A 56,881-nucleotide genomic window follows, 5' to 3' on the forward strand; every position below is an offset into this window, starting at 1 on the left:
CAGGCTGTTTGCATTTGACTGTCCAGTATGGAGCGCGCCGCTCGTTTTTCGCATTAGCCAAGCGACATGGGAGCGCTCCGAGAGCGTCCCTCATGCACATTGGCTGACCGCCCTCAGTGGTCGTAACCCAGGTTAGGCGCCAGCCAGCGTTCGCTTAGGCTCACGTCCTGGCCTTTGCGCGCGCTGTAGCTGTCGATCTGGTCCTTGTCGACCTTGCCCACGGCGAAATACTGCGCCTGCGGGTGGGCGAAGTACCAGCCGCTGACCGCTGCGGCCGGGAACATGGCGAAATGCTCGGTGAGGAACACCCCGCTCGGGCCGGTTTCGCCGAGAGCCGTACCGTCGAGCAGGCGGAACAGAGTCTCCTTCTCGGTGTGGTCCGGGCAGGCGGGGTAGCCCGGGGCAGGGCGGATGCCGCGGTACTGCTCCTTGATCAGCGCCTCGTTGTCCAGGTGCTCGTCGCGGGCATACCCCCAGTGCTCCTTGCGCACCTGCTCGTGCAGCCATTCGGCGCAGGCCTCGGCCAGGCGGTCGGCCAGGGCCTTGACCATGATCGAGTTGTAGTCGTCGCCTCTGTCCTGATAGGCCTTGGCCACTTCTTCGGCGCCGATGCCGGCGGTGGTGATGAAGCCGCCCACGTAGTCGGTGACGCCGCTGCCCTTGGGCGCGACGAAGTCGGCCAGCGACCAGTTCGGCTTGCCGTCGGGCTTGATGGTCTGCTGGCGCAGGTGGTGCAAGGTGGCCAGCGGTGCGCCATCGTCGCCATAGACTTCGATGTCGTCGTCATGCACTTGGTTGGCCGGCCAGAAGCCGAACACCGCACGGGCGCTGATCAGGCGTTCGTCGATCAGTTTGTCGAGCATTTCACGCGCATCCTGGTACAGCGCGGTCGCCGCTTCGCCGACCACTTCGTCGGTGAGGATGCGCGGGAACTTGCCGGCCAGGTCCCAGGAAATGAAGAACGGCGTCCAGTCGATGTATTCGGCCAGGGTGCGCAGGTCGATGTCGTCGAGCACCTTGACGCCGGTGAACGAGGGCACGGTCGGCTGGTACCCGGCCCAATCGTAGGTAGGCTTGGCGGCGATGGCCCTGGCATAGCTCAGACGCTCGGTGCGGGCGCTGCGGTTGGCCGTGCGCTCACGAACCTCGACATAATCCTGGCGAGTCTTTTCGACGAACGCAGGTTTGAGCTCCTTGGACAGCAATTGCGTGGCCACGCCTACCGCACGCGAGGCATCGGTGACGTAGATCACCGCGTCGTTGCTGTACTTGGGCTCGATCTTCACCGCCGTATGGGCCTTGGACGTGGTCGCACCCCCGATCATCAGCGGCAGCTCGAAGCCCTGGCGCTGCATCTCCCGGGCCACGTGCACCATCTCGTCCAGCGACGGGGTGATCAGGCCGGACAGGCCGATGATGTCGCAGCGCTCGTCGCGGGCGGTCTGCAGAATCTTCTCGGCCGGCACCATGACGCCCAGGTCGACGATGTCGTAGCCGTTGCACCCCAGCACCACACCGACGATGTTCTTGCCGATGTCGTGCACGTCGCCTTTGACCGTAGCCATGAGGATCTTGCCCTTGGCTTCGGGCTTGTCGCCTTTTTCCGCTTCGATGAACGGAATCAGGTGCGCCACCGCCTGTTTCATCACCCGCGCCGACTTGACCACCTGGGGCAGGAACATCTTGCCCGCGCCGAACAGGTCGCCGACCACGTTCATGCCGCTCATCAGCGGACCTTCGATGACCTCAATGGGGCGCGCGCATTGCTGGCGGCATTCCTCGGTGTCTTCGACGATGAATGCGGTGATGCCCTTGACCAGCGCGTGTTCCAAGCGTTGATCGACCGGCAGCGAGCGCCAGGCCTCGTTCTCCACTTCCTTGACCGCGCCGCCGCCCTTGTAGTCGTCGGCGATCGCCAATAAGGCGTCGGTGCCTTCCGGGGTGCGGTTGAGCACCACGTCTTCGACCTTTTCGCGCAGCTCGGCGGGGATCTCGTCGTAGATTTCCAGTTGGCCGGCGTTGACGATGCCCATGGTCAGGCCGTTCTGGATGGCGTGGAACAGGAACACCGAGTGGATCGCTTCGCGTACCGGGTTGTTGCCCCTGAACGAGAACGACACGTTGGACACGCCGCCCGAGGTCAGCGCATAGGGCAGGTGGTCGCGGATGTAGGCGCAGGCTTCGATGAAGTCCACGGCATAGTTGTTGTGCTCTTCGATGCCGGTGGCGACGGCGAAGATGTTCGGGTCGAAAATGATGTCTTCGGGCGGGAAGCCTACCTCATCGACCAGGATGTCGTAGCTGCGCTGGCAGATCTCGCGCTTGCGCGCCGCGGTGTCGGCCTGGCCGACCTCGTCGAAGGCCATTACCACCACGGCCGCGCCATAGCGTTTGCACAGGCGGGCATGATGCTTGAACTGCTCGACGCCTTCCTTCATGGAGATCGAGTTGACGATGCCCTTGCCCTGGATGCATTTGAGGCCGGCTTCGATCACCTCCCACTTGGAGGAGTCGATCATGATCGGCACCCGGGAAATGTCCGGCTCGCCGGCGATCAGGTTGAGGAAACGGACCATGGCAGCCTGGGAGTCGAGCATCCCTTCGTCCATGTTGATGTCGATCACCTGGGCGCCGGCCTCGACCTGTTGCAGGGCCACTTCCAGCGCTTCGGTGTAGTTTTCCTCGCGGATCAAACGGGCGAATTTGGCCGAGCCGGTGATGTTGGTACGCTCGCCGACGTTGACGAACAACGAACTGCGGTCGATGGTGAACGGCTCCAGGCCCGACAGCCGGCAAGCCTTGGGGATTTCCGGAATGCCCCGCGGCGCATACTTGGCCACGGCCTCGGCGATGGCCTGGATGTGCCCAGGGGTAGTGCCGCAGCAGCCGCCGATGATGTTGAGGAAACCGCTGGCGGCGAACTCTTCGACCACAGCGGCCATTTCCGCTGGGCTTTCGTCGTACTCGCCGAAGGCGTTGGGCAGGCCGGCGTTGGGGTGCGCGGAGACGAAGGTATCGGCCTTGGTCGACAGCTCTTCCAAGTACGGGCGCAGTTCCTTGGCCCCCAGGGCGCAGTTCAGGCCCACCGAGATCGGCTTGGCATGGCGCACCGAGTTCCAGAAGGCTTCGGTGGTCTGCCCCGACAGGGTGCGGCCGGACGCGTCGGTGATGGTGCCCGAAATCATGATCGGCAGTTCGATACCGTCGTCCTCGAACACCTGCTGCACAGCGAAGATCGCCGCCTTGGCGTTCAAGGTGTCGAAGATGGTTTCGATCAGGATCAGGTCGGCGCCGCCTTCGATCAGGCCGCGGGTCGCTTCTATATAGTTCTCGACCAGTTCGTCGAAGGTGACGTTGCGGTAGCCGGGGTCGTTGACGTCGGGCGAAATCGAGCAGGTGCGGCTGGTCGGGCCGAGCACGCCGGCGACGAAGCGTGGGCGATCCGGGGTTTCCAGGGTCTTGGCGTCGGCCACCTGGCGGGCGATGCGCGCGCCTTCCACGTTCAGCTCAAAGGCCAGACGCTGCATGCCGTAGTCGGCCTGGGAAATCTGCGTGGCGTTGAAGGTGTTGGTTTCGAGGATGTCGGCGCCGGCGTCCAAGTAAGCCTTCTCGATGGCGGCGATGACGTCGGGCTGGCTAAGCAGCAGCAAATCGTTGTTGCCTTTGACATCGCTTGGCCAATCGGCGAAGCGCGTGCCACGATAGTCGGCTTCCTCCAGACGGTAGCTCTGGATCATGGTGCCCATGCCGCCGTCGAGAATCAGAATGCGCTCTTTGAGTGCCTGCTGAAGAGCGTGAAGACGAGCGATGCGGTCGGACATGGCAAACTACCTGGTCGGGCGATATCAGAAGGTGCGCGATGATAGCAAAGTTGCATGGTTTTTAGACGCCGTGCCCTTTTGCATGAATAACACTCACGTTGACGCACCCGAGCCATTTACCTTTTGCGACTGTCCATACCTGATGGCCATTTAGAACCAGGACTTCCCCTACATGATCCACCGTTCATTAGCCGCCTTCGTCGCCTGCGCCGTCGTTGCGCTGTGCGGCACGCCGGCGTTGGCCCAGGGCCTTGCGAGCAGCCCTTCGATTTCCTATACGCGCGACATCCAGCCGATCTTCACCGAGAAGTGCGTGGCCTGCCATGCCTGCAACGACGCCGCCTGCCAGCTCAACCTCGGCAGTGTCGAGGGTGCCCTGCGCGGCGGCTCGAAGATGCCGGTGTATCAAGGCGAGCGACGTACCGCCGCCCCGACCACACGGCTGTTCTATGACGCCGTCGACGAAGACGGCTGGCGCAAGAAGGGCTTCTATTCGGTGCTCGACAACCAGGGCAGTCAAGCGGCCTTGATGGCGCGCATGCTCGAACTCGGCCACAAGACGCCACTGACGCCCAATGCGAAGATCCCCGACGACATCGTCCTGGGCCTGAACCGCACCAACATGTGCCCGGCGCCGCAGGAGTTCGACGCCTATGCCGGCGCGCACCCGAAAGAGGGCATGCCGCTGGCCGTCACAGGCCTCACCGACCAGCAATACCAGACATTGCAACGCTGGCTGGCGGCCGGTGCGCCGGTCGATTCCACGGCACTCGAACCCATCGCCGTCGAAGCACGGCAGATCGCCGACTGGGAGGCCTTGCTCAACCGTCCAGGCGCCAGTGAAGCGTTGGCAGGGCGCTGGTTGTACGAGCACCTGTTCCTAGCCCACATGTACTTCGAAGGCGGCAAGGCAGGGCACTTCTTCCAGTGGGTACGCTCACGCACGCCACCGGGCAAGGCCATCGATATCATCGCCAGCCGTCGCCCGAACGATCCACCGGGCGGCGACTTCTATTACCGCCTGGTCCCGGTCAAGGGCGTGATCGTGCACAAGACCCACATCACTTACCCGCTGAACGCAGCCAAGCTGGCGCGGGTCAAGCAGCTGTTCTACGCCGGCGACTGGCAGGTGACGGCGCTGCCCGGCTATGGGCCGCAACGCCGCGCCAACCCGTTCGAAACCTTCGAAGCCATTCCGGCCCGCGCGCGCTATCAATTCATGCTCGACAACGCCGAGTACTTCGTCCGCACGTTCATTCGCGGGCCGGTCTGCCGCGGGCAGATCGCCACGGACGTGATCCGCGACCACTTCTGGGCGCTGTTCCAGGACCCCGACCAAGACCTGTACATTACCGATGCCCGCTACCGGGGCGAGGCCACGCCCTTGCTGGCCATGCCCGGACAGATCGACGACGTGGGCAGCGTGCTGAGCCTGTGGCGCGCTTACCGCGACAAGCGCAACGCCTACGAAGGCCTGCGCCGCGATGCTTACGCCGCAGCGCCGGCGCCGACCTGGGCCACGCTGTGGACGGGCAACGACAACGCGCTGCTGAGCATCTTCCGCCATTTCGACAGCGCCACGGTGAACAAGGGCCTGATCGGCGACGTGCCGCAGACCACCTGGTTGTTCGACTACCCGCTGCTGGAGCGCACCTATTACCAGTTGGCGGTCAACTTCGACGTGTTCGGCAACCTGTCGCACCAATTGCAGACCCGACTGTACTTCGACCTGATCCGCAACGGCGCCGAAGTCAACTTCCTGCGCCTGATGCCGGCCGACAAGCGCAACGCGATCCTCGGCGACTGGTATCAGGACAGCGGCAAGATCAAGGTCTGGCTCGACTACGAAGACATCGACACCGATACCCGCAGTGGTCTGGCCCTGAGCGAGCACCACGCCGTGCGCGATTTCGGCCGGCAGTTGCTGCTGCGCACCCAGGGCCTGAACGTCGCGCCCGACCCGATCAACCGTTGCACCGGTGCCTTCTGTTCGCGACCGGACCAGCCGCAAGCCTTCCGCAATGCCGAGCAGTCGCTCAGCCGTCTGCTCTCGCGCCCGGCCGCGGGCCTGAAGATCATCGACCAGTTGCCCGAAGCGACGCTGTTGCGGATCCAGGCGCCGGACGGCCAGCGCCAGGTCTACAGCCTGCTGCGCAACCGCGCCCACAGCAACGTCGCCTTCCTGCTCGGCGAGGCCTATCGCTACCAGCCGGGGCTCGACACCTTGACGCTGTACCCCGGCGTGCTCACCAGCTATCCGAACTTCATCTTCAACGTGCCCACGGGCGAAGTGCCGGCCTTCGTCGACGCCTTGCAGGCCGCGCGCGACGACAAGGCGCAATTCGAGCGCGTGGTGCAGCGCTGGGGCATACGTCGTTCGCACCCGCAGTTCTGGGAATACTTCCACGACATGAGCCGCTTCATCGAAGAAACCGAGCCGGTGGAGACCGGTGTGCTCGATATGAACCGCTACGAAAACCTGTGAAGGGGTGGCGGGGAGGGTACTGACCTTTCGCGGAGTACTGCGGTCGTAGGCATGTGGTCGTCCTGCCGAGTCAGCTTTTTCAGCGCTCGGCAGGGCAGTAATGCACTTACGACGTAGGAACACGCATGCTGTATTCCCTCCAAGCACTGCGGGCGTTCGCCGCCTGGGTGGTGGTCTGCCACCACTTCATGCAAATCTTCTTCGACTTCCATGCCTCCAGCCCGTTGGGCCGCCTGTTCACCGAGCGCGGTGCGGTGGGGGTCGACATCTTCTTCGTCATCAGCGGGCTGGTGATCTACCTGTCGACCCGCGACAAGGCCATCGCACCGCGACAGTTCATGCTTCAGCGCCTGCTGCGCATCGTGCCGGCCTACTGGTTTTACACGGGACTGATGGCCTTGTTGCTGTTCTGCGCCAGTCGCTGGATGCCGCATCAGACGTTCGAGTGGCAACACTTGGTGTTGTCGCTGTTATTCATTCCGGCAGAAAACCCGGGTGGTTTCGGTTTGTACCCGACCCTCAACGTGGGGTGGACGCTGAATTTCGAGATGTTCTTCTATGGTCTGTTCGCCTTGGCCTTCTTCGTGCGCCAGCGCCATCAGCTGATATTGGTCGCGGTGGCGTTACTGCTGGCCAGTGAAGTGTTGGGGCGTCTGGGCGTGGTGAGCCGTTTCTACAACAACAGCATCATCTATGAATTCCTGCTCGGCATCGGCATTGGCGTGGTCTACCGCCGCGGTCTGTTGCGCGAGGGGCTGTGGCTGCCGCTGGCCGTGCTGGCCGTCGCCGGTTACGCCATCTACCGGTTGGACGCGTCTGATCGCCTGCTGCACTGGGGGCTGCCGAGCGCGCTGGTGGTGATGGCCTTCATCGCGTTGGAACCCTATTTCCGTGGTAATCAGGTGCTGAAAACGCTGGGCGACTGTTCTTATTCGGTATACCTGATCCATGTATTGGTGCTGTGGGCCGGTTGGCTCTTGAGCCAGCGCTTGCAGCTCGATCCCTATCTGGTCTTCGCTTTGTGCGTGCCACTCATCGCCCTGGCTTCGTGGGTCAGCTACCAGTGGCTGGAGCGCGGACTGTACCGGCGTGGTCGGGCCTGGCTCGAGGCGCGCAGCCAGTCGAGCCAGGCGCCGGCGCTTTCCTGAGTCAAATGCTAGGACTTTGTCCGCCGCGCCGGTTTGGCGTACACTGCCGGCAAGTCTGTGAGGAACCTACATGAGCGCTATAACCATTACCGACGCCGCCCATGACTACCTGGCCGATCTGCTGAGCAAGCAGAATACGCCCGGCATTGGCATTCGCGTATTCATCACCCAGCCAGGCACCCAGTACGCCGAGACGTGCATTGCCTACTGCAAGCCGGGTGAAGAAAAACCTGAAGACACCGCCCTCGGGCTGAAAAGCTTCACGGCCTATATCGACGCCGTCAGCGAGCCGTTCCTCGAGGACGCCCTGGTCGACTACGCTACCGACCGCATGGGCGGCCAGCTGACCATCAAGGCGCCGAACGCCAAAGTGCCGATGGTCAACGACGACAGCCCGCTCAACGAGCGTATCAATTACTACCTGCAGACCGAGATCAACCCGGGTCTGGCCAGCCATGGCGGCCAGGTCAGCCTGATCGAAGTGGTCGAGGATGGCATCGCCGTACTGCAGTTCGGTGGCGGTTGCCAGGGCTGCGGCCAGGCCGACGTGACCCTCAAGGACGGTATCGAGCGCACCCTGCTCGAACGCGTGCCCGAGCTCAAAGGTGTGCGCGACGTCACCGACCATAGCCAGAAAGAAAACGCCTACTACTGAATACTGAAAGCAGGCGAGCGCCGGAGTGGAGTTACCTCCCTCCGGCTTCTTTTTGCCTGCTCTTAGCAACAAACTGTTACCGGTTCAAGGGCTGCGACAACGGGTCGCGGGCCGTATTTGCGGGTCTTCCGGCCTGCTCGTAGCCCCATGGCTGGCCGTGCCCCAGGTGCCATGCAAGAATGCCTGCGGTTTTCCAGCCGGCCTCCTCGAAAGGTCGGCACCTTCCCTGTAAAGGATGGTTCCATGACTGATCTGTTGACCCGGCGCGCCGTGGTAACCGGGATGAGCATCCTGGGTTTGGGCCTGCTGGCAGGCTGCAACCCGGCACGTGGGCTCGATTTCAAATACGGCAAGAACATGAGCAATGAGATCCTGGGGCGCAAGTTCAGCCTCAAGGACACTCAGGGCAATGTGCGTACCCTGTCGAGCTTCTATGGCAGCATGCCGATGATCTTCTTCGGCTTCACCCAATGCCCGGCCATCTGCCCGACCACCCTGGCGCGCGCGGCGCAGATCCGCAGCCTGCTGCGCGGCCGCGACCGCGACCTGTTCCAGGTGGTGTTCATTACCCTGGACCCCGAGCGCGATACTCCGCAAGTGCTTGATGCCTACGTCAAAGCCTTCGACCCGTCGTTCGTCGCGCTCACGGGCACCCCGGAAGAAATCGATCAAGTGGCCAGGGAGTTCCGGGTGTTCTACGAGAAGGTCCCGACCGGCGACACCTACACCATCTCTCATTCGTCCACCAGCTATGTGTACGACACACGTGGCACTCTACGCCTGAGCCTGGGCCACTCCTTGAACGCCAAGGAATGCGCCGAAGACTTGGCCACCCTGATGGAGATTTGCTAATGGCTGTTTCCCTGCAACCGATCAAACGCGGTCTGGCCGCCGTTGCGCTGTTGAGCCTCACGCTGCCGGCCTTGGCGCAGACCACCGTGAGCGACGTCTGGGTACGCGCCAGTGTGCCGCAGCAGCAGTCGACCGGCGCGTTCATGACCCTGACTGCCGATGCCGACAGCAAGCTGGTGGACGTGGCGTCGCCTGTGGCCAAGACCGTGCAGGTGCACGAGATGACCATGAACGGCGATGTCATGGGCATGCGCCAGGTGCAAGCCGTCCCGTTGCCGGCTGGCAAGGCCGTCCATCTGGACCCAAACGGTTATCACGTGATGTTGATGGGCCTCAACGGGCAGGTGAAGGAGGGCGAATCCGTGCCGCTGACCCTGACCATCGAAGATGCCAAGGGCGCCAAGGAAACCGTTCAGGTGCAGGCCGAGGTTCGTCCGCTGACCGCCGAGGCGGGTGCTGGACACGACCACATGCACATGAAGCACTGAAGCAAAAAGGGCCGCATCAGCGGCCCTTCTCGATTGCGCCCGCGTTCAACTGCGAAAGCGCGGTATGGGCCTGTCCAGGCTCAGCGAAGTCAAGGCCTTGCGCACCTGCGCTTCGTCGGCCTCCAAGGCCTTGAGGCTGGCGCGGATCTTTCCGGCCGCAGGCACATCGCCTTGTTTGTCGATCCAGTTGGCGATCTCTTTGCAGGCACTGCTCAAACAGGCTTGGCGCTGGTTCATCAGCGAAAGAAGCGTGGTGATCTGTTTTTCGGACATGGCGAAATCCTCCGATTAGCTCATGCAGTGTAGTAGAGAATTTCCACGGCAATCGCGCACTAGGGATGACGCCCGCGATATCGCCAGCGGCCCGCCGCCCCGGCATTGCCATCGCGCCATTGGCGTCTTCGCCCATGCCTGCTGCCTACACGATGCAGGCCTCACGATACATCCCGGGGGTGACGCCATACGCCTGCTTGAACTGTCGAGTCAGATGGCTCTGGTCGGCATAGCCCAAGGCGAACGCCACCTCCGAGGCTGGCATGCCGCCTTTGAGGAACGCTCGCGCCCGACTCAGGCGCCGTTGCTTGAGCCAGGCATGCGGCGGCAGGCCGGTGGCCTGGCGGAACACTCGGGCGAAATGGAACGGCGAAAGGTTGACTGCGGCAGCCAACGTTTCCAGTGACGGCGGATCTGCCAAGTGGTTTTCCAACAGTTCGCGGGCACGCGCTACGGCAAGCGGCTCACGGCCAGGCGGCGCCAGGTCGGCGCAGTGACCGTGGCGTTGCACCAGTGCCAAGACCGCCTGACGCCAGGCGGTCTGTTGTTGCAACGCGCTGGCGCCTGCTTCGCACAATCGGTGCAAGTCGCCGAAAGCCAGGGACAATGCCGGGTCCTGGATCACGCTTTGCTTGAACAGCGGCAGGCCGTGGTGAGTCAGCTCCAGCTCGTCCAGCACCCCGGTAACGCGCGTATGTTCCGGATAGAACCCCCGGTAGCGCCAGCCGCTCTCGTGGGCCGTGGCTCCGGTGTGCAGTTCGTCAGGGTTGATCAGCACCATGCTGCCCACGGGCGCCAGGTGCTCGCTGCCGCGATGCCAGAAACGTTGTGCGCCCGATTCGATTACGGTAAACACATAGCCCTCATGGACATGTGGGGCGAAGCGCTGCTGAACATAACGTGCATGCAGCATCTCGACATCACCCAGCGCCGGTGCCTGCCACAGGTGGGTCTGCTCGCGACCGGGAGTGCTCATGACAACCCGCTGCGCAGCGCAAGGAACACCAGCATGCTGGCGAGCACACTCAGCAACACGCTACGGGTCACGAGCACCAGTACTGCGACGACCCCCGCCCCCAGCAGGTAAGGGTTGAGTAGGCTCACGGCCAATCGATGTTCCTGCAGAAATACGATCGGCCCGCAGATCGCAGTGAGCATGCCGGGTACGGCAAAGCCCAGGAACTGTCGGGCGTTGGCGGTCAGGCGCAGCGGCAGGCGCGGTTCCAGAAAGGCGTAGCGGTTGATAAACACCGCAGCGCCCATGGCGAAGATCAGCAGCCAGATCATGTGTGCGCTCCAGACAGTTTTTGCCAGATGAAACCTGCGGCCATGCCAAGCAGGCCAGCTGCGACCAAGGCCGTTTCCCAATGCCAGTGGCTGAACAGCACCGAGCAGAACAGTGAGACGGCGACACAGACCAAAGTCGCTGCGCAGCGAACCCGTGGCGCGATCAGCGCGACGAAGGTGGCGACGATAGAGAAGTCCAAGCCCAACCGGTCGAGGTGCGGGATACTTTGCCCCAGCACGATACCGGCCAGGGTAAACAGGTTCCAGGCCACATAGAACGTCAGCCCCACGCCCAGCGCATACCAGCGGTCGAACTGCTGCCGGTCCTGATGGCTGGTCAGTGCGAAGAGTTCGTCCGTGAGCAGAAAGCCCAGGCCTAGGCGCCAGCGCAAGGGTTGATCGGACAGCAGCGGGCGCATCGACAATCCGTAGAGCAGGTGTTGTGAAGTCAGCAGCAACGTCGTGAGCAGGATCGACAGCAGGCCTGCGCCGCCCTTGAGCATGCCGATCGCGACCAGTTGCGCCGCACCGGCGAAGACGATGGCCGATAGGCCCTGTGCCTGCCACGCACTGAGCTCGGCTTCGATCGCCATGGAGCCGGCCAGTAGGCCCCAAGGCGCTACTGCGAGCGATAGCGGCAATATGGCAACGCTGCCTTTGAGGAAGGCGGTGCGGGCATGGGCGGGGGTGGGCATGGGTGCGGCTCGTCGACAAAGAAGTCCAGCATGCGCCCACAAGACCGTCCCTGGCTTGAACGATCTTGCTCACATCGCCCGCTCAGCGGTAACTGGTCAGGCGTTGCTGGGCAGTCGCGCAACCATTGATTTCGACGGCTTTCTGCCAGAGCGCCTGGCGGCGGGTGGGGTCCAGGTCGCCGAGCAGACGGTAGATCTCGGCCTGGAAGTCGCGCTGCCCGCCCCACAGCATGGCCAACCCCTGTGGCTGCTTGCGGCTGCATGCCAGCACGGCGGCCGGCTGTGGGTAGTAGGCGGCATACAGGGTCGCCATGCCGGGTAGGGCATCGAGCGCTTCGCGATAGGCTGGGCTGCCGTTATAAGGTGGGCACCACGTGGCGATGGCCGAGGCCGGCGGTGCAAAACCCTGGCTCAAGCTTTCTTCGAGCAGCGGGCAAGCTGCATCGGGGATTTCGGCGGCCGGCAGGTAGGTCATGTAGTACAGGGCCAGACGGTATTTGGCCACAGGGTGGCCCAGGGCTACCGATTTCTTCAGCAAGGCCACGGCAGTGGGAAGCGTATGGGCCATGGCCTGACCCTGGCGGCTCAATTCCGGGTCTTGGGCGGCTGTCGGCAGCAGTGCGCTGTTCTCGCTCTGCGCATCGGCCTGTTCCAATAGCGGCAATGCCTGCCGGTAGAGCAGGTCGGCATGGGCATCGATCTTGACCTCCAGCGCTTGCGCGGCCATCGGCATGCACAGCGCGAACAACCATGGCATGGCCAGGCAGCGCGTCACTGGACGGCCTCGGGCAGGCGCGGTCGGCCTGAGGTCAATGGAGCGTCGGCGATGGGGAAGTTCATGAATGACAAACGTGTGCCTCGGGCCGGACTGAACTGCCGCGTATTCTAGCCACGCTTTGCGTCTCGCCGAAAGATGGGGGCGATGGAATCAGACGAGCTCACCAGTACTACGGTGTGCGATACGGCCTGGCAGCCCCAAAGGTTGCCTGCGAAGCCCTATGGCCGCAATCAGGCCAAAAGGGTGCGCAGGTTGTAAACCATCCCGACGAGCGCGATCAGCAGCAACATGACGCCTGAGATCAGCGTGATCATGCGGTTGCTACGCGCGGAGGCAATCTTGCCGATGGCGAATATGTACAGGCTGAGCACGGCGAAATCGATGGCGATCCACAACAAGGACAGCACCACCATGCTTTTCCCGAACGATTCGGTGATCTGGATGAACTGCGGAAAGAAGGCAATGAAGAAGATGATGTCCTTCGGGTTGGAGATGCCTACCATGAAGCCCTGCCAGAGCCCGCCGCGAGCGCTGCGTGGCGGGGCTGGCGGATCGTCGGCCGAAGGCGTATGCAGGGCTTCCTTGAGGGTGCCGTAAGCGATATGGCCGATGAACAGGCAGCCCACCAGGCTCATGGCACTGAGCCAGGCCGGATCGACGGCGGCGCTGCTCAGGATCACCCAGGCCGCCACCGCGATCAGTATCAGCGAGGCCCAGTTGGTACCCAGCGCCGTACATAGCGCCCGGCGCCACCCGGATGTGGCAGCGGTGTTGACGACCAGAGCCACCACGGGGCCGGGGGTCGCGATCAGCAGTAAAACGGTGAGGGCGTAGGTGGCGGTTAGCGCGGTATTCACGATTCGTTCTCGGTGTCGGGATGTGGGGCAGGAATGGCCCGGAAGGGGCAGCGCTGCGGTTCCAGGGCGCCAGGCTCGTGGAGTTGGTACTGCTGCCATTCGAAGTTGTCGGGTTGGCCGAAGAAGCCCAGGGTCTGCGGCATTACGCCCTCGTTGTAGTGCGTTACCCGCTGACGGATCTTGGCACGAATGCGTTGGCCGCTCGACGTGGTCGCGCTGGCGACTTCGTCGAAGCTTTCCCGTGGGTTGATGACAAACACGATGTGTGGCCCCAGGTGGCGGCTTTTCATCAAGCGATGGCCCGGAAAGCTCATGTTGACGAACAAAGGCATGCCGTTGAAGCAAAAGGCCCACTGCGGATCGTGTGGGTCGCGCGCCAGGGACGCGGGCCAGGGGCGCGGGTCGAGGGCGTGCATACCCTGCAATATCGACCACGCCCAGGCCTGTTGGGCGGCCAGGGTGCTGTGCTCGTCTGTCTCGACGAACGCCAGCAGCGGGTTACCGATACGTGCTTTGGGCGGCAGGGGGCGTACCAGATCGATGTATTGCACGACGCCTTTGGCGATGTCGGCCGCAGCCTTATGCGCACGCGCGAAGAGCACATGGCACGTGCGAGCCGCCATGGCCTTGCGCCCGAACAGACAGGGAAATGCGGGATCGAGTACCGTGCGGCGACAGTGCTCGACAGCGTTGCAGGTCCAATGCGCGGGGTCGTCGGCGTAGGCGGTTGCCAGTTCCGGTGCATCCAGGCGGTAGCAGGTTCCGTAGCCGGTAAACATGAAATCCCCAGGTGAGGCTTATCGGGCGTTTTGGGGCATAGTCACGCGACCTGCGAATGCAGTGTCTGGGTGGCCCCATCCTTGGTGGCCAAAGCTTGATCGAAACGACACAGGCCGTATTCATAAGGGTGTTACCGAACTCTCGAGGGTGCCGAAGCGCCAGTGATCGACGACCCTTGGCTTTCGTGCCGAGTTGTTCGTTTCCTGTTGGAAGAGTTACACAGCACTGCACTCAGCAGCGGAGGCATTTTCTGTAATGCAGGTGAAGTTGTAAAACGCGTGCTACTGTGGACTACTATTAGTCTCATTCATGCTAGAGGCGATTGCGATGTCTGAGCGGATTCAAGCGCTGCACGCTTTACGCGCGTTCGAAGTGGCTTCGCGTTATGGGTCGTTCACCCGCGCAGCGAAAGAACTGGCGCTCACTCAAGGCGCTGTCAGCCACCATGTCAAAACCCTCGAAGACCTATTCGACTGCAGCCTGTTCGATCGTCGCGGTCCAAAGTTGCACCTGACCGAACAAGGCCGCTCCTTGGCGCAGGAGCTCAAGGTCGGCTTCAAGATCATCGAAAATGCCTGCGCCTTGCTCCGTCACGACCGTTATGCGCTCCGTCTCAAGGCGCCGTCCACGCTGACCGTGCGCTGGTTGCTCAGGGCATTGGATGGTTTCAAGAAGGTCGATGACACCTGCGCCGTGCAACTGTCCAGCGTGTGGATGGACATCGACTCGGTGGACTTCTACTCCGAACCTTTCGATTGCGCCATTCTGCTGAGCGACGGTCGATTTCCCACCGAAGTAGAAAGCCTAAAGCTCTTCGACGAATGGCTCATTCCAGTGTGCCATCCCGACTATCTGGACCAAGCCAAGCCCGATCTGAGTGTGCTTGCGCGCTGCGAACTGCTGCATCCCTCGCCTGACCGGCGCGATTGGCGGCGCTGGCTGGCGCGCCTCGATGCCCTGCACGTGAGCATCGACCAGGGGCAAGTGTTCGATACCCTCGATCAGGGTATCTCCGCAGCGCAACAGGGGCTGGGGATTTCGGTGGTCGACCTGGTGTTGGCCAGCGCCGACCTGAAGGCGGAGCGCTTGGTAACCCCGTTCAAACAGGCCGTGGCTACCGGCGACGGTTACTACATGACTTGGCTCAAGAGCAGCCCCAAGGCCTGGCAGATGCAGAAACTGCGCGACTACCTGCTGAGCCAGGTGCCTGCGGCCATGCAGCGCGGTATCCAGTACCTTTACGAGTGATCGCCGGGGCGGCTCAGTGCAAGCGGCGGCGTGCTTGCATACAGGCGTTGGCTTGCTCGGCAAGCTCATCCATGCGCTCGTCGCGCTTCGCTTCGGCCGCGATCATGGCCTGGTCGCCATGCTGGTTGACCAAGTAGGCATGGATTTGCCCCACTTCGAGGGTCTTGTAGATCGGATCGACTTCCAGCCGCTCGACCAATGCGCTTTTTGGCTCGCCGGTCGTGTTCATCAGCACCTGCGGACCGCAGGCCGCAACCGCTTGCAGCCCCATGGCTTCGAACCAGGCCACCTGATGGGGAAGGGCATGCAGTTCGACACGTGGAAACTGTTTGCGTACACCGTCCAGCAGCCCTGTGCACACGCCTTGGCGACGATGGGTGGACGCAACGGCCAAAAAAGCCAGGGCGCAGGCCTGTAGGTCGTCGACGGCCGGCAAGAACAGCGCGAACCCTAGCACATGCTCCGGCGCCTCGGCGTCCAGGGCCAGGGTGAGCCCGACCTGGAACGGGTCGGCGCTGTTCAGCGATTGCAGGTACTGGTGCACTTCCAGCCCCACACCGTACTGATACAGCGGGTAGAGCGGATTGTCGGGCGACAGGCCCAGACTGTTCAGCTCGCTCACGTTCTCGATCACCAACTGGCGAATCTGGTCCTGGAAGGATTCGGGAGGCACGCCGTCCATACGGCTGAGGATGAACATGAAAGGAAAGCTCCGGGGCGGCTATTGCGGGGCTGGCGAGTCTACCCGTTTTCGGCCGGCCACGCAGTTCGCAACGGGCTGTAGCGGCCTACCACAGGGCCACGCTGGCCGCGCCCAGCACCCGTGCGAACACTGCCACTGCCGCTTCCACTTGTGTTTCAGTGCTGTAGCGGCCAAGGCTGATGCGTACGCTGTTGCGTGCGGCCTGCGGCTCCAGGCCAAGTGCCAGCAACACATGGGAAGGCGCCTGGCTGGCCGAGTTGCACGCCGAGGTGGAGGAGACCGCCAGTTCGCCCGCCAGGGCCGCAGCGTTGAAGCCAGGGACGTCGATGGTCAGGTTCAAGGTGTGCGGTACGCGTTGCGTAGGGCAGCCGTTGAGGCGCACGCCAGGTAGCGCCAACAGGCCGTCATGCAGCCTCCGGCTGAGTTGCTGGATACGCAGATGCTCGGGGTCGCCCGGTTGTCCGGCCAAGGCGAAGGCCGAGCCCATGCCGACAATCTGATGGCTGGGCAGCGTGCCAGAGCGCAGGCCGCGTTCATGCCCGCCACCGTGCATCTGCGCGCGCAACACCGGCAGCGCCCGCTCACCTACGTACAGCGCGCCGATGCCTTTGGGGCCGTAGGCTTTGTGCGCGGAAAACGACATCAGGTCGACGGCCTGAGTGCGCAGGTCCAGTTGCAGCTTGCCGACCGCCTGGGCCCCGTCCACGTGCAGCAATGCCCCCTGTGCGCGCACATGCTCACCAATGGCGGCGAAATCGGTGACGGTGCCCAGCTCGTTGTTGACTGCCATCAACGACACCAGGCGTGTTTGCGGCCGCCATGCGGCGGCTACCTGCGCGGGCGTGATCAGCCCGTCGCCTCCGGGATGCAGGCGCGTCACGTCCCAGCCCAGCCGTTGCAGTTGATCGGCCGTATCCAGTACGGCCTTGTGCTCGATGTCACTGGTGATCAAGTGACCCGGCTGCGCGCACCCTTGGGCGATGCCTTTGAGGGCCAGGTTGTTCGACTCGGTCGCGCCCGACGTCCAGACGATCTGCTCTGCCTGCGCACCCACACGCTGCGCCACTTGCTGGCGGGCCGTTTCGACGGCGTTGCGCGCGGCCTGGCCAAAAGCGTGGCCGTTCGAGGCGGGGTTACCGAAGTGACTGTCGCGACCCAGGCAGGTCAGCATCATTTCGATGACGCGTTCGTCGACCGGGGTGGTGGCTGCGTAATCGAAGTACAGCGGGGCAGGGCGGGACATGGTGGCGATGGGCTCCGTGCGCGAGGGCGGGTCTGCAAAAGAGAACATGCTAAGGGCTGACATTTGTACAGATTTTTCGTTATTTAACTGGTTTTACAGAAAATAGAGAAAGCTATTCCAAGAAAACCGATCTGGTTAGAAAAAAATGCTAGGCACACTTCGGGAAGGGTTGCAAATAGATAACCCAATGTCGCTTCCATCACAGTTCGGCCAGTTCGAGGGCGCTCTACTGTAGGCACAACAACCATAACGCTGCCCGTTCGCAGCACACCCCCAGGCTGCCTATGGAAATCGGAGAGCACGTGCATGTCCACACCCCATGAGGTATCCCCCGCCACCCTGCGTCGGGTGATCGCCGCATCGGCCGTCGGCAACTTCGTCGAATGGTTCGACTTTGCGGTATACGGTTTTCTCGCCACGCTGATCGCCAGCCAGTTTTTCGCCAGCTCCGACCCCAGTGTCGGCCTGCTCAAGACCTTCGCCGTGTTCGCGGTCGCCTTTGCCCTGCGCCCATTGGGTGGGGTGTTCTTCGGCGCGCTGGGTGACCGCTTGGGGCGCAAGCGGGTGCTGTCGATGACGATATTGATGATGGCGGGCTCCACGACCCTGATCGGGCTGTTGCCGACCTACGCCAGCATCGGTCTGATGGCGCCGGTGCTGCTGACCTTGGCGCGTTGCGTACAGGGCTTTTCCGCCGGCGGCGAGTATGCCGGTGCCTGTGCCTACCTGATGGAGCACGCGCCCCGCGAGAAACGCGCCTTCTATGGCAGCTTCGTACCGGTTTCGACGTTTTCGGCCTTCGCCTGTGCGGCGGTGCTGGCCTATGGGTTGGAAGCCAACTTATCGGCCGAGGCCATGGGCAGTTGGGGCTGGCGCATTCCTTTCCTGATCGCCGCGCCCTTGGGCTTGGTGGGGCTCTATCTGCGTTGGCGCATGGAGGAAACGCCGGCTTTCCAGGCCGCCATGGCCGAAGGCGGCGTACATGCGCATTCGCCGCTCAAGGACACGTTGCGTAACCACGGCCGGTCGATCCTGAGCCTGGGCGCATTCATTTCGCTGACAGCGCTGTCGTTCTACATGTTCACCACCTACTTCGCCACCTACCTGCAACTGGTCGGCAATCTGTCGCGTGCCGAGTCGTTGCTGGTCACCACCGTGGCACTGCTGTTCGCGGCGTTGGGCTGCCCCGTGGCAGGCGCCATGTCAGACCGCATTGGTCGTCGCCGTACGGTGATGTTCACCTGTGGATGGGTGATCGTGTGCGTGTTCCCGGCTTATTGGCTGGCCAGCTCCGGTTCCTTGCCTTACGCGCTGATAGGCGTACTCCTGCTGGCGGTCGGCGCTTTGACTAGCGGGGTGGTCACTGCGGCGCTGCTCTCGGAAAGCTTCCCGACGCGCAGCCGCTATACCGCGTCGGCCATCACCTATAACGTGGCCTATACCCTGTTCGGCGGCACCGCGCCTTTGGTCGCCACGTGGTTGATCGCCCAGAGTGGCAGCAGCCTGGCGCCTGCATTCTACTTGGTGGTGATCGCCGTGCTGGCGCTGGTGGGGGGCTTGGGATTGGCGGAGACATCACGCATCTCGTTGCACGATGAGCAGCCACACGCGGCGTGACCTGTAGGTTTTGGGTGACGGTAGCGCATGGAACTCGGCCGGCATTGCGCCGGCCGAGTGGGGGACGAGCCTTATGGCTATCTCAGGATAACCATCGGCGATCGATCAATATTCCCAGAAGATCCGCTGCAACTCTTTGCTGTCCTGGGTCTTGGTCATGGCGACCATGGCCAGAATCCGCGCTTTCTGCGGGTTCAGGTCGTGAGCCACGACCCAGTCGTTCTTGTCGTCGGGCTGTTCGGCGTTGCGCAGCACGAAGCCGCCCTGATTGACGTGGGACGAACGAATGATCTGCACGCCGTTCTTGCGCAGTTCCTGCAAGGCCGGGACCACGCGCGAGGATACCGAACCGTTGCCCGTACCGGCATGGATCAGGGCTTTGGCGCCATTTTGCGCGAGGGCCTTGTAGGCGGTGTCGGAGACGTTGCCATAGCTATAGGCGATGTCCACGGCCGGCAGGGTAGTGATCTGCTTGATGTCGAACTCGGAGTTGATGGTGTGGCGCTTGGCCGGCAAGCGGAACCAGTACGATTTACCTTCCACGACCATGCCCATCGGACCCCAGGCGCTCTTGAACGCCTCGGTCTTGATGTTGACCGATTTGCTGACGTCGCGACCCGACTGGATCTCGTCGTTCATGGTCACCAGTACGCCTTTGCCACGCGATTGCTGGTCACCCGCAACGGCCACGGCGTTATACAGGTTGAGCATGCCGTCGGCCGACATGGCGGTGCCCGGGCGCATCGAACCGACGACCACGATTGGCTTCTCGGTCTTCTCGACCAGGTTCAGGAAATACGCGGTCTCTTCCAGCGTGTCGGTACCGTGGGTGATAACGATGCCGTCGACGTCCGCGCTATCGGCCAGTTCGGAGACGCGCTTGGCCAGCTTGAGCAGGTCTTCGTTGGTGATGCTTTCCGAGGCGATCTGCATGACCTGCTCGCCGCGCACGTTGGCCACGTCAGCCAGCTCCGGGACACCGGCAATGAGCTTGTCGACGCCTACTTTGGCCGCCTGGTAGGTCGCGCTATTGGCCGCGCTGGCGCCTGCGCCGGCGATGGTGCCGCCAGTGGCCAGGATTACGACGTTGGCGAGTTTTTTCTGGGTGCTGGCTTCTTCGGCCGACACGCTGGCCGGAAGAATGAGGAACAGCGCCAGAGCGCTGGGAACGAAGGTCTTGAGTGCAGCATTCATTATTGTTGTCTCTCTTTTCCGTTGAGAAGCTGTTGGCTGTAACGCGCGGAGGATAAGGCAGGTTTCGTACCATCTCTGGGTAGAAGGAGACTTTTCCTATGGCGCCGGAGTACGGAGAGTGAATTGCAGCATTATTTTTTGAATTCGAGCGATCCTCTCGGACGGTTTTCCGAACGGCGGCAATGATCTTGTTCGGATTGCCGAATGATGGCCTCGGTTGAACCTGCGGTTCGAACGTGCAAGATTTACAGGTCAGAGCCGGGAGGGCCCGTAGGATGGCCGGGAGTAGGCGGCTGCGAATCTGCGTCGGTCACCTTGCCCTGGCTGCTTGGTTGGCCGGTGTCGTCAGGGTTGCTCAGCGGGCTGGCAGGCCGACAGTCGATGATGGGGCTGAAACAGTGCTTGCTAAGGGCGCATGTCGCTCCAGGATTTGGCTCATGAAGGTGCGTGCGGCTTCGCTGCCCAGTTCGCGCACCAAGAGATCGACCGCGATCAGCATGAGCTCCTCTGGCGAAGCGGGGCTGTAAGCGCGATGACCGCCTGCCATCTTGACCTTGATGTCGGCGTCCAGGGTTATGTTGCTCATGTTTGAATCTCGTTGCAGGCCTGAAAGAGGGCTCGTCTGCATCCAAGATGCTTCATTGCGATGGACGAACCGAAACCAAATTTACCATGCCGTGCAAAATTCAGTCACGATTAGGTTCACTTACAAAAAGCCTCAATCAGGCAGACTCAGGCGTTTTTGCAACGAATCGGCCTGCACCACGGTCGCATTAGGCTGATTCTGTCATTTGATTAGGAGGATTCATGATCCGTACTCGCGCTTCCTTGGCATCGTTGCTGATGATCGCCGCACTCGCAGGCTGCAGCACCGATGGCCAATCAGACGCGGCAAACGAGCCGGCAGTTGCCACCCACGGCAGCGATGGCCGTTGCCAAGCCAGTGGCGCCGATTTCGCCATGGGCAAACAGGCCACGCCCGCCTTATTGGAACAGGCACGCACGGCCAGCGGCTCGCAAATCGCACGCATCCTCAAGCCGCATGACATGGTCACGCTGGAATACCGCTCCGAGCGCCTTAACCTGAACGTGAATGAGCAGGGGCTGGTCAATCGCGTCAACTGCGGTTGAGCGCTGCCTGATTCGCAGGCACAAAAAACCCGCCGTGAGGCGGGTTTTTTGTAGAACGGCCGAATTACTCCGGACGTACCTGAGCAGCCTGCATGCCCTTCTGGCCGCGCTCGGCTACGAAGGAAACAGTTTGGCCTTCTTTCAGGCTCTTGAAGCCGTCGGATTCGATGGCTTTGAAGTGAACGAACAGGTCGTCGCCGCCGCCTTGTGGGGTGATGAAGCCGAAGCCTTTTTCATCATTGAACCATTTGACGGTGCCGGTTTGGCGATTGGACATGGGTGGATCTCCAGACATTTAATTTTCGGTGGTGCAATGTTGCCAAGGCGACGCAGCACGGGGACATCATAGTGCATTTCCAGCCGTCTAGCGCCAATTACCTTCGATTAATGTTGATTCAGCTCAACAAAGCCAATGGGAATGGCGCTTTCGCGCCTCAGCTTTTGGCTGCGCAGGCCTGTGTTACCGCTGTGCGGGCGCGTTCAGCCAGCTTTGGATCGACTCCGTTCTTGCTGTCCAGCGCTTCGATTTCAGCGGTGCTGAAATTTTTCTGAATGGCTTGGGCACCGCACTGGCAGTGCGCCTTGGCGGCTTGGGCGTTCAAGCCCTGGCCGGTCGCTACTTGCTCGCACTGGCTCATGTACGCATCGTGCTTGCCAGCGGGCAAATCGCCCGCGCTGGCAGCGAAGGGCAGCGAAAGCGCGCCGAGCGCCGTGAACGCCAATAGAGACTGAAGTCGCATAACCTGACACTCCTTGAGTTAGGTCTGATCAAGAATTGGATGCTTCACAGGGTCTGATTGGCATCCCCCCCGAAGAGTTCAGTGATCGCCCAGACAGCCCAAATATTTCTGCACCGCCCGCAAACCCGCGTGCTAGCATGCCCGGCTCGCAATACGCCCAATGGGGCATTGCGAATGCTTCTTTAATTACCTTCCAGTCACTCTGGTTCGTTTCTGAGCAAGCCGAAAGGCTTCTGCCGCCGTGTGGCAGGCTTCACATCGTGAAGGCAGACCGGATCTTGTACTGGCTCATCCCAACCCACGTGACCTTTGGTAGGGGTCACCACTAGGAGAGGAGGCGCCATGCCCACCATTACTCTTCCCGATGGCAGTCAACGTTCGTTCGACAATGCCGTAACCGTTGCCGAAGTCGCCGCTTCGATCGGCGCCGGCCTGGCCAAGGCCACCCTGGCCGGCAAGGTCGACGGCAAGCTGGTCGATGCCTGCGAACTCATCGAGCACGATGCCACGTTGCAGATCATCACCCCTAAAGACGAAGAGGGACTGGAGATCATCCGTCACTCGTGTGCCCACCTGATCGGCCACGCGGTGAAACAGCTGTATCCAACCGCGCGCATGGTCATCGGCCCGGTGATCGACGAGGGCTTCTATTACGACATCGCCTACGAGCGGCCCTTCACGCCAGACGATCTGGCGGCGATCGAAAAACGCATGCAGCAGTTGATCGAGAAGGACTACGACGTCGTCAAGAAAATGACCCCGCGTGCCGACGTCATCGATGTGTTCACCGCCCGTGGCGAGGAATACAAGCTACGGCTGGTCGAAGACATGCCTGACGAACAGGCCATGGGTCTGTACTACCACGAAGAATACGTCGACATGTGCCGTGGCCCGCACGTGCCGAATACGCGTTTCCTCAAGGCTTTCAAACTGACCAAGCTGTCCGGCGCCTACTGGCGCGGCGACGCCAAGAACGAGCAGTTGCAGCGCGTGTATGGCACTGCCTGGGCTGACAAGAAGCAGCTGGCGGCCTACATCCAGCGCATCGAAGAAGCCGAAAAGCGCGACCACCGCAAGATCGGCAAGCAGCTCGACCTGTTCCATTTGCAGGAAGAAGCGCCGGGCATGGTGTTCTGGCACCCAGACGGCTGGACCATCTACCAAGTGCTCGAGCAGTACATGCGTACTGTCCAGCGCATCAATGGCTACCTCGAAATCAAGACGCCGCAAGTGGTGGATCGGATTCTGTGGGAGCGCTCCGGGCACTGGTCCAACTACGCGGAAAACATGTTCACCACCTCGTCGGAAAGTCGCGACTACGCGGTCAAGCCGATGAACTGCCCGTGCCACGTGCAGGTGTTCAACCAAGGGCTCAAATCCTACCGCGACCTGCCGCTGCGTCTGGCCGAATTCGGCGCGTGCCACCGCAACGAGCCTTCCGGTGCGCTGCACGGCATCATGCGGGTGCGTGGCTTCACGCAGGATGACGCACATATCTTCTGCACTGAAGACCAGGTCAAGAAAGAGGCGGCCGATTTCATCCGTCTCACCCTGGACGTCTACAAGGACTTCGGTTTCACCGATATCGCCATGAAGCTGTCCACTCGTCCCGCCAAGCGTGTCGGCTCCGAAGAGCTGTGGGATCGTGCCGAGTCCGCCTTGGCCGATGCGCTCGACGAGTCGGGCCTGGAGTGGGAATACCAGCCGGGCGAGGGTGCCTTCTATGGGCCGAAGATCGAGTTCACCTTGCGCGACTGCCTGGGCCGCAACTGGCAATGCGGCACGCTGCAGTACGATCCGAACCTGCCAGAGCGCTTGGACGCCAGCTACATCGCCGAAGACAACGCCCGTAAACGCCCTGTGATGTTGCACCGCGCGATCCTCGGTTCCTTCGAGCGCTTCATCGGCATGCTCATCGAGCATTACGCCGGTGTGTTCCCGGCCTGGCTGGCACCGACCCAAGCGGTGATCATGAATATCACCGACAAACAGGCCGATTTCGCCCTGGATGTGGAAAAAATGTTGGCTTCAGGCGGAATTCGTGCCAAGTCCGACTTGAGAAATGAGAAGATCGGCTTTAAAATCCGCGAGCATACTTTGCTCAAGGTCCCGTATCTTTTGGTTATAGGGGACCGCGAAGTCGAAACGCAAACCGTTGCCGTACGCACCCGCGAAGGTGCTGACCTGGGCTCGATGCCCGTCGCGCAATTCGCAGAGCTACTCTCGCAAGCGGTTTCCCGGCGTGGTCGCCAAGAATCGGAGTAATGACTATTAAGCGTGAAATGAGAAACGATAAACGTGCTGCACCGAAGGCCCCGATCAACGAGAATATCTCGGCTCAAGAGGTTCGGTTAATCGGTGCTGATGGTGAACAGCTGGGCATCGTCTCGATCCACGAAGCACTTCGTATCGCTGAAGAAGCGAAGCTGGATCTGGTAGAAATTTCTGCTGACGCTGTACCGCCTGTGTGCAAGGTCTTGGATTATGGCAAAAGCCTGTTCGAGAAGAAAAAGCAGCAGGCTGCGGCGAAGAAGAACCAGAAGATCATCCAGATCAAAGAAATCAAGTTTCGTCCAGGGACGGAGGATGGAGATTACCAGGTAAAACTACGCAACCTGGTACGTTTCCTTGAAGATGGGGACAAGGCCAAGATCTCGTTGAGATTCCGTGGTCGTGAGATGGCCCACCAGGAGCTGGGCATGGCGCTGTTGAAGCGGGTCGAAGCTGACCTCGCCGAATACGGCACCGTTGAGCAGCATCCTAAGATGGAAGGACGCCAACTTATGATGGTCATCGCCCCCAAGAAAAAGAAATAACCTCCCGGGCACGGCAGGCCTGATGGTTATGTGTAATTTTATCGAATGCGGAGTTCCAACATGCCAAAAATGAAAACCAAGAGCGGTGCTGCGAAGCGTTTCCTGAAAACGGCGACCGGCTTCAAGCACAAGCACGCTTTCAAGAGCCACATCCTGACCAAAATGTCGACCAAGCGTAAGCGTCAACTGCGTGGTAGCAGCATGCTGCACCCGTCTGACGTCGCAAAAGTCGCGCGCATGCTGCGCGTTCGTTAATTCTGGTCAACGATAGAGGAAGTTACTCATGGCTCGTGTAAAGCGCGGCGTCATCGCTCGCAAGCGTCACAAAAAAATCCTGAAACTGGCTAAAGGCTACTACGGTGCGCGTTCGCGCGTATTCCGTGTTGCCAAGCAGGCTGTCATCAAGGCGGGTCAATACGCCTACCGTGACCGTCGCCAGAAGAAGCGTCAGTTCCGCGCACTGTGGATCGCTCGTATCAACGCCGGTGCACGCACCAACGGTCTGTCGTACAGCCGTCTGATTGCTGGCCTGAAAAAAGCGTCGATCGAAATCGACCGCAAAGTTCTGGCTGACCTGGCAGTGAACGAAAAAGCGGCGTTTGCTGCAATTGTCGAGAAAGCTAAAGCCGTTCTGGCTTAAGTACCCACGACAATCATCCGCAGGCGCTTAGCGTCTGCGGGTGTAAAACGTCATCGATAGGGGAAGAGCCTTCAAAGCTCTTCCCCTATTTTTGTATCTGGAGTCTGTACATGGAAAACCTGGATGCGCTGGTCTCCCAAGCCCTTGAGGCTGTGGAGCGCGCTGAAGACATCAATGCCCTGGAACAGATCCGGGTCCAATTTCTTGGCAAGAAGGGCGAACTGACCCAGGTGATGAAGACCCTGGGCAATCTGCCGGCCGATGAGCGGCCCAAGGTCGGCGCGCTGATCAACGATGCCAAGGAACGCGTCACCGTCGTCCTCAACACCCGCAAAGCGGCATTCGAAGAAGCCGAACTCAACGCCCGTCTGGCAGCCGAGTGCATCGACGTTACCTTGCCGGGCCGCGGTCAGACCACCGGTGGGCTGCACCCTGTTACCCGTACCCTCGAACGCATCGAACAGTTCTTCACCCACATCGGCTACGGCATCGCCGAAGGCCCTGAAGTCGAAGACGACTACCACAACTTCGAAGCGCTCAATATTCCCGGTCATCACCCCGCGCGGGCGATGCACGATACGTTCTATTTCAACGCCAACATGTTGCTGCGCACGCACACTTCGCCGGTACAAGTGCGCACCATGGAGTCGAGCCAGCCGCCGATCCGCATCGTCTGTCCGGGCCGTGTGTATCGCTGCGACTCGGATATCACCCACTCGCCGATGTTCCATCAGGTCGAGGGTTTGCTGGTCGATCGCGACATCAACTTCGCCGACCTCAAGGGCACGATCGAAGAATTCCTGCGGGTATTCTTCGAAAAAGAACTGGCCGTGCGCTTCCGCCCGTCTTTCTTCCCGTTCACCGAACCGTCCGCAGAAGTCGACATTCAATGCGTGATGTGTTCTGGCAAGGGCTGCCGCGTCTGCAAACAGACCGGCTGGCTGGAAGTCATGGGCTGCGGCATGGTGCATCCCAACGTGTTGCGCATGTCTGGCATCGACCCCGAAACCTATCAGGGCTTCGCTTTCGGCATGGGTGCCGAGCGGTTGGCGATGTTGCGTTATGGCGTCAACGATTTGCGTCTGTTCTTCGACAACGACTTGCGGTTCCTCGCGCAGTTCCGCTAGCCCGTACTTGACGCATATCTCAGGAGAACAGCATGAAATTCAGTGAACAGTGGCTGCGCGGTTGGGTAAACCCGCACGTCTCTCGCGACGAATTGGTCGCCCGTTTGTCCATGGCCGGTCTGGAGGTGGACAGCGTGACGCCCGCCGCCGGCCAGTTCAGCGGTATCGTGGTGGGCGAAGTGGTCGCCACCGAACAACACCCGGATGCGGACAAGCTCCGTGTCTGTCAGGTCAGCAACGGTCAGGAAACGTTCCAGGTCGTCTGTGGTGCACCCAATGTGCGCCCTGGCCTGAAGATTCCGTTCGCCATGATCGGCGCCGAGCTGCCGGGCGACTTCAAGATCAAGAAGGCTAAACTGCGCGGTGTCGAATCGTTCGGCATGCTGTGCTCGGCTGCCGAGCTGCAGATCAGCGAAGAGAATGACGGCCTGCTCGAACTGGCCGCTGACGCTCCCGTCGGCGAAGACATTCGTGCCTACCTCAACCTCGACGATGCCAGCATCGAAGTGGACCTGACCCCAAACCGGGGCGACTGCCTGTCACTGGCAGGTCTGGCCCGCGAAGTGGGCGCACTGTACGGCGTGCCCGTCAGCCGCCCGCACGTGCCAGCGATCGCGGCTGTGCATGACGAGCAGCGCCCGGTGCAGGTGTTGGCGCCGGCGGCATGCCCGCGCTACCTGGGCCGGGTCATCCGCAATGTGGACCTGAGCAAGCCCACACCACTGTGGATGGTCGAACGCCTACGGCGCAGCGATGTGCGCAGCATCGATGCGGCCGTCGACATCACCAACTACGTGATGCTCGAATTAGGTCAGCCGATGCATGCGTTCGACTTGGCCGAGATCAACGGCGGTATTCAAGTGCGCATGGCCGAAGAGGGCGAGAAGCTGGTGTTGCTGGACGGTCAGGAAGTTACCCTGCGTGGCGACACACTGGTGATCGCCGACCATGCCCGTGCATTGGCTATCGCAGGCGTCATGGGTGGCGAGCACAGCGGTGTCGATACCCAGAAAACCCGTGATCTGTTCCTGGAAAGCGCATTCTTCGAGCCCATCTCCGTGGCGGGCAAGGCGCGTTCCTACGGCTTGCATACCGACGCTTCGCACCGTTTCGAGCGGGGCGTCGATTCCGCTCTGGCTCGCGAGGCGATGGAGCGTGCGACGGGTCTGCTGTTGGAGGTTGTCGGCGGTGAAGCCGGTCCGATCGTCGAGTGCGTAAGTGAGCAGCACCTGCCGCAGATCGCGCCGATCACGCTGCGCGCTGAGCGTGTCAGCCAGATGCTCGGGATGGAAATGGATGCCGCTCAGATCGAGCGACTGCTTGATGGCCTAGGCCTGGGCGTACAGTCCTCAGGGGCAGGGCAGTGGACCGTGAGCGTGCCATCGCATCGTTTTGACATCAGTCTTGAAGTCGATTTGATCGAAGAACTGGCGCGTCTGTACGGCTACAACAATCTACCGGTTCGTTATCCGCAGGCGCGCCTGGCGCCCCAGGCGCGTCAGGAAGCACGCAGTGAACTGCCGACCCTGCGTCGTTTGTTGGTCGCCCGTGGTTATCAAGAAGCGATCACCTACAGCTTCATCGATCCAAAACTGTTCGAGTTGTTCAGCCCAGGTATCGAACCTCTACAACTGGCCAACCCCATTTCTAACGACATGGCAGCCATGCGTGCCTCGCTCTGGCCAGGTCTGGTCAAGGCGTTGCAGCACAATCTCAATCGCCAACAAGATCGGGTTCGCTTGTTCGAAAGTGGCCTGCGCTTCGTCGGTCAATTGGGTGACCTCAAGCAAGAGCCCATGCTCGCGGGCGTCGTGACTGGCAGCCGGGTGCCTGAAGGTTGGGCCAACGGCCGAGACGGTATCGACTTCTTCGACGTCAAGGCGGATGTGGAAGCGGTGCTCGGTTATGCCGGCAGTCTGCACAGCTTCACGTTCAAGGCAGCGCAGCATCCCGCTTTGCATCCTGGGCAAACCGCTCGTATCGAGCGCGATGGCAAGGAAGTGGGTTTCGTAGGCGCCATTCATCCCGAGCTCGCTCGTGCGCTGGATCTGGACCGACCAGTATTTGTTTTCGAATTGTTATTGAGCGAAGTCGTCGAAGGGCGTCTGCCTGCCTTCAAGGAGCTTTCCAAGTTTCCTGAAACGCGTCGTGACCTGGCACTGATCGCAGGCCGCGATGTGGCGGCCAGCGATGTTTTGGGCGTTATTCGCGACCATGCAGGCGAGTGGTTGACCGACCTCAAGCTGTTTGACGTCTACCAAGGTAAAGGTATTGATCCTGATAGAAAAAGCCTGGCCGTCGGCTTGACCTGGCAGCATCCATCACGCACTCTTAATGACGATGAGGTGAACGCCACCCTGCAAACTATTCTCACCTCGCTCGAACAGAAGTTGAACACCACGTTAAGGAAATAGCGTATGGGTGCTCTGACGAAAGCTGAGATGGCCGAGAGGCTGTACGAGGAGCTGGGGCTTAACAAGCGCGAGGCCAAAGAGCTGGTCGAGTTGTTTTTCGAAGAAATACGACATGCACTTGAAGACAACGAGCAGGTCAAGTTGTCAGGTTTTGGCAACTTTGATCTTCGCGACAAACGTCAGCGTCCGGGCCGCAACCCCAAAACAGGGGAAGAAATCCCGATCACTGCACGCCGAGTCGTCACCTTTCGTCCAGGGCAGAAACTGAAAGCCCGGGTTGAGGCCTATGCTGGAACCAAGCCATAACGACGAGCTGCCCCCCATTCCGGGCAAACGCTACTTCACCATTGGTGAGGTCAGTGAGCTTTGCGCGGTAAAGCCGCATGTATTGCGGTATTGGGAGCAAGAGTTCCCGCAGCTCAACCCGGTCAAGCGACGTGGTAACCGGCGGTATTACCAGCGACAGGATGTGCTGATGATCCGCCAGATTCGTGCGTTGTTGTACGATCAAGGCTTTACCATCGGTGGCGCGCGGTTACGCCTGTCCAGCGATGAGGCGAAGGACGATACGACCCAGTACAAGCAACTGATTCGGCAGATGATTACCGAGCTGGAAGATGTGCTGGTCGTATTGAAGAAGTGAGCTAAAGCGAGCTTGGATTTTTTTGAAAAAAAGCTTCCAATTATCAAACGCTTAGGTTACATTTCTTTCCGTTCTCAGCGGTATCGAGAACATGTCGGGGCGTAGCGCAGCCCGGTAGCGCACTTGCATGGGGTGCAAGGGGTCGAGTGTTCGAATCACTCCGTCCCGACCAACTAACTCCAATGATTGAGGCCATTCCCGCAAGGGGTGGCCTTTTTCATATGCGTGACTTTTGCGTGACTTCTCCATTTTCAAGCCTGCCTCTTTTTCCAGGATTGTCAGCACCTGCTCACGCGAGCCTTTCGCGGGTACCATGTTTCCCGAGAGCCTAGCCTTTTTTCACTCTATCCTTTCTCAACAGCCCCGACAGCCGCTAAGGCCGGCACCTGCCCTACTCACGGCAGCCCAGCCTGTCTACGCCACCGCATGTCGTTGCCGCAAATGCAGCGCCACAAACACGAGGTTTGCATAAAGTACTCAAAAGGCTGTTGCATTCCCGCATGGGTAGTGGCAAAGTTTCCCCACTCTTGAAGTCATGCCTTAGGCAGCTTCAGAAAAAACCGGCCAAGCGCCGGTTTTTTTGTGCCCCAAAAAAACAAAGGCCCCGACGCGTTCGGGGCTTTGTCGTTTCTATGGCAGACCGACACCAAGAGCGACTGCAGCGCATGCGGTCTCACTCCCCCCATTACATATAAACCAGTCGCCCACAAGGCAAGCCACTGCCCAACACGTCCACATATGGCTTGGCAAACATCAAAAGGCCTTACACATGATGACCGACTGCCGCTGCGGCAAATGTAATCGACTGCTCGCTCGCACAGGCGAATACACCGAGCTTCAGATCAAATGTTCCCGTTGCGGGACGATGAATCACCTCAGGGCCTCGAGCCCAGCGCTAACGCCTCAGAGCGTGGACAGAGCAGCCCGACTGCCCTCAAACCCTACTCAACACGAGGCATCAAACCATGGCTAACTCAAGCACTGGCATCAATACGCTGACCGATATCCCGCTTCTGGGGATCAACCTCGGTTCCCATGCCAACGCTCGTCAGATCGTCCCAGGCGAAGCCGGTACGCATTATTTCTGGCCTTCGCGCGACACCATTACTCTGTGGGTCAAACAGCGCGGCGTCCGGTTGATCCGTTTTCCTTTCGAGGTGCAACGCGCGATCGGCCTTACCAACGAAGGGCTGCCAGGGCAGGGCGCAAGCCTCGACGCGACGTTCGTCAGCAAATGGAAGGAAATGCTGGGCTGGATACGAGAGGACTCCAATGGCCAAGCCAAGATCATTCCCGATCCGCACCACTACATGCGCCTGATGCGCTACGAAACGTCGAACGGCAAAATGACCGGTCGGCTGCTGCCGGCCAATCAGGCCGGCAATCAAGGCAACAAATGGAGAGCCACCGAGCCGGTGTTGATCAATGACAACAACAGCATCAGCGGCGCGGCTTGGACTGCCATCCACCTGGCCAACTTCCACCAGAAACTCGTTCAGGCCTGCGACGATCCAATGGTGTTGGGTTGGGGGTTGGGCAACGAACCTTACGAGCAGGCCGACAATACGAGCGCGACCGATTACATCACGGAAGAGGGCATGAAAACGCTGTACATCAACACCATGAACACGGTGCTGAAGTACCTACGCAACAGTTCCAGAAAGCCGGTGTTCATCTGCGGATTGCACTATGCGAGCGCGAGAAGCTGGGAGCGGTACTCGGGCGATCTGCAATCGCGCATCGTCGACCCTGCGAACTCAATCGTGTGGGAAGTGCACGGCTATGGCGACTACAACGGCAGTTCGAGCGGCGCCTACGTGAGTGATAACGATAAAATTGCCGCCAACGTATTCACCGATACGGTGTTCGGCCCGATGTTCACCTATGCGGCCCACAACAAGATGGCCACCTATATCGGTGAGGTGGGTATTCCCAGTACCGATGCAGCGCGCACGGCGCTGAAAAACTTGCTGGATCGCCTGGTGACCGAGAAGGTACCTGCCACCTTGTGGATCACTGGACCGGGTTCGGACGGCGAGAAGATGAGCCTCGACCGAGCCGATCAAGCGGCGACCGTTTCGCTGGTGACGCCGTATTTCGCCAAGCGTTTGAGCCATTGGAACTACTCGGCGTCTTGATCCGGTAATACTTTCCAGCCCTTCAACCCCGGGCTAAGGCCCGGGCTTTTTATCGGTTCTCCCGGCTCATCCGCCACAGGATGAGCGTTTATATTGCAGCTTTGCAGGGCTCAAGCAGACGTCGAAAGATGCTCATGGCCTTTTCCAGATCTCCCTAGAATGCCAGCCCATTCTTTAACCTGGTTAGCGAATCAGCTTACAAACCCGGTTCACGTTTCCCACGGCTTAATGTATGCTCGCCAAAACACTGGACGTACATACAGTTATAGGAGATTGGCAGTGACTACCGACGGATCCTCCACACCCGCTTACCCTGAACAGATGACCGGGTTGGAGCGCTTGAACCTCAGAGCCTCCGCGATGATCAATCACCCGGTCGCGCAGATGCAGCGCTGGGTGACCATCCACCGCCTGCACAACGATGGCGAAACGGAATGGGCGACGATGCTGGAAGCCTTGGGCGAAACGCCGGAGCTGGCGCTGACATTCAATGACGACGACAGTGTGACTGTTCGCTGGGGGCGCCGGCCGTCGTCGGAGCAAGATGACTGCATTGCGCAGGTGCGCAACGCCGAGCATGAAGACCCACCATTTTGACCCCACCGTCACCGACGGCCGTGCAAGGACCGTTTGGCGGTGATGCGGAAGGGGCGCGCAACATGCCCCTTGCACAGCGCCGCTACACCAAATGGGCGTTCCACACCAACAACACCCGAGCTTGGATATAGGTTTCATCGACCCTTATATCCTCGGCAGGATGATTGGTGTTGTCGGAAATCATCTTGAAGTGCTGGCGTCCTTTCTTCTGCAAACGTTTGATGTAGAGCATGTCGTCGTGGGAGAAGAGGTAGATGCCGTCACCCACGAACTCGCGAATGCTCACATCGACCAGCAAAGGATCGCGGTGCTTGATGGTCGGCGCCATCGACTGGCCCCACCCGGTCACCAGTTTGAGGTGGTGGTGCTCGGTGAAGGTCACCCCCATTTCCCGCAAACGTTTGGGGCTGACCCGCACGTCCTGGAGCATCTCCGGATAATCGTGGGGAATCTGTCCGCCGCCCATGGCTGCGCGGATATCGTAATGCGCCACCCAGACTTCATCGCCGGCAAGGTTCGGGCGAGCTTCTTCGAGGATGGGGGCTGGCGGGTCGGTCGGTTCTTCGGCTGCGGCCAGCAGCCGCTCGCGGGCTTCGCTCGAAAGTGCGGTACCTTTTTTAGCCAGCATTTCACGCACCATGTCGGCGGCAGACATGGAGGCTGTAGCGGACGGCGAGGGCGGCGGCGTGTCGAGCAACAACTCGGCCGAGTCCACGCCAAGCGCCGTGGCCATGGCGGCAATGTCCGCCAGGGTTGGCTCGCGCGTCCCAGCTTCGTAATTGCCTACCCGTGATTGCGATTTCCACCCGCAAGCCTCGGCCAACTGCGCTTGCGACAGGCCCGAAGCTTTACGGAGGCGCTTGATGCGCTGGTGGAGGGATTCGTTCATAGGCGCTATTTCATCACGAAATGAAATGATCGACATACACTTATCGTGTTTACTTTAATCACTGTGCGTGTTTATCTGTGTTCGTTCGTTGACGGAGCATGCCTGATCCGCCTTCGATTGTCGCGGGTAAGCAGGTGTGGCGATCCAGCCGCTTCCGTCAGCCCTACGACACGCTACTCCAGGCTCACTGATGCCGGGACCGTGCCCCGGTGATGCTTCCGAGGCCGATTATGCGTTCGCTCATCTCATTCAAAGGTTACACACCTACTATCGCCCGCACAGGGGTCATTCCAGCCCTTCACCGACAGCGCCTGCGCTGCGCACTGGGCTTCTGCTCAGCGACGATCGGGGAGGGCATGGCATGCGTCTGAACACTGCCCGCCAAGCTTGGCACGACTGCACTTACAGTTCGATCAGTAGCCAGAGCGTGTTCGCTTCATCGGTCGCGCAGCTGGGCACCAAAGTGCAGACCACCCAAGGCCAGCGCCGTGCCAGCCAGGCCGTGCACCAGACCCTGGCCGGCAGCGTGCAAGCGGCCATCGCTGGGCTCAGCCGGCCATTGCGGGCATTTGGCAACTACATGTACTCGCCACGGTTGGACGCCTGCGAGCAGGAGGATGCCGAAGGGACGGTCTTCCTCATGGTCCAACAGCGTGCCGCGCGCATGACGGCCGCCAAGCGCGAAAAGCTCGAATACCTGGTCAAAGGCGTGATGGCGCGTTACCGCTACATGCACCAGGGCGGGCAATCGGCCAATGGCGACCCGCTGGCAGCGCCCGAGGCCTTTCGTGCCTGGTTGGATGCGCACTATGGCATTCGCCTGGCTTCGGCGAGTTGGGAGCGTGAGTGGGGTGGTTACGTGCGCTCGGCATTCGAATGTTGCGAAGACCTCGATCAGCGTGCCTTGGCCGCCGTCGCAGGCAGAATCCATGAAATGAAAAAAATCGCTTAACACGTATTGTGTTCCTGCTCGGTTGGTGGCAGTATTTACCCATCGTCACAGCTTTAAACAAATACCGCCTTCCAAGAAACCCGGCCATCGCGCCGGGTTTTTTATTGCCTGTGTTTCGGCTTTTCATCGGAAGGCGCTTTCGAGAACCCGCCTCTGGAGTCGAGCGCATGGATTTCTTTCACCGGCTGCTCGACAAGTTCGACCTGGCCTTCGCCGGCTTGATGGGCGCCCTGATCGCCACCCGTTGGCACAAAGACGACCTTACCGATCGCAAAGCCTGGTCACTGTTCCTGCTTACCGGCATGGCCTGCGCGCACTACCTGACCGGCATGGTCAGCAGCTATTTCGCCATCACCGAACCACGTAGCGTGGCCGGCGTGGGCTTTCTGCTGGGCACGTTCGGCGGTTCGCTGATCGCCGCCATCCTGCGTGCGATCAAAGCGGCCGACCTGTGGGCCATCATCAAGTCGAAGTTCGGAGGGCCCAGCGCATGATCCTCGAGTACTTGAATGCGACCGCGGCCGGAGGCATCGCTTTCTGGGCCAGCTGGGCAGTGCTTAGCGCCAAGGTACGCGACGGTGTGTTCGGCAAGCTGCTGTACGCCGCGATCGCCCTGAGCGGCTATGCCTTGTTGGCAGGCGGCGACCACCTGTTCTTCAACCCCAGCACTGCGGCGGTGACCTTGCATGTGGCCCTGGCCCTGGCAGGCATCCGCCACATGCTGGTCCTGACCTATTGGCTGCGCTGCAAGCGTTGGCTGATGCGCCAGGCCTTCAAACGAATCGATTGAACCTGATCGGCGCGCTTCGCCGAGCAGGCCCCTCGATGTACCGCAACACCCCAACCCGCCTCGGCGGGTTTTTTTATACCTACCTCCAAGGAAAACATCATGACCGAACGCTTCCCACTCCCTAATGGCGCCGTACTGGAAATCGCCGGCACCCTGGGCAAAGCCGTCGCCTTCACAGCGCTGACCAATGCCACCACGCCTTCGGCCGCTGCGGCCGGCCACACCTTGAAGAACGGCGATACCGTGCTGGTGAACTCCGGCTGGTCGCTGATCAACGACCGTGCCGCACGGGTCACCGGCGTCACTGCCGATGCCTTCCGCCTGGACGGGATGGACACCTCCAACCTCAACAAATACACCGCCGGCAGCGGTGTCGGCAGCGTGGTGCCGGCGAGCAACTGGACGCAGATCTCCAAGGTCACCGCCTTCACCGCCACCGGCGGCGAACAGCAGTACCTCACGGTCGGCTACCTGGAAGACGACGACGACCGCCAACTGCCCACCAACCGCAACCCGATCACCCTGGCGATCACCGTCGAAGACCAGCCCGAAGCCGCCTATGTGTCCTTGATCGAAGCGTATGGCGATGCCAAGGACCTGGCCGTGGTGCGTCTGAAGCTGCCTGGCGGCGACCAGATTCTCTACACCGGTTACGTCACCATCTCCAGCTCGCCGACCATGGAGCGCAACAGCCTGATGACCCGTACCGTGAACATCGCCTTGTCCAACCGTCCGCTGCGCTACCTGGCAGCGGCTTAAGGAGGCCCCATGACGAAGATCACCCTTGCCCACAACCCGACCTTCAGCGCCAGCGTGGCGCTGCCGCGGGTCGGGCATGCGCCGGTGGAGGTGCAGTTCGAGTTCCGCTACCTCGATCGTCTGGCCCTGGCCAAGCTGTTCGACGAGTGGAGCGAAGCGCGTGACGCGCTGATCGCCCAGGCCAAGGAGGAGGGCATCAGCTGGGCGACGATGACTGCCGAGGAAATCCGCTTCCAGGCCGAGCAGCTCAAGGCGATCGTGCTCGGCTGGGGCCTGGACGACCCGTTCGACGATGCCGCCCTGCACACCCTGGTGCAAACCTGCACCGGTGCGCCCAAGGCCGTCATCGACGCCTACCAGAGTGCTTACGCCCCGGCCCGCTTGGGAAACTGAGGGCCGCGGCCAGAGCGCTCTATGCGCCTGGCCCGCGGGCTGAACAGTTGGCCGCGTTCGGGCTGACGGCCGCAGACCTTGCCGAAGACGACCTGCAGGTCTGGCCCGATCTGTGGCCGGCCCTGCGCGTCTTCGAGGCATTGGGCACGCAATGGCGCATCGCGCCGGGCGGGCCGTACGGTTTGGACTACACCGCGCTCCCTGTCGTGGCCTCGATGCTTGGCATCGGGCGCCGCGCCCTGGGGGCGCTTTTCCCCGACCTGCGCGCCATGGAGGCCGAAGCACTGGCCGTCATGGCGCAATCCAGGGAGTAAACCATGGCAACACTTGCCGAATTGAGGGTACGGGTTGACTCCACACAGGCTGCCCAGGCAGCCAACAACCTCGACAAACTCACGCTCGCTACCCAGCGTAGCGAGCAGGCTGCGACCAAGGCAGACAGGGCTTGGTCGGCCACTTTGACCAACGTGCAGTTCACCACGCAGCAAATTTTGAGTGAGCTACAGGCGCTCAGCGATCTGCAAACCGAAGTGGCCCGTCAGCAGGCAGACCTGAGCCGCATGCCGGCCGCGAGTCCAGGCACGATCGCCGAGCCCACTGGCAGTAGTGGCCTGGGCGGCGCGCTTGAGGGCTTCAATACTGCGGTTGATACCGTTGGCAATGCCAAAACCGTGGTCAATGCCATAGACACCCTCATGCCAGGACTTATCAGAGGAGCAGGTGCCCTGACCGTGGGCGCCGGCGCTGCTGCGGCAGCCGTCGGGGCGGTTGTGTATGGCTATGCCGAGGGTAGCAAAGAGGCTGATGCCTACAATCAGGCCTTAATCCTCAGCGGACAGTATGCTGGCGTCACAGCCGACGCCTTGGGCGACATGGCGGCGCGTGTTGGTGCGGGCAATGGCACCATTGGCCAGGCTGCGGCGGCACTGGCCGAGCTTGCGAGCAACGGTTCGATCGCTACAGGCAGCTTCGAAACCATCGCTAGCGCCGCTTTGGCCATGGAGGATGCCACGGGCAAATCGGTCTCTACCACCATCGCCGAGTTCGCCCGCATTGCCGAAGATCCTGTCACGGCAGCGAAGGCGCTGAACGATCAGTACCACTTTTTGACCGCGTCTACCTACGGTCAAATCGAAGCACTACAGGCACAGGGCGACCAGACGGCTGCGGCTCAGGTGCTTACTGACGCCTACGCCGACACACTGGCTACCCGTGCCCAGCAGATCGACGACAACCTGGGCATCGTCGAGCGCGGCTGGCGAGGCATTCAGAATGCCGCTGCCCATGCGCTCGATGCGCTGAAGAACATCGGTCGGGAAACGACGCTGACTCAGCAGATAGCTGAGCTCGAAACCAGGATAAAAACGCCCAGCAACTATGATCGGTACCCCACTGTGTTCGATGAAAATCCGAACATGATGACGGCGGGGCGAACCCAAGCGCAGGACGAAGAGGCATTGGCTAAGCTCAAGCTTCAGCTTGAGCAACAGCAGACGGCGACCAAGTTGGCGGCTGAGAGGCAGCGCAGTGAAGAGGCTGCCATCTCGGCTGCAAAGCAGATCGGTCGAGAGGCGAACGCGGCGATGACCCAGCTCGAGCGCTTGCAGCTTCGACTGGATAATGTGCGGGCGGCCAAAGCTGATGCGCTCGGCGTGGAGGGTGGCTTCGGTCCGGAACTGGAAGCGAAATACGCACGTGCCGAAAAAGCTTTGCTAGGACAGATAACAGCGCTGCAAACGCCGCACAAACCTCCAGCCGCACTGATCGCTCCACGTGCTCCTGCACGTGTGCGCCAAACGCCCCATGCAAAACAAGCGTCGGTCACCGGTATCGTCCCTTTACCCGTGCAGGGCGTGGAGGCGATGCCCTATCCCACGCCGGCGTTCGAGAAAGACTCGCCAATCAGCTCAAGGCTTTTGACGACCCCGCTCTTTCCCGTTAAGACCGAGCTCGATAGCGTATCCAGTTTGTTTCCCGAAGACAGCAAATCGGAGAAAGACGAAAAGCCAAAAACAGGTTTTGCGCTCTTTGGTGACGAGGCCAAAGAAGGTGGCATCAAGGCGTTGAAGGGTTATCAGGAGACTGCTGCTACGGTCGCCAAGCAGACCGAGGCGCTTTTCACCGATACCTTCAAGTCCATGGAAGACTCGGTCGTCAATTTCGCGCTCACCGGCAAGTTTTCCTTTTCCGACTTCACGCGATCGGTGTTGGCCGACATGGCCAGGTTGGCGGCGCGTCAGGCGGCATCGAGTCTGTTGTCGAGCCTGGCCGGCGCGGCGATCAGCGCGCTGGGCGGAGCCGCCTCGTCAAGCGCCGCTTCCTCGGGTTCCTCAAGCGCCCTGTCGTTTACACCTGACCTAAGCCAAGCAGCAGCGGGCTTGAAGTACAACGTCGAATTCTCCGACGGCGGCTACACCGGCAACGGCGGCAAATACGAACCCGCCGGCGTCGTGCATGGCGGCGAGTTCGTGCTGCGCCGGGAAATCGTCAGCCGGCCGGGCATGCGCGATTACCTGGAAAACCTCAACACTGGCACCGCCATCGACAGCGGCTCATCCAACCCCAGGTCGGGCGCTTTCCAGGTCGCGAGCGGCGGGGGCACCGCGATCCAGGTCAGCACCGTGGTCAACGTCAACGCCCAGGAGCGCAGTGGCGAAGGCGGCCAGCTCGACCCGCAGCTATTGCAGCAACGCATGGAGCAACAAATGAAAACCGCCGCCGAACGCGCCGTGGCCGAGTCCTGGCGACCGGGCGGCATGAGCTACCGCAGCAGCCAGGGGAGACGCTGATGGCTATCGAGACCTTCCGCTGGAACATCGAACGCGGCGAAGCCGGCGAGATCCAGTACCGCACCCGCGCCGCACGCTTCGGCAACGGCTACCGCCAGGTGGTCGGCGACGGCCCGAACAACCGTGAGGACCGCTACCCGATCAGCGTCACCGGCTCGCACGAGCAGGCACGCCGCATCCTGGTCTTTCTCGACCGGCATGCCGGCGCCAAGGCTTTTCTCTGGACGCCACCGTTGGGCGAGCTGGGCCTCTACACCTGCGCCGACGTGCGCTCCACGCCGCTCGGCGGCGGCCTGTACCGGCTCAGCGCCACCTTCGAGCGCGCCTTCCATCCCTGAGGCATTGCCATGTCATTGATCAAACAACTGCAGACCCTGGAGCCGGGCAGCGAAGTGCTGCTGTTCGAGCTCGACGGGTCGGACTTCGGCGCCGACACCTTACGTTTCCACAGCCACGCCATTCCCCACTCGGCGCAAGAGCTGGCCGCCGCGGGCGACGCGGCCGACACCTTGCCGGCCAAGTCGATTTGGTGGCAGGGGCAAGAGTATGGCGCCTGGCCGCTGCAACTGGACGGCATCGCCGCCAACGCCGACGGCACTTCGGTACGGCCGACCCTGACCGTGGGCAACGTCGAAGGGCGCATCACCGCCCTGTGCCTGGCCTTCGACGACCTGCTCGAATTCAAGCTGACCCTGCGCCATACCCTGGCGCGCTACCTGGACGCGAACAACTTCCCGGACGGCAACCCGGAAGCGGACCCGACCGAAGAAGCGATCGAGGTCTGGTACCTGGACCAGAAAATGGCTGAAAACGGCACTACGGTAGCCTGGGAACTGGCCAGCCCGGGCGACGTCGGTGGCGAAACCATCGGCCGGCAAATGACCCAGCTCTGCCACTGGGCGATGATCGCCGGCTACCGCGGCCCCAACTGCGGCTATACCGGCCCCTACTACGACCTGGACGGCACACCCACCGACGACCCGGCCAAGGACCAATGCAACGGCTGCCTGGATTCGGGCTGCACCGTGCGCTTCGGCCAAGGCAACCCGTTGCCGTTCGGCGGCTTTCCGGCCGTTTCACTGATCGCACGGAGTTGACCATGCATCCAGACATCCTCAGCGCCGTGCAGGCGCACGCCGCCGCCGAGTACCCGCGTGAGAGCTGCGGCTTGATCGTGGCCGCCGGCCCGGCCCAGTGCTACATCCCTTGTACCAACACCGCGACCGAGCCTGCCGAAGAGTTTCGCATCTCGCCCGCGCAATACGCAGCCGCCGAAGACCAGGGCGAGGTCATCGGCATCGTCCACTCGCACCCCGATGCCACCAGCCGGCCCTCGCCACGGGATCTGGCCATGTGCGAGGCCACCGGTCTGCCCTGGCACATCTTGTCGTGGCCCGAAGGCGACCTGCGCAGCATCACGCCCACCGGTCACACTCCCTTGCTCGGACGCTCCTTCGTGCATGGCGCCTGGGATTGCTGGCAGGTGTGCGCAGACTGGTACCGCCGCGAGTGGAGGCTGGAGTTTCCGCCCTATGCACGGGAAGAGGGCTGGTGGGAACGGGCGGATGGTCCGAGCTTGTACGAACAGGCCTATGAGGCGGCAGGATTCTACCCGGTGGGCGAGCCGCAGCGCGGCGACCTGATCGTCATGGCCGTGGGCCGTACGGCGCATCCGAACCATGCGGGGATCTACCTGGGTGGCGATGCGCGGTTACCGGACGAAGAAGGGCAGGTGTTCGGCCCCGGCCCGTTCATGCTGCACCACTTGCTGGGCAGGCCCTCGGAAATCATCGTGTACGGCGGGCCATGGCTCGATCGCACACGGCTTGTCTTACGGCACCGGGAGGCTGGTTGATCGACAGCTCAGGCTGCTACTGTCATGGTTTTCAGGGAGAATTCACATGCGAGTTTTGATGGCGAGTGTTTGGCTTGTCCTATTAGGAGGGTGTGCTTCACCGCCTACCTCCATCCAAGAAGCCGATCCTGTACCAGCCGACGAACTTTATGCCTTTCAGTCCAAGTTGCTTGGAAAGAGCGGAAAACTTTCTGTCGTGCGCGATTCAGGATTCGTGGGTTCAGGCTGCGACGTCGTAGTGTATATCGATGGGTTGAGGGCAGCTAAAGTAGGACCTGGCCAAATAGCGAGCTTCTATCTTGCTGCTGGGCGACCAAATCTTGGGGTAGGGCTGGCAGAAACTGGCCTCTGTACAGGTATGGCGGTGCGTACCATAACTGCCGATGTCCAAGTAAACCAAGAAGTTTTTTACAGAATCAGTGGAGACATGAGCGGCGCTCATATCGGACCTTACATTGACTATAAGTAGATTTTTTTGGAGAAAACGGATGCTCAAAGTAAATCGCGTGCGAATTCTAGCAGTAGGGTTGGGGCTAGCATCGCTAGCAGGGTGCGCGACCGTGGGTGACACAAGAAATAATCCTTCGCTTTTGGAGCTGGACTCCCGGCTGCAGCCTCAACAGGCCGCTGAGTGTGTTCGCGACGCATGGCAGCGCACCACCGTTCTGGGCGCGAGTTTGGGAGGTGTCCTGCAGTCTTCGGGAGGTCGCTTGTCGGTTCTTGCCCCAGATGCTCAGTCCCCAATGCATCTAGTTGATGTCACGCCCACCCAAGGCGGTTCGCACATCAGCTATCACTTCTATCGAACATGGCAGTCGCCGCTCCAGCGCGTGCTTGATGCTGTAATGTCTTGCGCTGGATGAATTAACTGCCGCCATCATCAACCACCTACGGGTGGTTTTTTTACGTCTGGAGAAAAGATGTCAGCGCTTTCAATTGAATCTCAGCCAATGACGAACGTTGTGTTGTATGGCCAACTTCGGCAGTTCGGGCGGTCGCTCAGGCTGTCGGTGCGGTCGCCCGCAGAAGCCATCAAAGCGCTTTGTGTTCAGATTCCCGGCTTCGAGCGGTTTCTCAACAACGCAAAAGCGCAGGGCATCGAGTTCGCCATTTTTCGCGGCAGCAGAAACCTGCAAGAACAGGAGCTGTGTTTCAGTGGCTCGGGCGATATTCGGATCGCTCCTATCATCACTGGGAGTAAACGCGCAGGGCTGCTGCAGACGGTTATCGGGGTCGTGATCGTGGCGTTGGCCTGGTGGAACCCTCTAGGGTGGTCGACGGCCACCGCGCTCGCCGTTGGTATGAGTGGCGGGTCCATGGCGCTTGGCGGTGTCGTTCAGATGCTCAGCCCTCAAGCCAAAGGGCTATCCATGAGCGGCCCCCCCGAAAACCTGCCGTCCTACGCCTTCGGCTCCGCCCGCAACACCACCGCCAGCGGCAACCCCGTCCCCATCTGCATCGGCGAGCGCCGCTGGGGCGGGTCGATCATTTCGGCGTCCATCGAGGCGCAAGACAAGGCCTGACGGCCCATCAGCACACGTAACCGCCTCCGGGCGGTTTTTTTATGTTCGGAGGAAAACATGGGTGTGATCAATCACCTGGACATCACCGGTGCCAAAGGCGGCGAAAGCAAGCCCAAGGCTCCGGTCGAGGCACCCGACAGCCTGCAATCGACCAACATCGCCAAGATCCTGCTGGCCGTGGGCGAGGGCGAGTTCGACGGCGTGCCGACCGACCGCGACATCTACCTCGACAACACGCCGATCACCGACGCCAACGGTAACGTCAACTTTCCGGGCGTGAAGTGGGAGTGGCGCCGCGGCAGCGTCGAGCAGGACTACATCCAGGGCATCCCCGCCGTGGAGAGCGAAACCTCGGTCGGCGTCGAGCTGCGCAGCGACGCCCCCTTCACCCGCGCCTTGAACGACCCCCAGCTCTCGGCGGTGCGCGTCCGTTTGGCCTGGCCGCGCCTGCTCAGGCAGGACGCCAGCGGCAACACCAACGGCTACCGCATCGAGTACGCCATCGACATCGCCAGCGACGGCGGCGCCTATGTCGAAGCCCACCGCGGCGCGGTGGAAGGCAAGACCAGCAACGGTTATCAGCGCTCGGTGCGGGTCAACCTGCCCAAGGCCACCTCGGGCTGGATGCTGCGCGTGCGGCGCCTGACCGCCAATGCCAACACCGGCACCATCGCCGACACCATGAGCGTGGCCGGCTACACCGAAATCATCGACCAGAAGCTGCGCTACCCCAACACCGCCTTGCTCTATGTGGAGTTCGACGCCCAGCAGTTCCAGAACATCCCGGCCGTGTCGGTCAGGTGCAAGGCCAAGCGCTGGCCGGTGCCGAGCAATTACGACCCGCTGACCCGCACCTACGACGGCGTCTGGGACGGCACCTTCAAGCAGGCCTGGACCAACAACCCGGCACTGGTCACCTATGGCCTGTGCGTCGAGGACCGCTTCGGCCTGGGCAAGCGCATCAAGCCGTGGATGGTCGACAAATGGGAGATGTACCGCATCGCCCAGTACTGCGACCAACCGGTACCCGATGGCATCGGCGGGCAGGAACCGCGTTTTCTCTGCGACATCAACCTGCAAGGCCGCGCCGATGCCTGGACCTTGCTGCGCGACCTCTCGGCCATCTACCGGGGCATGGTCTATTGGGCCCACGGTGCGTTGTTCATGCAGGCCGACATGCCCCGTGCGCAGGATGTGGACTACGTGTTCACCCGCGCCAACGTCATCGACGGCGACTTCGTCTATGGCGGCGCCGAGCGCAGCAGCCACTACAGCCGCGCGCTCGTCAGCTACGACAACCCGGCCAACAACTACGACACCGATGTGATTCCGGTCACGGACCTTGCCTTGCAGCGCCGCTACCGCGACCGCCCCATCGAAATCTCGGCCATCGGCTGCACCCGCGCCTCCGAAGCCCAGCGCCGCGGCAAGTGGGCGCTGTTGAGCAACCACCAGGACCGCACCGTCACCTTCAAGACCGGCATGGAAGGCCGCATCCCCTTGCCGGGCTACGTGATTCCCGTGGCCGACGAACTGGTGGCGGGGCGCCCCAACGGCGGCCGGATCGTGGCGGCCGCCGGTCGCACGATCACCCTGGACCGCGACACCGAAATCCAGGCCGGCGACCGACTGATCGTCAACCTGCCCAACGGCACCGCCCAAGCGCGCACGGTGCAAGCGGTGCAAGGCCGCGAGGTGACCGTCACCACCGCCTACGACGTGACCCCCGAGCCACAGCTGCAATGGGCGATCGACCATCAGGACCTGGCCATCCAGCTGTTCCGCGTGCTCAAGACCTCGCGTACCCAGGAAGGGCATTACGAGATCACCGCGCTGGAGTTCAACCCAAGCAAGTTCGCCGCCATCGACACCGGCGCCAAGCTCGACGAACGCCCGATCAGCGTCATTCCGGTGACCACCGTGCAGGCGCCAGCGAATGTGGCGTTGTCGTCCTCGCACATGGTCGACCAGGGCATTGCCGTCAACACCATGACCATCGCCTGGGACGCCGTGCAGGGCGCAGTGGGGTACGACGTCGAGTGGCGCAAGGACAACGGCAACTGGGTCAGGCTGCAACGCACCGGCACGACCTCCGTGGACGTCATCGGCATCTATGCCGGCGCCTACCTGGCGCGCGTGCGTGCCGTGAGTGCGTTCGACGCTTCGTCCGTCTGGAAAAGCTCCGCGCTGACCCAACTCAACGGCAAGGCAGGTAATCCTCCGGCGATCACCAGCCTGACCACCGAAAGCCTGCTGTTCGGCATCGGCTTGAAATGGACGTTCCCGGCCGGCGCTGAGGATACCCAGCGCACCGAGCTGTGGTACGGCGAGGGCACGGACCTGACCAAGGCCACGAAGCTGGCCGATCTGGCGTACCCGCAAGACAAGCACACCTTGCAGGGCTTGCGCGCTGGGCAGCGGTTCTACTTCTGGGCACGCCTGGTCGACCGTTCCGGCAACCTCGGACCGTGGTATCCGGTGGACGCTACGCTGGTCAGTGGCCAGGCCAGCGCCGATGCCGGCCCAATCCTGGAGCAGATCGCCCAACAGATCGGCGAGAGCGAGCTGGGCAAGGAGCTCACCAGCAAGATCGAGAAGATCGCGCTCATCGATGGCAACGGCCCAGGGTCGGTCAACGAGCGGGTCGGTAGCGCCAAGACCGAGCTGGCCAAGCAGATCGGCGACGTGAACAACGCGCTGTCGGGCGTCAAGAGTACGCTCGATGGACAGCTTTCCACCGTCAGCAAGAGCGTGACCGACGCCAAGACCGACCTGCAACAGCAGATCGCCAATGTTTCGACCCTGGCCGGTTCGCTGCCGTACCGCAAGGACAAGGCCTACAGCATCAACCAGAACGCCTTGGGTGCCGACGGCAAGCTGTACCAGGCCACCAAGGCCGTGCCGCTGAACACGCCGCCGCCGAATGTCGATTACTGGACCGATGTAGGTCAGGCCGTCGTCACTGCCGCCGGTACCGCTGCGCGCGTCTCGAAGCTGGAAACCGACGTCTCGACCCTGGACGGCAAGACCACGGCGCAGGCCTCGCAGCTTAGCGGCCTGCAAACGAGCCTGACCGCTACCAATGGCAACGTCACGGCGGCGCAAACCGCTGCCGATGCAGCCAACGCCTTGGCGGGTGGGAAGGGCAAGGTGCTCATCCAGGCGGCAGCGCCGGCCGCTGCCGATCGATTGGCGCAGAATCTGTGGATCGATACCACTGGCAACGCCAATACACCCAAGCGTTGGACTGGTAGCGCCTGGGCGGCGGTGACCGACAAGGCGGCCACGGATGCTGCCGCGGCGGCGGCTGGCGCTTTGGCTCTGGCGCAGACCAAGGCCGATGCTTCGGTGGTCAGTAGCCTGACCACCCGTGTCAGCGATGCCGAGGGCAAGCTCACGTCGCAAGCCACTCAGCTGGACGGGATGCAGGCCAGCATTGACGGCAAGGCCAGCTCACAGGCGCTGCAACAGGTCACCAGCCGGGTGACGGCGACCGAGCAGAAGGACGCCGCGCAGGATCAGCAGCTGACTTCGCAGAGTCAGGCGCTGACTTCGCTGACCGACAATGTGAGCAAGAAGGCCGACGCCTCGGCGGTGCAGTCGCTGGGCAACCGGGTTAACGACGCCGAGGGCATCCTGACCAGCCAGGGCAGCGATATCACCCAACTGAAAAACAGCGTAGGCGCTTTCCAGCCATTCGTGGCGGGCAAGGCTTGGGAGTTCACTGGCGCCACCCGAGGATGGGTAGCCACAGCCTCCGGCTCTACCTTCACCCCTGGACCGTTGTTCGCGACCATGGGCAAGTCGCAGAGCCTACAGTGCAGCTTCACGCCCGTGCTGCCAGGTGCGGAGAACCCGTATTTGCGTATCCGCCTGCGCCGTCGCAATACCACGCGCACGGCGGCCCGGATGTACTGGGCCAACGAGGAAGGCGGTTTGGCGGAAGCTCGGCGTTTGGACTGGGTGATCAGCGTCGTCACCACCGACTGGCAGGACATCGAGCTTGATCTGTCTGGCCATGCCGGGTGGAACGGCAAGAACATGTACGCCATCCGCTTGGACATGATGAACGCCAGTGATACCAGCGGTGAGATCGATATTGCGTATATCGCTGTGGGCAGGCGCTCGGCGGCCGCTTCGGCAGAGGCTGTTTCCAGCCTGAGCAACACCGTTACCGAGTCAGAAGGAAAGCTGTCTGCCCAGGGCCAGTCGATCATCAGCCTGCAGGGCGGCCTCACCGCCACCAACGGCAATGTCACCGCTGCACAGCAGGCTGCGCAGGCGGCTGCGACGGCGGCCGGCGCGAAGGGGGAGGTCGTCTATGGGTCTGCCGCGCCTGCGGCTGACAAGCGTCTGGCGCAAAACCTCTGGATCGACACCACGGGCAACGTCAACACGCCGAAGCGCTGGAATGGATCGGCATGGGTGGCGGTGACCGACAAGGTAGCCACCGATGCAGCGGCAGCAGCTGCCAGCGCGCTGAGCAAGGTTGAGACTAAAGCCGATGCTTCGACGGTCCAAATGCTGGGCAACAAGGTGGAGCAGCAAGGGGCGGCAATCACGGCCGCCGGTGAGGCCATTACTGGCATCAACACGTCGTTGACCCAGGTAGGCGGGGAGAACCTGCTGTACAACCCATCGTTCGAGCAGAAGCAGCCGGCGGCCTTGGTCGCCGATGGCTTCGGCGTAGGTGTTCCGTCCGACATGACGGCCACGCCATCCCTGGTGCCCTCGAGGCTGGACCCGAACGGCACGGCGCAGAGGGTCGACTTTTCGGCACCGAATGGTTCGGCCTACGTAGACATGAACCCCGTGGTCGCGCGTCGGCCGAGCCTGGTGCAGGGCCAGCGCGTGCAGCTCTCGGCCTACTGCCGAGCGACTGCCGGAACGGCCATTCGTCTCTACATGCAGCCTCTCGACGACAAAGGCCAGGTACTGGAAACCCATGGCGGTAACGTATTCACCGCCAATGGCAACTGGCAGCGCGTCTCTATCGAGATCGCGTCGGCCCCGGCCAATTGCGCCAAGGTGCACTGCATCTTCCGCGCAGCAGGCGCAGGCGGAAATCAGAAAGGGTTTGTGGAGTGGGACCGCGTGCAGCTAGAACTGGGCAACGCGGTTACGGGCTGGCGCGACAACGGCCAAGCTGCGGCTGGCAATATCGCAATCAACGCCGCCGCCACCACCGCGCTGACTGGCAGGGTTGAGACGACCGAAGCTGGCCTCACCAGTGCATCCGGGCAAATCACGCAGCTGGATAACTCGCTCGGTGACACGGGTGGTGAAAACCTACTGTACAACCCAGGCATGACGAAATATGCGTCAGTGAGCGGACCGGCCGACGGCTGGGAAGTGGAGGGTCCGGCGACGTCTACCGAAAGCCTTGTGCAGTCCTGGCTTAATGCAGGCGAAAAAGCCCACCGCATGACTGTGACGGCTGGAATGACGACGTCCTCGGGCTACAAGTCACTCCGCCCGACAGCCACCGGTGATACCCGCAGGCCGAAGGTCGGGCCGAGTCAGACGTTGACGGCTTCGATCTACATCCGGGGGACCAGCGGGTTTTCGATTCGGATATTCATGCAATGGGTTGACGGGTCAGGGACCGTGATCAATGCACCAGCCTCGCCCTTGGTGCCGATTGGGCCAGACAGCCAGCGGATTCAGTTCGCCGCTGTCTCACCGTCGAATGCGGCCGGCTGCAACTTGTACTACCGCGTCTACAGCACCACGGGCGCGGTCACGGCCGGCTATGCAGAGCTTGCTCGACCTCAGTACGAGGTTGGGGCCAAGGCTACGGGCTGGAGGGACAGTGCGCAGGTCAACACCAACGCCATCGGCGCCATGTCTACTGCCGTCGACGGCCTGACCTCGAGCGTCAGCCAGCAGGGCAAGGACATCACCTCGGTGTCGAGCAGAACGACCAGCCTGGAGAACAGCGTCAACAACGGCTCGACTGGCCTGGCGAGCAAGGCATCTGCCGCTGCCTTGAACTCTGTCGCCAACCGCGTTGCGGCCACCGAGAGCGGGCTGACGGCGCAGTCCAGCAGTATCACCAACTTGGAGGCGAAGATAGGTAACGCCCAGCCATTCGTGGCCGGGCAGACGTGGGAATTCGCGAACTCAACCCAAGGATGGAAAGCCAATACCGATGGCGCGACCATCACGGCAGGGCCGCAGTTCGTGACTATCTCGAAGTTCACCACCTTCCAAGTCAACAACACCTTCCCAGTGATCGAAGGTGCCGAAAACCCCCTGATCAGGATCAGGCTGCGCCGACGTAACACGGGCCGTGCTCGCGCAGCGATGTACTGGGCCAACGAGGACGGTGGGCTTGCCGAATCTCGTAGGTTCGACTGGTCTATCAACACCTCGAACGGTGACTGGCAGGACATTGAGTTCGATCTCTCCGGGCATGCCGGCTGGAACGGCAAGAAGATCTGGGCGATCCGTCTGGACATGTACAACTCGGGCGATGCCAACGGCGAGGTGGACATCGCCTACATCGCGGCTGGCCGGAGATCGGTTGCAGCGTCGGGCAGGGCGTTCGACTCGCTGAGCGTCAACGTCACCCAGCAAAGTGAAAAGCTGGCGGCGGAGACACAGCGGATCAATGGGCTGCTGACATCGGTGGGCAACGCCAATGCGGCAATTCAGGACGAAGCGACGACTCGCACCAGTGCCGACTCGGCGCTGAGCACAAGAATCAATGCTGCCCAGGCGAAAGCCAACGATGCGGCAGCGGCGGTCCAAAGCGAGGTCACAGCGCGCGCAAACGCTGATGCAGCGCTCGGCAGACGTGTTGATGGCGTTCAAAGCAGCTTGGGCAGCACCAACGCCGCAGTGGACAGAACCTCCACGGCTCTGACCTATTTGAACAACGTAGCGAGCGCCTCGGAGGTGGTTCGAGTACAGATCACCGCCAACGGTATTCGGCACGTCGGCGGCTTCGGTATCGGCATTGAGAACAACGACGGCGCAGTTCAGTCAACGTTTGCAATTTTGGCAAACCGGTTCGCGATACTCAGCCCATCAGGCGACAGCGTCTCATCACCCTTCGCAGTACAAGGCAGCCAAACGTTCATTAGTGACGCCTACATCCGCGACGCTAGCATAGGCACCGCTAAAATCGCACAGGGCGCGATCGCCAACGCGCAGATCCAAGACGCGGCCATCACCAACTCCAAGATCGGCGATTTGCAGGTGGACACACTCAAGATCGGCAACGAGGCGGTAACCATACCCCGGTACGCCGGCTATGCGCCTCGCTTCAACTGCAACGCGACCTGGCAGACGCCGCTGACCATCACGTTCTACATGCCGCAACCGGGCATGGTTTACATCAACTACAGCTCGACGTTCCTCTCCCACGGCACCCAGTATTACCAGTACCGCCTCGTTCTCGACGGCAACCTCATTGCTGAGTCTGTAGCCCGCTGGTCTGACAGCTCGATAACGCTTGCGTCTGGACAATACGTCGGCGCTGGCCAGCACACGGTCGATTTTTCGATCCTGGCAGAGGTGGGCGTGGTGCTGTCCTATCAAAACCTCATGGTGCAAGGAATCATGAAATGACCGAAGCAGCCACGGCCGGGGAGGTCGTGCTTTACGACGCACGTGGAGAGATCCGCATGCGTGGTTATATGTCCCAATTCGAGGCAGAACTCAACGCCAAGCGAACCGGGTTTTCCTATCTATTCGCGCGGGCCAGCGAGAGCGAGCAGTACGTGAACGCAGGCAAGATCGTGTCGCGCCCCAAGATGGCATTGCAGTTGGTCGGTCTGACCTTGAAAGGAGTGCCTGCCGATGCCGTGTTGATCATTGAAGGCATTGAATACATCTCCGACGGCAGTGACATCGAGTTGGGCTTCAGCCTGCCGGGCGAATACGAGGTCGTGATCGACCTGTGGCCTTACCAGAGCGAGGTATTGCACGTTGAAAATCGAACACAAAAGTGATCATGCAAAGGCCCGAGCTTTTGATTACCCAGCCATCGAAGAACAGCTCGACATGCTTTGGCACGCAATGGACCAAGGAGCGATACCCAAAGCCGAACCATTCTATTCCACCCTCCAACGCGTGAAGCAGCAGTACCCCAAGACCTGAAGGTCGAACATCCCCAAGCCCGCCCCGCGCGGGTATTTTTTTGCCTGGAGAAACCCATGCCCTATGTAGCCATCAACCTGACCAATGACTACGACGTCGCCAACAAAACCCGCTATGCCACCCAGGAAGAAGCGGACGCCCGCGCCCGCGAAATCCTGACTCAGTTCCCCGGCGCCCAGGTCTACACCGCACAGGTGCTGAAGGAGTACACCGCCAAGGTCTCGATCACAGCCAGGGACCCGGCCGAACCCAAGCCAACGGACACGCCCGACACTGCCGCCTGACGGTGCGCAGCTCTCAACCGGGCTAGTACGAGAGCATCGAGCCCAACGCTCAAACACAGGCTAGCCAATAGCCTATTCCCAAACACAAGCCCGCATTGCTGCGGGCTTCGATTTCAAAAGCTGGCGTACCTTTTCGTCCACCTTGCGCTTTTCGAACGTATAGCTTTCAAGTCGATCTGTTTGCTCGCCAGTCGGGTATCCAGTGCATGCCTGTCGTGCCGTTTCAGTCTGGCATGGGCCTTGGCGTCCTAGTTTCCCGAAACACCGGACTGAACGCGACTTGGGCACCCAAAAGAGGCAAGTGCATCGAACGTTCTTCGTATTTCAGGCGACCTATGTATCAGGCGATATTCGTTATCCAACGCATTTCTCCCCACCAGCCGTCTCAAGAGCGGCCTTTTTTGCATGGAGCATCCCTATGACCCCTCGTGGCATCCGCAACAACAACCCCGGCAACATCGACTACAACGCCCGCAATGCCTGGGTCGGCCAGCTTGGCTTGGAGGAGGGCGTGGCCAACCCGCGCTTCGCCCGTTTCGACTCGCCCGAGAACGGCATCCGCGCTCTAGGCAAGCTGCTGATCAACTACCGTAGCAAGACCGGTCTTCCGGGCGTCGGCGGTAAAGGCATCGACACCGTCCTGGAGATCGTCCACCGCTGGGCACCGAGCAATGAAAACGACACCCAGGCCTACGCCCAGGCAGTGGCCGAGCGCCTGGGTGTGCAGACCACCGACAGCATCGACATCAAGGACTCGACGGTACTGCGCGGCATCGTGCTCGCCATCATCGTGCACGAGAACGGCGCCAACCCTTATCGGTCAGCGGTGATCGACGAAGGCGTACGACGGGCGCTGGCATGACTTGGCCGGTACGGCTAGGGCTGCTGGGTCTGGTGATGGCGTCCTACTGGTGCGCCTATGAGCACGGTCGCTCGGTGGAACGCAGCCAGGCCCTGGCTGCATCGGCGCAGCGCGACAGCGCCGATCGGCTGGCCGAGGCCCTGGCCCAGCGCAGTGCCCGCCACGAAGAACAACGACGCGCCCAAGCGCAGGAGGAGGTGAAGGCCCATGCGCACGAACAAACCCAGGTGGCCGCTGCTGACGCTGCTGGCGCCGATGCTGCTGGCGAGCGGTTGCGCCACGCCGCCGGCCAGTTCGCCGCCGGCGTCGGTTGCCTCGGCACGGATACCGCCGCTGTCGCCCGAGGCCAGGCAGCCACCCGCGCCGCCATGGTGCTCTCCGACCTGCTCGCACGGGCTGATGCGCGAGCGGGAGAGCTGGCGAAAGCCTATGACCGCGCCCGAGTGGCGGGCCTTGCCTGCGAGGCCTCCTACAGCACCTTGACACCATGAGTGCGAGCGCTTCGAGCACAGGCTCTGCGACGGCAACTGGATACACCAAAGCGATGAAAACGTTCTTCGCGCGGTGAAAAAGATATTCCCCCGCCCAAGCATCAAGCATTGTTATTCCACGCCGATGATGACAAAGCGCCAGTAATTCCTGTCGCGTTTAGTCAACCCTCTCACTGGTGTTTCCAATGCTGCAATCATTCAACAACCTGGGTGTGCGTACAAAACTGTCGTTGGGCTTTTCGCTGCTCGTCGCCATGATCCTGCTGGTTGCCTTCACCGGCTGGCGGGCGACCCTTTCCCTGGCGGACCGAGGCGACCGCATGCGCGACATCGCCACCTTCAGTTCGATGGCCCGGGACATGCGCATCGAGCGATTGGTGTACTTCGTCAGCGCCACCGACGAGCAGGCGGGTAAATGGCTGGCTGCGCTGGACAAGACCGAGACCCAGTTGCGTACCGTTTCGCCTAATTTCAAGTCGCCGCAGAACCAAGCGTTCCTGCGCGAAGCCGGCACGTTGTTGCAGCAATACCGCGGCTTCCAGCAACAGGCCGTGACGGCTACGCGCGAACGTGAGGCCGCGCGTGCCACGGCCTCGGCCTCGGCAGAAGCACTCACCCAGTCGCTCCAGCGGCTGTGGGGCGTCGCCAATGCCGATGGGGCGCGCAGCGAAGACCGGCAAACGATGGTGGCCTTGTCGATGGGCGTACAGCGGATGCACACGGGCTTTCGCAGCTACATCGCGGCGCCGAGCAAAACCAGCGAAGCCGCTGCGATCAAGGCCGCCGAAGACGTGCAAAGCAGCCTGGCGGCGCTGAAAGCCAGTGCGTTGCCGTCAGCAATGGTGCAGCAGCTGGCGACCGAGCTGGATGCCTACAACAGCCACGTGCAGCAAGTGATCCAGGCGCAAGCCGGCGCCGATGCGGGGCAAACGGGCATCAGCCAAACGATCAACAGTTTGCTCGTGCTAGCCGACAAATTGACGGCACGGCAGGCCGAATTGCAAAGTTCGGACGTCAGCGAGGCGCTCCAGGCGCTGCTGATCTGGCTGCTGCTGGCGATCGCACTTAGCGTCGCGGCCGCCTGGCTCATCACCCGCTCCATCGTGGGCCCGCTCAAGGAAACGGTCGATCTGGCCGAGACCGTTGCGCGCGGCGATTTCACCCAGCGGCAGACCGTGACCCGTACCGACGAGATCGGCGCATTGCAGGCCAGCATGCAGCGCATGACGCTCAACCTGCACGGCCTGGTCAGCCAGCTCAAGGATGGCGTGGTGCAGGTCGCCAGTGCCGCCGAAGAGCTGTCGGCCATCACCGAGCAGACCAGTACGGGCGTGCAGTTGCAAAAAGTGGAAACCGATCAGATCGCCACGGCCATGCAGGAAATGACCGCCACCACCCATGAGGTGGCGCGAAACGCGGGTCAAGCGGCCGCTTCCGCCCAGGGCGCCAGCCGTCAGGCGGTGCAGGGCGACCAAGCCGTGGGCAAGGCGGTTGAGCAGATCGAGTTGCTGGCCCAGGAAATGGCCTCGGCCAAGTCGGTGATGGCGACCCTGCGCGGTCACGCCGACAACATCGGTAGCGTGCTCGACGTGATCAAATCGGTTTCCGAGCAGACCAACCTGCTGGCGTTGAACGCGGCCATCGAGGCGGCGCGTGCCGGAGAGGCGGGCCGGGGCTTCGCGGTGGTGGCCGATGAGGTGCGCAACCTGGCCAAGCGCACCCGCACGTCCACGGACGAGATCATCGAGCTGATCGCCGGCTTGAACCAGAGCACCGGCCACATGGCCGCCGTGCTGGAGCAGAACGTGCAGTTGACCGGCAACAGCGTCGAGCTGTCGCGCGAAGTGGGACAGATGCTCAAACAGATCGCCCACTCGATCAAGGACATCGAATCGATGAACGATCAGATCGCCTGCGCCGCCGAACAGCAAAGCGCGGCCGGCGAGCAGATCAGCCGCAGCGTGACCAATGTGCGCGACATTTCCGATCAAACCGCAGCTTCCAGCGAGGAAACGGCGAACGCCAGTACGGAATTGGCGCGCATCAGCGTGCAACTTCAGGACATGTCGGGCCGATTCCGGGTCTGACCACCTGGGCGTGACGGACACCGGGTTCGGCACCGCCCAACGTCCCTCGGCCAAACCCCAGCAGCGGCCTGGCTGAGCCACCCCGTGTGCCGTCGCGTGCAAGGCGCCTGTCGCACGACCCTAGCGTCAGCTTCGCGGACGACCTCCAACAGATGCCAGGGTTAGGCGACTGCTCGCGCATTCCCGTAGAATCGCCCCCACGTTCGTGCAGACTTGGGTCGTTTCAATGCAAGACAGGCAGCAGTACACGGAAGTTTTGCAGGGTTGGCGCGCCTTCGTGGAGGCGGCCGGCATCGCCAAGAGCCGTATCAAGTCCGGAGATGTGCACGAGCACCAGCACATCAGGCTGAGCAGGAACGGCTTGGAGGAAAGCGACCAAGGCTTCAGCTTCGCGCTGTCTCAAGGCCAAGCGGCTACCTTGAACAGCCGTTTCACCCACGTGGACGAACACGGCAAGCGCCAGCCCGAACCGCTGCAACTGGGCTTTCCGCTGTTGCGTGTCATCGAAGGCCAGAAAGCCTTCTTCGTTCCATTGTTCCGCTATTCGTTGCCCGACACGTGGTGCGACGCCACGACACCGTCGTTCATCGTGCCCGTGAAACAGGGAAACGAAGTGGCGCCGAACCTGGAAGCCTTCAGGCAATACTTGAACGTCGATATTCAAGAGCTGGGCGCCGAGCGCCACATGATGAGCATCGCCGCCGCTTGCATGGAGCAGGCCCAGGCGGATTTCGCTGCCCTGTTCGAAGCCTTTCTGCGGTGGATCAAGCAGCGTCTGAACGAGGTGAGCGAAAGCGCCGGCAAGCCTGTGGGCGCTTCACTGGAAACGGCGTTCACGGGCATCGTCTGCCCCCAGGTGAATGCCGATTTCAGTAGCCGCGAGCAGTTGAAGGACTACAGCGAACTCTTGAAAGCCGGCGAACGGCCGGTTTCGGCATTGCTCGAGCGCTACATTTCTTACCGCTGCGACGATCGGGCGTCCAGCCCGACGTCGTCGAGGCGAACGCCTTACGGGCTGTTCGAACGCAAGTACCCGCTGGGCCGCGGGCAGACCTTGGCCTTGGCGCAGATCGCCGGCGGTGCGGCGTTGTCCGCTGTGCAAGGCGCGCCGGGCACGGGCAAGACCACACTGTTCAAGTCGCTGATCGCCAGCCAGCTGGTCGAACGGGCCTTGTGCTGTATCGAGGGCGAGGACCGCAACCTGGGCCTGGTCGTGACCTCGACCGCCAAGAAGGCCGTGGAAAACGTCATCGACGACCTGCGTGGCGATCCCGCTTTGCAAGGGCTCAACTGGCTGTACTTCCAGGGCGGAGACAACGCGCAGGTCACGCAAGAGCTGCAACGCGTCGGGGCCTTGCTGGAGCAGCTCGACAGCCAGGCGCATGATCCGGACAAGCAGGACGCGTTGGCCGCCACGATCGTCGCGACCCGCCGCGCCATCGACACCGAACTTGGTCGCTTTTATGCGCTGCAAGCGCAGTACCAGGCAGCCGCTACGGCCTTGGGCGGCGTGCCGGCCGAAACCTACGAGTCGCGGTTGAAGGCGCTCGGCCGTGAGGTGAGCGAGCAGTGCGCCGCGCTGGACATCAGCGTCGAGCGCGGTGCGGACATCGCACGACAGTGCACCGATGCACGCGAGCGACTCGCAGCGCGTAGAACCCGGCACGCCCAAGCCGGGCAGTGGCTGGCCACAGGCTATGGCCAACTGCCAAGCGCTCCCTTCTCCCTTGCGCTGTATGCCCAATGGTTGAGCAGCCCGTTGAGCGCAAACGTTCAGCACCATTTCGTCGAGTACCCGATCCGCGGGTTGGCGCGATTGCTGGCCACCTGGTTCGGCGGCCGATACCGCGCCGCCCGCGAGCACCTGCGCCAAGCACATGGCGAAGACTTCCGCCGGTTCGAGCTGGACGCGTCGCAGCCCGCGCAGCTTGCGGTGCTGGCGCGTAACCGCCGGGCGATGATGGCCACCGCCGGGGCCGAGCAGTGGCTGGCTGCCGCCGCCGACGTCGAAACCGATGCCGACAGGCAGAGGGCCAAGGCGTTGCAGCGGCTCGCGGCCGACGTGGCGCACCTCACCGCCGGCGTGGACCACCTGCGGCACTATAAAACCGCCAGGCACGCGCTTGTGCAGGCCTTCCCCGAAGGCGACTGGCTCGACGTCCTGCGTTTGCGCTTCATCGCCGAGCAACGCAGGCTCTTCGACTGTGCGATCGACTACTTGTGGCAGGAACTGCTCAGGCAGAAAGCCCTGGTAAGCCAGGCGCTGTCATTGTGGACCAGCCTGCTCAGCGGCAAGCAGGACAGCGGTTTCTACCGCTGGAAGGACAAACTCGACGAGTTCTATCGGCTCATCACCCTGGCCTATCCGCTGATGGCGTCGACCTTGGTGTCGATCCACAAGCTGGCGGGCTACAAGCTGGCTGACCTCAATGGCTTCGCCCCTTACCACCTGAGCCTTGTGGACGAAGCCGGAATGATCTCGGTGGAAGCGCTGGTGCCATTACTGGCACGCAGTCAGAGGGCGGTCGTGGTAGGCGACCCCTTGCAGATCGAACCCATCCGCTCGCTGGATAACGCGTCGGCGGAAAGGCTCAAGGCCCGCCACTTCCAAGACAACACGCGGTACGAAGCGGTCTCGCCGATGCTGGTCACCGCCTATCACCGCGCAGCGGGCACGGCCACCGGCAGTGTCGACGAAGTGGGCGACGGCATCGTCCTGGACGAGCACCGC

Annotated in this window: 52 protein-coding genes, 1 tRNA gene and 1 pseudogene (1 of these 54 only partly in view); 39 read left to right on the forward strand and 15 right to left on the reverse strand. The window is 61.7% G+C overall.

Going from position 1 to position 56,881, the window contains the following annotated elements; all coding sequences use genetic code 11:
* Positions 1-113: 113 nt before the first annotated feature.
* Positions 114-3,821: a methionine synthase gene (metH, locus tag B4M43_RS12855; RefSeq protein ID WP_296267634.1), complete on the reverse strand. Its 3,708-nt coding sequence runs from the start codon at positions 3,819-3,821 to the stop codon at positions 114-116.
* Positions 3,822-3,993: 172 nt separating this feature from the next.
* Here metH and B4M43_RS12860 point away from each other — a divergent pair, with 172 nt between their 5' ends.
* The 5 genes from B4M43_RS12860 to B4M43_RS12880 all read left to right on the forward strand — a co-directional run bounded on the left by B4M43_RS12860 (position 3,994) and on the right by B4M43_RS12880 (position 9,449).
* Complete coding sequence (locus B4M43_RS12860) at positions 3,994-6,306, forward strand: fatty acid cis/trans isomerase (protein ID WP_296267636.1); 2,313 nt, start codon at positions 3,994-3,996, stop codon at positions 6,304-6,306.
* A gap of 125 nt (positions 6,307-6,431) precedes the next feature.
* A complete protein-coding gene (locus tag B4M43_RS12865; RefSeq protein ID WP_296267638.1) occupies positions 6,432-7,454 on the forward strand; it encodes an acyltransferase family protein in 1,023 nt (340 codons plus the stop codon).
* Between the two features lie 70 nt (positions 7,455-7,524).
* On the forward strand, positions 7,525-8,109 hold the full coding sequence (gene nfuA / locus B4M43_RS12870; protein WP_296267640.1) for a Fe-S biogenesis protein NfuA: 585 nt from the start codon (positions 7,525-7,527) through the stop codon (positions 8,107-8,109).
* A 243-nt stretch (positions 8,110-8,352) separates the two neighbouring features.
* Positions 8,353-8,961: an SCO family protein gene (locus B4M43_RS12875; protein ID WP_296267642.1), complete on the forward strand. Its 609-nt coding sequence runs from the start codon at positions 8,353-8,355 to the stop codon at positions 8,959-8,961.
* A complete protein-coding gene (locus B4M43_RS12880; RefSeq protein WP_296267644.1) occupies positions 8,961-9,449 on the forward strand; it encodes a copper chaperone PCu(A)C in 489 nt (162 codons plus the stop codon). Before B4M43_RS12875 ends, B4M43_RS12880 begins: the two co-directional genes overlap by 1 nt.
* A 45-nt stretch (positions 9,450-9,494) precedes the next feature.
* Here B4M43_RS12880 and B4M43_RS12885 read toward each other — a convergent pair whose 3' ends face one another.
* From B4M43_RS12885 to B4M43_RS12915, 7 genes are all read right to left on the reverse strand, one after another.
* Positions 9,495-9,722 (reverse strand): hypothetical protein, encoded by a 228-nt coding sequence (locus B4M43_RS12885; protein ID WP_296267646.1) that lies wholly within the window; start codon positions 9,720-9,722, stop codon positions 9,495-9,497.
* Positions 9,723-9,867: 145 nt separating this feature from the next.
* Positions 9,868-10,698 (reverse strand): AraC family transcriptional regulator, encoded by an 831-nt coding sequence (locus tag B4M43_RS12890; protein ID WP_296267649.1) that lies wholly within the window; start codon positions 10,696-10,698, stop codon positions 9,868-9,870.
* The gene (locus B4M43_RS12895; RefSeq protein WP_296267651.1) at positions 10,695-11,009 is read right to left on the reverse strand and encodes an AzlD domain-containing protein; all 315 of its coding nucleotides are present in this window, start codon (positions 11,007-11,009) and stop codon (positions 10,695-10,697) included. The genes B4M43_RS12890 and B4M43_RS12895 overlap by 4 nt, the downstream gene beginning before the upstream one ends.
* Entirely contained in the window at positions 11,006-11,704 is a 699-nt protein-coding gene (locus B4M43_RS12900; RefSeq protein ID WP_296267653.1) for an AzlC family ABC transporter permease, read from the reverse strand. Before B4M43_RS12900 ends, B4M43_RS12895 begins: the two co-directional genes overlap by 4 nt.
* A gap of 82 nt (positions 11,705-11,786) precedes the next feature.
* Positions 11,787-12,461 carry a sel1 repeat family protein gene (locus B4M43_RS12905; RefSeq protein ID WP_296267655.1) on the reverse strand — a complete coding sequence of 225 codons (675 nt, stop codon included), beginning with the start codon at positions 12,459-12,461 and terminating at the stop codon, positions 11,787-11,789.
* Between the two features lie 251 nt (positions 12,462-12,712).
* Positions 12,713-13,339, reverse strand: a complete 627-nt coding sequence (locus B4M43_RS12910) for a LysE family translocator (protein ID WP_296267657.1) — start codon at positions 13,337-13,339, stop codon at positions 12,713-12,715.
* Positions 13,336-14,118 (reverse strand): YqcI/YcgG family protein, encoded by a 783-nt coding sequence (locus tag B4M43_RS12915; RefSeq protein ID WP_296267660.1) that lies wholly within the window; start codon positions 14,116-14,118, stop codon positions 13,336-13,338. Before B4M43_RS12915 ends, B4M43_RS12910 begins: the two co-directional genes overlap by 4 nt.
* A gap of 328 nt (positions 14,119-14,446) precedes the next feature.
* On the opposite strand from B4M43_RS12915, the gene B4M43_RS12920 reads away from it, so the two are divergent.
* Positions 14,447-15,367: a LysR substrate-binding domain-containing protein gene (locus tag B4M43_RS12920; protein ID WP_296267662.1), complete on the forward strand. Its 921-nt coding sequence runs from the start codon at positions 14,447-14,449 to the stop codon at positions 15,365-15,367.
* A 13-nt stretch (positions 15,368-15,380) separates the two neighbouring features.
* Here B4M43_RS12920 and B4M43_RS12925 read toward each other — a convergent pair whose 3' ends face one another.
* Positions 15,381-16,067, reverse strand: a complete 687-nt coding sequence (locus B4M43_RS12925) for a GNAT family N-acetyltransferase (protein WP_296267664.1) — start codon at positions 16,065-16,067, stop codon at positions 15,381-15,383.
* A gap of 88 nt (positions 16,068-16,155) precedes the next feature.
* Complete coding sequence (locus B4M43_RS12930) at positions 16,156-17,313, reverse strand: cysteine desulfurase family protein (RefSeq protein WP_296267666.1); 1,158 nt, start codon at positions 17,311-17,313, stop codon at positions 16,156-16,158.
* 306 nt (positions 17,314-17,619) lie between these two features.
* On the opposite strand from B4M43_RS12930, the gene B4M43_RS12935 reads away from it, so the two are divergent.
* Entirely contained in the window at positions 17,620-18,930 is a 1,311-nt protein-coding gene (locus B4M43_RS12935; protein WP_296267668.1) for an MFS transporter, read from the forward strand.
* 105 nt (positions 18,931-19,035) lie between these two features.
* On the opposite strand, the gene B4M43_RS12940 is transcribed toward B4M43_RS12935, so the two are convergent.
* Positions 19,036-20,124, reverse strand: a complete 1,089-nt coding sequence (locus B4M43_RS12940; protein WP_296267670.1) for an asparaginase — start codon at positions 20,122-20,124, stop codon at positions 19,036-19,038.
* A gap of 355 nt (positions 20,125-20,479) precedes the next feature.
* Positions 20,480-20,710 (reverse strand): hypothetical protein, encoded by a 231-nt coding sequence (locus B4M43_RS12945; RefSeq protein WP_296267672.1) that lies wholly within the window; start codon positions 20,708-20,710, stop codon positions 20,480-20,482.
* 221 nt (positions 20,711-20,931) lie between these two features.
* On the opposite strand from B4M43_RS12945, the gene B4M43_RS12950 reads away from it, so the two are divergent.
* Positions 20,932-21,255, forward strand: a complete 324-nt coding sequence (locus tag B4M43_RS12950) for an I78 family peptidase inhibitor (RefSeq protein WP_296267674.1) — start codon at positions 20,932-20,934, stop codon at positions 21,253-21,255.
* Positions 21,256-21,319: 64 nt separating this feature from the next.
* On the opposite strand, the gene B4M43_RS12955 is transcribed toward B4M43_RS12950, so the two are convergent.
* On the reverse strand, positions 21,320-21,532 hold the full coding sequence (locus tag B4M43_RS12955; protein ID WP_012273095.1) for a cold-shock protein: 213 nt from the start codon (positions 21,530-21,532) through the stop codon (positions 21,320-21,322).
* Between the two features lie 157 nt (positions 21,533-21,689).
* The gene (locus tag B4M43_RS12960) at positions 21,690-21,995 is read right to left on the reverse strand and encodes a hypothetical protein (protein ID WP_296267679.1); all 306 of its coding nucleotides are present in this window, start codon (positions 21,993-21,995) and stop codon (positions 21,690-21,692) included.
* A 342-nt stretch (positions 21,996-22,337) separates the two neighbouring features.
* Between B4M43_RS12960 and thrS the strand changes: the two genes are divergently transcribed.
* From thrS to B4M43_RS13020, 12 genes are all read left to right on the forward strand, one after another.
* A complete protein-coding gene (thrS, locus tag B4M43_RS12965; RefSeq protein ID WP_296267681.1) occupies positions 22,338-24,260 on the forward strand; it encodes a threonine--tRNA ligase in 1,923 nt (640 codons plus the stop codon).
* A complete protein-coding gene (infC, locus tag B4M43_RS12970; protein ID WP_296267683.1) occupies positions 24,260-24,811 on the forward strand; it encodes a translation initiation factor IF-3 in 552 nt (183 codons plus the stop codon). The genes thrS and infC overlap by 1 nt, the downstream gene beginning before the upstream one ends.
* Before the next feature lie 60 nt (positions 24,812-24,871).
* On the forward strand, positions 24,872-25,066 hold the full coding sequence (gene rpmI / locus B4M43_RS12975) for a 50S ribosomal protein L35 (RefSeq protein ID WP_028696462.1): 195 nt from the start codon (positions 24,872-24,874) through the stop codon (positions 25,064-25,066).
* Between the two features lie 28 nt (positions 25,067-25,094).
* The gene (rplT, locus tag B4M43_RS12980) at positions 25,095-25,451 is read left to right on the forward strand and encodes a 50S ribosomal protein L20 (RefSeq protein WP_003250671.1); all 357 of its coding nucleotides are present in this window, start codon (positions 25,095-25,097) and stop codon (positions 25,449-25,451) included.
* Positions 25,452-25,561: 110 nt separating this feature from the next.
* Positions 25,562-26,578, forward strand: a complete 1,017-nt coding sequence (gene pheS, locus B4M43_RS12985) for a phenylalanine--tRNA ligase subunit alpha (RefSeq protein WP_296267688.1) — start codon at positions 25,562-25,564, stop codon at positions 26,576-26,578.
* Between the two features lie 32 nt (positions 26,579-26,610).
* A complete protein-coding gene (pheT, locus tag B4M43_RS12990; protein ID WP_296267689.1) occupies positions 26,611-28,992 on the forward strand; it encodes a phenylalanine--tRNA ligase subunit beta in 2,382 nt (793 codons plus the stop codon).
* Positions 28,993-28,995: 3 nt separating this feature from the next.
* Positions 28,996-29,298 (forward strand): integration host factor subunit alpha, encoded by a 303-nt coding sequence (gene ihfA, locus B4M43_RS12995; RefSeq protein ID WP_009394049.1) that lies wholly within the window; start codon positions 28,996-28,998, stop codon positions 29,296-29,298.
* Entirely contained in the window at positions 29,279-29,635 is a 357-nt protein-coding gene (locus B4M43_RS13000) for a MerR family transcriptional regulator (RefSeq protein WP_151926229.1), read from the forward strand. The genes ihfA and B4M43_RS13000 overlap by 20 nt, the downstream gene beginning before the upstream one ends.
* Positions 29,636-29,730: 95 nt before the next feature.
* Positions 29,731-29,807 (forward strand) — tRNA-Pro (locus tag B4M43_RS13005).
* Positions 29,808-30,404: 597 nt separating this feature from the next.
* A complete protein-coding gene (locus B4M43_RS13010) occupies positions 30,405-30,608 on the forward strand; it encodes a Com family DNA-binding transcriptional regulator (protein ID WP_296267695.1) in 204 nt (67 codons plus the stop codon).
* Positions 30,601-31,773, forward strand: coding sequence for a cellulase family glycosylhydrolase (locus B4M43_RS13015; protein WP_296267697.1), 1,173 nt, complete (start codon positions 30,601-30,603; stop codon positions 31,771-31,773). The genes B4M43_RS13010 and B4M43_RS13015 overlap by 8 nt, the downstream gene beginning before the upstream one ends.
* 321 nt (positions 31,774-32,094) lie before the next feature.
* Entirely contained in the window at positions 32,095-32,370 is a 276-nt protein-coding gene (locus B4M43_RS13020) for a DUF1654 domain-containing protein (protein WP_296268393.1), read from the forward strand.
* Positions 32,371-32,452: 82 nt separating this feature from the next.
* Here B4M43_RS13020 and B4M43_RS13025 read toward each other — a convergent pair whose 3' ends face one another.
* Positions 32,453-33,259, reverse strand: a complete 807-nt coding sequence (locus B4M43_RS13025; protein ID WP_296268394.1) for an XRE family transcriptional regulator — start codon at positions 33,257-33,259, stop codon at positions 32,453-32,455.
* Positions 33,260-33,620: 361 nt separating this feature from the next.
* Between B4M43_RS13025 and B4M43_RS13030 the strand changes: the two genes are divergently transcribed.
* The 19 genes and pseudogenes from B4M43_RS13030 to B4M43_RS13125 all read left to right on the forward strand — a co-directional run.
* Positions 33,621-34,211: a hypothetical protein gene (locus B4M43_RS13030; protein ID WP_296267698.1), complete on the forward strand. Its 591-nt coding sequence runs from the start codon at positions 33,621-33,623 to the stop codon at positions 34,209-34,211.
* Positions 34,212-34,378: 167 nt separating this feature from the next.
* A complete protein-coding gene (locus tag B4M43_RS13035; RefSeq protein WP_296267700.1) occupies positions 34,379-34,705 on the forward strand; it encodes an MFS transporter in 327 nt (108 codons plus the stop codon).
* Positions 34,702-35,001, forward strand: a complete 300-nt coding sequence (locus B4M43_RS13040; RefSeq protein WP_296267702.1) for a hypothetical protein — start codon at positions 34,702-34,704, stop codon at positions 34,999-35,001. Before B4M43_RS13035 ends, B4M43_RS13040 begins: the two co-directional genes overlap by 4 nt.
* Positions 35,002-35,100: 99 nt before the next feature.
* Complete coding sequence (locus B4M43_RS13045) at positions 35,101-35,760, forward strand: phage tail protein (RefSeq protein ID WP_296267705.1); 660 nt, start codon at positions 35,101-35,103, stop codon at positions 35,758-35,760.
* A 9-nt stretch (positions 35,761-35,769) separates the two neighbouring features.
* The gene (locus B4M43_RS13050) at positions 35,770-36,153 is read left to right on the forward strand and encodes a phage tail assembly chaperone (RefSeq protein ID WP_296267707.1); all 384 of its coding nucleotides are present in this window, start codon (positions 35,770-35,772) and stop codon (positions 36,151-36,153) included.
* Between the two features lie 47 nt (positions 36,154-36,200).
* The gene (locus B4M43_RS13055; protein ID WP_296267709.1) at positions 36,201-36,467 is read left to right on the forward strand and encodes a DUF1799 domain-containing protein; all 267 of its coding nucleotides are present in this window, start codon (positions 36,201-36,203) and stop codon (positions 36,465-36,467) included.
* Between the two features lie 3 nt (positions 36,468-36,470).
* On the forward strand, positions 36,471-38,942 hold the full coding sequence (locus B4M43_RS13060; protein WP_296267711.1) for a phage tail tape measure protein: 2,472 nt from the start codon (positions 36,471-36,473) through the stop codon (positions 38,940-38,942).
* The gene (locus tag B4M43_RS13065; protein WP_296267713.1) at positions 38,942-39,280 is read left to right on the forward strand and encodes a phage tail protein; all 339 of its coding nucleotides are present in this window, start codon (positions 38,942-38,944) and stop codon (positions 39,278-39,280) included. The genes B4M43_RS13060 and B4M43_RS13065 overlap by 1 nt, the downstream gene beginning before the upstream one ends.
* A gap of 9 nt (positions 39,281-39,289) precedes the next feature.
* A complete protein-coding gene (locus tag B4M43_RS13070; RefSeq protein ID WP_296267715.1) occupies positions 39,290-40,039 on the forward strand; it encodes a phage minor tail protein L in 750 nt (249 codons plus the stop codon).
* A 2-nt stretch (positions 40,040-40,041) separates the two neighbouring features.
* Positions 40,042-40,797, forward strand: a complete 756-nt coding sequence (locus B4M43_RS13075; protein WP_296267717.1) for a C40 family peptidase — start codon at positions 40,042-40,044, stop codon at positions 40,795-40,797.
* A 920-nt stretch (positions 40,798-41,717) separates the two neighbouring features.
* Positions 41,718-42,320 carry a tail assembly protein gene (locus B4M43_RS13085; protein ID WP_296267720.1) on the forward strand — a complete coding sequence of 201 codons (603 nt, stop codon included), beginning with the start codon at positions 41,718-41,720 and terminating at the stop codon, positions 42,318-42,320.
* 57 nt (positions 42,321-42,377) lie between these two features.
* Positions 42,378-49,895, forward strand: a complete 7,518-nt coding sequence (gene gpJ, locus B4M43_RS13090) for a TipJ family phage tail tip protein (protein WP_296267721.1) — start codon at positions 42,378-42,380, stop codon at positions 49,893-49,895.
* Positions 49,892-50,278, forward strand: coding sequence for a hypothetical protein (locus tag B4M43_RS13095; RefSeq protein ID WP_296267723.1), 387 nt, complete (start codon positions 49,892-49,894; stop codon positions 50,276-50,278). Before gpJ ends, B4M43_RS13095 begins: the two co-directional genes overlap by 4 nt.
* 204 nt (positions 50,279-50,482) lie before the next feature.
* Positions 50,483-50,710, forward strand: coding sequence for a hypothetical protein (locus B4M43_RS13100; RefSeq protein ID WP_296267726.1), 228 nt, complete (start codon positions 50,483-50,485; stop codon positions 50,708-50,710).
* Between the two features lie 418 nt (positions 50,711-51,128).
* Positions 51,129-51,572, forward strand: a complete 444-nt coding sequence (locus B4M43_RS13105) for a structural protein P5 (RefSeq protein ID WP_296267728.1) — start codon at positions 51,129-51,131, stop codon at positions 51,570-51,572.
* Positions 51,569-52,063, forward strand: coding sequence for a DUF2514 domain-containing protein (locus tag B4M43_RS13110; protein WP_296267730.1), 495 nt, complete (start codon positions 51,569-51,571; stop codon positions 52,061-52,063). Before B4M43_RS13105 ends, B4M43_RS13110 begins: the two co-directional genes overlap by 4 nt.
* Positions 52,064-52,317: 254 nt before the next feature.
* Positions 52,318-53,292 (forward strand): annotated as a pseudogene (locus tag B4M43_RS13115) (methyl-accepting chemotaxis protein); the annotation flags it as partial.
* Positions 53,287-54,150: a methyl-accepting chemotaxis protein gene (locus B4M43_RS13120; protein WP_414707852.1), complete on the forward strand. Its 864-nt coding sequence runs from the start codon at positions 53,287-53,289 to the stop codon at positions 54,148-54,150. The pseudogene B4M43_RS13115 and the gene B4M43_RS13120, both read left to right, overlap by 6 nt.
* 226 nt (positions 54,151-54,376) lie before the next feature.
* On the forward strand, positions 54,377-56,881 hold the 5' portion of the coding sequence (locus B4M43_RS13125; RefSeq protein ID WP_296267732.1) for an AAA domain-containing protein. Its footprint extends 1,092 nt past the window's final position; the window shows 2,505 of its 3,597 coding nt (coding positions 1-2,505); it begins with the start codon at positions 54,377-54,379; its stop codon lies off the right edge, out of view.

Origin of the sequence: Pseudomonas sp. UBA6562 (assembly GCF_002434265.1) — a bacterium.
Lineage (GTDB): Bacteria > Pseudomonadota > Gammaproteobacteria > Pseudomonadales > Pseudomonadaceae > Aquipseudomonas.

What these genes read in the sequence shown, in the direction of transcription:
- pheT (WP_296267689.1), top strand. Translation starts at nt 26,611, where the DNA reads ATGAAATTCAGTGAACAGTGGCTGCGCGGTTGGGTAAACCCGCACGTC.
- B4M43_RS13000 (WP_151926229.1), top strand. Translation starts at nt 29,279, where the DNA reads ATGCTGGAACCAAGCCATAACGACGAGCTGCCCCCCATTCCGGGCAAA.
- B4M43_RS13050 (WP_296267707.1), top strand. Translation starts at nt 35,770, where the DNA reads ATGACGAAGATCACCCTTGCCCACAACCCGACCTTCAGCGCCAGCGTG.
- gpJ (WP_296267721.1), top strand. Translation starts at nt 42,378, where the DNA reads ATGGGTGTGATCAATCACCTGGACATCACCGGTGCCAAAGGCGGCGAA.
- B4M43_RS12905 (WP_296267655.1), bottom strand. Translation starts at nt 12,461, where the DNA reads ATGCCATGGTTGTTCGCGCTGTGCATGCCGATGGCCGCGCAAGCGCTG.
- B4M43_RS12960 (WP_296267679.1), bottom strand. Translation starts at nt 21,995, where the DNA reads ATGCGACTTCAGTCTCTATTGGCGTTCACGGCGCTCGGCGCGCTTTCG.
- B4M43_RS12885 (WP_296267646.1), bottom strand. Translation starts at nt 9,722, where the DNA reads ATGTCCGAAAAACAGATCACCACGCTTCTTTCGCTGATGAACCAGCGC.
- B4M43_RS13110 (WP_296267730.1), top strand. Translation starts at nt 51,569, where the DNA reads ATGACTTGGCCGGTACGGCTAGGGCTGCTGGGTCTGGTGATGGCGTCC.
- metH (WP_296267634.1), bottom strand. Translation starts at nt 3,821, where the DNA reads ATGTCCGACCGCATCGCTCGTCTTCACGCTCTTCAGCAGGCACTCAAA.
- B4M43_RS12875 (WP_296267642.1), top strand. Translation starts at nt 8,353, where the DNA reads ATGACTGATCTGTTGACCCGGCGCGCCGTGGTAACCGGGATGAGCATC.
- B4M43_RS13030 (WP_296267698.1), top strand. Translation starts at nt 33,621, where the DNA reads ATGCGTCTGAACACTGCCCGCCAAGCTTGGCACGACTGCACTTACAGT.
- B4M43_RS12940 (WP_296267670.1), bottom strand. Translation starts at nt 20,124, where the DNA reads ATGAATGCTGCACTCAAGACCTTCGTTCCCAGCGCTCTGGCGCTGTTC.
- B4M43_RS13065 (WP_296267713.1), top strand. Translation starts at nt 38,942, where the DNA reads ATGGCTATCGAGACCTTCCGCTGGAACATCGAACGCGGCGAAGCCGGC.
- ihfA (WP_009394049.1), top strand. Translation starts at nt 28,996, where the DNA reads ATGGGTGCTCTGACGAAAGCTGAGATGGCCGAGAGGCTGTACGAGGAG.
- nfuA (WP_296267640.1), top strand. Translation starts at nt 7,525, where the DNA reads ATGAGCGCTATAACCATTACCGACGCCGCCCATGACTACCTGGCCGAT.
- B4M43_RS13020 (WP_296268393.1), top strand. Translation starts at nt 32,095, where the DNA reads ATGACCGGGTTGGAGCGCTTGAACCTCAGAGCCTCCGCGATGATCAAT.
- infC (WP_296267683.1), top strand. Translation starts at nt 24,260, where the DNA reads ATGACTATTAAGCGTGAAATGAGAAACGATAAACGTGCTGCACCGAAG.
- B4M43_RS13095 (WP_296267723.1), top strand. Translation starts at nt 49,892, where the DNA reads ATGACCGAAGCAGCCACGGCCGGGGAGGTCGTGCTTTACGACGCACGT.
- B4M43_RS12915 (WP_296267660.1), bottom strand. Translation starts at nt 14,118, where the DNA reads ATGTTTACCGGCTACGGAACCTGCTACCGCCTGGATGCACCGGAACTG.
- B4M43_RS12890 (WP_296267649.1), bottom strand. Translation starts at nt 10,698, where the DNA reads ATGAGCACTCCCGGTCGCGAGCAGACCCACCTGTGGCAGGCACCGGCG.
- B4M43_RS13035 (WP_296267700.1), top strand. Translation starts at nt 34,379, where the DNA reads ATGGATTTCTTTCACCGGCTGCTCGACAAGTTCGACCTGGCCTTCGCC.
- rpmI (WP_028696462.1), top strand. Translation starts at nt 24,872, where the DNA reads ATGCCAAAAATGAAAACCAAGAGCGGTGCTGCGAAGCGTTTCCTGAAA.
- B4M43_RS12935 (WP_296267668.1), top strand. Translation starts at nt 17,620, where the DNA reads ATGTCCACACCCCATGAGGTATCCCCCGCCACCCTGCGTCGGGTGATC.
- B4M43_RS13105 (WP_296267728.1), top strand. Translation starts at nt 51,129, where the DNA reads ATGACCCCTCGTGGCATCCGCAACAACAACCCCGGCAACATCGACTAC.
- B4M43_RS12920 (WP_296267662.1), top strand. Translation starts at nt 14,447, where the DNA reads ATGTCTGAGCGGATTCAAGCGCTGCACGCTTTACGCGCGTTCGAAGTG.
- B4M43_RS13040 (WP_296267702.1), top strand. Translation starts at nt 34,702, where the DNA reads ATGATCCTCGAGTACTTGAATGCGACCGCGGCCGGAGGCATCGCTTTC.
- B4M43_RS12900 (WP_296267653.1), bottom strand. Translation starts at nt 11,704, where the DNA reads ATGCCCACCCCCGCCCATGCCCGCACCGCCTTCCTCAAAGGCAGCGTT.
- B4M43_RS12895 (WP_296267651.1), bottom strand. Translation starts at nt 11,009, where the DNA reads ATGATCTGGCTGCTGATCTTCGCCATGGGCGCTGCGGTGTTTATCAAC.
- rplT (WP_003250671.1), top strand. Translation starts at nt 25,095, where the DNA reads ATGGCTCGTGTAAAGCGCGGCGTCATCGCTCGCAAGCGTCACAAAAAA.
- B4M43_RS13060 (WP_296267711.1), top strand. Translation starts at nt 36,471, where the DNA reads ATGGCAACACTTGCCGAATTGAGGGTACGGGTTGACTCCACACAGGCT.
- B4M43_RS12945 (WP_296267672.1), bottom strand. Translation starts at nt 20,710, where the DNA reads ATGAGCAACATAACCCTGGACGCCGACATCAAGGTCAAGATGGCAGGC.
- B4M43_RS13070 (WP_296267715.1), top strand. Translation starts at nt 39,290, where the DNA reads ATGTCATTGATCAAACAACTGCAGACCCTGGAGCCGGGCAGCGAAGTG.
- B4M43_RS13075 (WP_296267717.1), top strand. Translation starts at nt 40,042, where the DNA reads ATGCATCCAGACATCCTCAGCGCCGTGCAGGCGCACGCCGCCGCCGAG.
- B4M43_RS12860 (WP_296267636.1), top strand. Translation starts at nt 3,994, where the DNA reads ATGATCCACCGTTCATTAGCCGCCTTCGTCGCCTGCGCCGTCGTTGCG.
- B4M43_RS13025 (WP_296268394.1), bottom strand. Translation starts at nt 33,259, where the DNA reads ATGAACGAATCCCTCCACCAGCGCATCAAGCGCCTCCGTAAAGCTTCG.
- pheS (WP_296267688.1), top strand. Translation starts at nt 25,562, where the DNA reads ATGGAAAACCTGGATGCGCTGGTCTCCCAAGCCCTTGAGGCTGTGGAG.
- B4M43_RS13015 (WP_296267697.1), top strand. Translation starts at nt 30,601, where the DNA reads ATGGCTAACTCAAGCACTGGCATCAATACGCTGACCGATATCCCGCTT.
- B4M43_RS12930 (WP_296267666.1), bottom strand. Translation starts at nt 17,313, where the DNA reads ATGTCCCGCCCTGCCCCGCTGTACTTCGATTACGCAGCCACCACCCCG.
- B4M43_RS12955 (WP_012273095.1), bottom strand. Translation starts at nt 21,532, where the DNA reads ATGTCCAATCGCCAAACCGGCACCGTCAAATGGTTCAATGATGAAAAA.
- B4M43_RS13010 (WP_296267695.1), top strand. Translation starts at nt 30,405, where the DNA reads ATGATGACCGACTGCCGCTGCGGCAAATGTAATCGACTGCTCGCTCGC.
- B4M43_RS13100 (WP_296267726.1), top strand. Translation starts at nt 50,483, where the DNA reads ATGCCCTATGTAGCCATCAACCTGACCAATGACTACGACGTCGCCAAC.
- B4M43_RS13120 (WP_414707852.1), top strand. Translation starts at nt 53,287, where the DNA reads ATGACGCTCAACCTGCACGGCCTGGTCAGCCAGCTCAAGGATGGCGTG.
- B4M43_RS12865 (WP_296267638.1), top strand. Translation starts at nt 6,432, where the DNA reads ATGCTGTATTCCCTCCAAGCACTGCGGGCGTTCGCCGCCTGGGTGGTG.
- B4M43_RS12880 (WP_296267644.1), top strand. Translation starts at nt 8,961, where the DNA reads ATGGCTGTTTCCCTGCAACCGATCAAACGCGGTCTGGCCGCCGTTGCG.
- B4M43_RS13045 (WP_296267705.1), top strand. Translation starts at nt 35,101, where the DNA reads ATGACCGAACGCTTCCCACTCCCTAATGGCGCCGTACTGGAAATCGCC.
- B4M43_RS12925 (WP_296267664.1), bottom strand. Translation starts at nt 16,067, where the DNA reads ATGTTCATCCTCAGCCGTATGGACGGCGTGCCTCCCGAATCCTTCCAG.
- thrS (WP_296267681.1), top strand. Translation starts at nt 22,338, where the DNA reads ATGCCCACCATTACTCTTCCCGATGGCAGTCAACGTTCGTTCGACAAT.
- B4M43_RS13085 (WP_296267720.1), top strand. Translation starts at nt 41,718, where the DNA reads ATGTCAGCGCTTTCAATTGAATCTCAGCCAATGACGAACGTTGTGTTG.
- B4M43_RS12950 (WP_296267674.1), top strand. Translation starts at nt 20,932, where the DNA reads ATGATCCGTACTCGCGCTTCCTTGGCATCGTTGCTGATGATCGCCGCA.